The sequence below is a fragment of the Pseudomonas sp. TE4620 genome, from assembly GCF_056279045.1.
Genome location: NZ_JBWBQO010000001.1, coordinates 4,135,201 through 4,191,542, shown reverse-complemented (window position 1 = coordinate 4,191,542; position 56,342 = coordinate 4,135,201). Strand labels below are relative to the sequence as shown.

The 56,342-nt window shown below is 63.3% G+C and carries 51 protein-coding genes and 2 pseudogenes (2 of these 53 only partly in view); 24 read left to right on the top strand and 29 right to left on the bottom strand.

Annotation, left to right across the window (positions count from 1 at the left end; translation table 11 throughout):
• The 3 genes from fecA to ACZ9A3_RS19350 form a co-directional block, all read right to left on the bottom strand.
• Nucleotides 1-1,376: the 5' portion of a TonB-dependent Fe(3+) dicitrate receptor FecA gene (fecA, locus tag ACZ9A3_RS19360; RefSeq protein WP_476253012.1), read on the bottom strand. The gene continues 964 nt to the left of window position 1, outside the view; the window shows 1,376 of its 2,340 coding nt (coding positions 1-1,376); the start codon lies at nt 1,374-1,376; its stop codon lies off the left edge, out of view.
• A gap of 90 nt (nt 1,377-1,466) precedes the next feature.
• Nucleotides 1,467-2,399 (bottom strand): FecR domain-containing protein, encoded by a 933-nt coding sequence (locus ACZ9A3_RS19355; protein ID WP_093379618.1) that lies wholly within the window; start codon nt 2,397-2,399, stop codon nt 1,467-1,469.
• Complete coding sequence (locus ACZ9A3_RS19350; protein WP_195884996.1) at nt 2,396-2,890, bottom strand: sigma-70 family RNA polymerase sigma factor; 495 nt, start codon at nt 2,888-2,890, stop codon at nt 2,396-2,398. The genes ACZ9A3_RS19355 and ACZ9A3_RS19350 overlap by 4 nt, the downstream gene beginning before the upstream one ends.
• A 219-nt stretch (nt 2,891-3,109) precedes the next feature.
• On the opposite strand from ACZ9A3_RS19350, the gene ACZ9A3_RS19345 reads away from it, so the two are divergent.
• The 7 genes from ACZ9A3_RS19345 (at nt 3,110) to ACZ9A3_RS19315 (ending at nt 11,419) form a co-directional block, all read left to right on the top strand.
• Nucleotides 3,110-5,077 (top strand): ligand-gated channel protein, encoded by a 1,968-nt coding sequence (locus ACZ9A3_RS19345; protein WP_093379623.1) that lies wholly within the window; start codon nt 3,110-3,112, stop codon nt 5,075-5,077.
• A gap of 74 nt (nt 5,078-5,151) precedes the next feature.
• The gene (locus tag ACZ9A3_RS19340; protein WP_045197184.1) at nt 5,152-5,457 is read left to right on the top strand and encodes a DUF3649 domain-containing protein; all 306 of its coding nucleotides are present in this window, start codon (nt 5,152-5,154) and stop codon (nt 5,455-5,457) included.
• Nucleotides 5,454-7,028 carry a PepSY-associated TM helix domain-containing protein gene (locus ACZ9A3_RS19335; RefSeq protein ID WP_258715765.1) on the top strand — a complete coding sequence of 525 codons (1,575 nt, stop codon included), beginning with the start codon at nt 5,454-5,456 and terminating at the stop codon, nt 7,026-7,028. The genes ACZ9A3_RS19340 and ACZ9A3_RS19335 overlap by 4 nt, the downstream gene beginning before the upstream one ends.
• Nucleotides 7,028-7,354: a DUF3325 domain-containing protein gene (locus ACZ9A3_RS19330; protein ID WP_476253011.1), complete on the top strand. Its 327-nt coding sequence runs from the start codon at nt 7,028-7,030 to the stop codon at nt 7,352-7,354. The genes ACZ9A3_RS19335 and ACZ9A3_RS19330 overlap by 1 nt, the downstream gene beginning before the upstream one ends.
• A gap of 22 nt (nt 7,355-7,376) precedes the next feature.
• Nucleotides 7,377-7,940, top strand: coding sequence for an RNA polymerase sigma factor (locus ACZ9A3_RS19325; RefSeq protein WP_476253344.1), 564 nt, complete (start codon nt 7,377-7,379; stop codon nt 7,938-7,940).
• On the top strand, nt 7,937-8,911 hold the full coding sequence (locus tag ACZ9A3_RS19320) for a FecR family protein (RefSeq protein WP_476253010.1): 975 nt from the start codon (nt 7,937-7,939) through the stop codon (nt 8,909-8,911). The genes ACZ9A3_RS19325 and ACZ9A3_RS19320 overlap by 4 nt, the downstream gene beginning before the upstream one ends.
• A gap of 105 nt (nt 8,912-9,016) precedes the next feature.
• A complete protein-coding gene (locus ACZ9A3_RS19315; protein WP_476253009.1) occupies nt 9,017-11,419 on the top strand; it encodes a TonB-dependent siderophore receptor in 2,403 nt (800 codons plus the stop codon).
• On the opposite strand, the gene ACZ9A3_RS19310 is transcribed toward ACZ9A3_RS19315, so the two are convergent.
• Entirely contained in the window at nt 11,416-12,291 is an 876-nt protein-coding gene (locus ACZ9A3_RS19310) for an AraC family transcriptional regulator (protein ID WP_093379642.1), read from the bottom strand. The two genes, ACZ9A3_RS19315 and ACZ9A3_RS19310, sit on opposite strands and share 4 nt — an antisense overlap.
• A 137-nt stretch (nt 12,292-12,428) precedes the next feature.
• Here ACZ9A3_RS19310 and ACZ9A3_RS19305 point away from each other — a divergent pair, with 137 nt between their 5' ends.
• Nucleotides 12,429-13,331: a DMT family transporter gene (locus tag ACZ9A3_RS19305; RefSeq protein WP_093379647.1), complete on the top strand. Its 903-nt coding sequence runs from the start codon at nt 12,429-12,431 to the stop codon at nt 13,329-13,331.
• Nucleotides 13,332-13,432: 101 nt separating this feature from the next.
• Here the strand turns inward: ACZ9A3_RS19305 and ACZ9A3_RS19300 are convergent, their stop codons facing one another.
• The gene (locus ACZ9A3_RS19300; protein WP_093379651.1) at nt 13,433-13,942 is read right to left on the bottom strand and encodes a DUF2165 family protein; all 510 of its coding nucleotides are present in this window, start codon (nt 13,940-13,942) and stop codon (nt 13,433-13,435) included.
• 170 nt (nt 13,943-14,112) lie between these two features.
• Between ACZ9A3_RS19300 and ACZ9A3_RS19295 the strand changes: the two genes are divergently transcribed.
• Entirely contained in the window at nt 14,113-14,493 is a 381-nt protein-coding gene (locus ACZ9A3_RS19295) for a hypothetical protein (protein ID WP_476253008.1), read from the top strand.
• Here ACZ9A3_RS19295 and ACZ9A3_RS19290 read toward each other — a convergent pair.
• Nucleotides 14,490-15,467 (bottom strand): 2-hydroxyacid dehydrogenase, encoded by a 978-nt coding sequence (locus ACZ9A3_RS19290; RefSeq protein WP_045197199.1) that lies wholly within the window; start codon nt 15,465-15,467, stop codon nt 14,490-14,492. The genes ACZ9A3_RS19295 and ACZ9A3_RS19290 overlap by 4 nt on opposite strands.
• 73 nt (nt 15,468-15,540) lie before the next feature.
• Entirely contained in the window at nt 15,541-16,488 is a 948-nt protein-coding gene (locus ACZ9A3_RS19285; RefSeq protein WP_045197201.1) for a LysR family transcriptional regulator, read from the bottom strand.
• 186 nt (nt 16,489-16,674) lie between these two features.
• Between ACZ9A3_RS19285 and ACZ9A3_RS19280 the strand changes: the two genes are divergently transcribed.
• From ACZ9A3_RS19280 to ACZ9A3_RS19265, 4 genes are read left to right on the top strand one after another with little or no spacing between them, the layout of a single operon-like run.
• Nucleotides 16,675-18,201, top strand: coding sequence for an efflux transporter outer membrane subunit (locus tag ACZ9A3_RS19280; RefSeq protein ID WP_476253007.1), 1,527 nt, complete (start codon nt 16,675-16,677; stop codon nt 18,199-18,201).
• Nucleotides 18,198-20,384, top strand: a complete 2,187-nt coding sequence (locus ACZ9A3_RS19275; protein WP_045197206.1) for an FUSC family protein — start codon at nt 18,198-18,200, stop codon at nt 20,382-20,384. Before ACZ9A3_RS19280 ends, ACZ9A3_RS19275 begins: the two co-directional genes overlap by 4 nt.
• Nucleotides 20,374-20,574, top strand: coding sequence for a DUF1656 domain-containing protein (locus ACZ9A3_RS19270; protein ID WP_028943216.1), 201 nt, complete (start codon nt 20,374-20,376; stop codon nt 20,572-20,574). Before ACZ9A3_RS19275 ends, ACZ9A3_RS19270 begins: the two co-directional genes overlap by 11 nt.
• A gap of 11 nt (nt 20,575-20,585) precedes the next feature.
• Entirely contained in the window at nt 20,586-21,452 is an 867-nt protein-coding gene (locus ACZ9A3_RS19265; RefSeq protein WP_093379665.1) for an efflux RND transporter periplasmic adaptor subunit, read from the top strand.
• 7 nt (nt 21,453-21,459) lie between these two features.
• Here ACZ9A3_RS19265 and ACZ9A3_RS19260 read toward each other — a convergent pair whose 3' ends face one another.
• Nucleotides 21,460-21,912 (bottom strand): universal stress protein, encoded by a 453-nt coding sequence (locus tag ACZ9A3_RS19260; RefSeq protein WP_213603301.1) that lies wholly within the window; start codon nt 21,910-21,912, stop codon nt 21,460-21,462.
• Between the two features lie 162 nt (nt 21,913-22,074).
• Here ACZ9A3_RS19260 and ACZ9A3_RS19255 point away from each other — a divergent pair, with 162 nt between their 5' ends.
• From ACZ9A3_RS19255 to ACZ9A3_RS19240, 4 genes are all read left to right on the top strand, one after another.
• The gene (locus tag ACZ9A3_RS19255; protein ID WP_045197211.1) at nt 22,075-22,980 is read left to right on the top strand and encodes a LysR family transcriptional regulator; all 906 of its coding nucleotides are present in this window, start codon (nt 22,075-22,077) and stop codon (nt 22,978-22,980) included.
• Nucleotides 22,981-23,091: 111 nt separating this feature from the next.
• Nucleotides 23,092-24,633: an MFS transporter gene (locus ACZ9A3_RS19250; RefSeq protein ID WP_476253006.1), complete on the top strand. Its 1,542-nt coding sequence runs from the start codon at nt 23,092-23,094 to the stop codon at nt 24,631-24,633.
• Between the two features lie 23 nt (nt 24,634-24,656).
• Nucleotides 24,657-25,727, top strand: coding sequence for an HlyD family secretion protein (locus ACZ9A3_RS19245; RefSeq protein WP_213603305.1), 1,071 nt, complete (start codon nt 24,657-24,659; stop codon nt 25,725-25,727).
• Nucleotides 25,724-27,178, top strand: coding sequence for an efflux transporter outer membrane subunit (locus ACZ9A3_RS19240; protein WP_258607995.1), 1,455 nt, complete (start codon nt 25,724-25,726; stop codon nt 27,176-27,178). Before ACZ9A3_RS19245 ends, ACZ9A3_RS19240 begins: the two co-directional genes overlap by 4 nt.
• A 41-nt stretch (nt 27,179-27,219) precedes the next feature.
• On the opposite strand, the gene ACZ9A3_RS19235 is transcribed toward ACZ9A3_RS19240, so the two are convergent.
• From ACZ9A3_RS19235 to yaaA, 16 genes and pseudogenes are all read right to left on the bottom strand, one after another.
• Complete coding sequence (locus ACZ9A3_RS19235; RefSeq protein WP_093379686.1) at nt 27,220-28,044, bottom strand: SDR family oxidoreductase; 825 nt, start codon at nt 28,042-28,044, stop codon at nt 27,220-27,222.
• Between the two features lie 33 nt (nt 28,045-28,077).
• Nucleotides 28,078-28,428 (bottom strand): thioredoxin domain-containing protein, encoded by a 351-nt coding sequence (locus ACZ9A3_RS19230; protein WP_093379691.1) that lies wholly within the window; start codon nt 28,426-28,428, stop codon nt 28,078-28,080.
• Nucleotides 28,429-28,513: 85 nt separating this feature from the next.
• Nucleotides 28,514-28,978: a hypothetical protein gene (locus tag ACZ9A3_RS19225; protein WP_045197219.1), complete on the bottom strand. Its 465-nt coding sequence runs from the start codon at nt 28,976-28,978 to the stop codon at nt 28,514-28,516.
• Between the two features lie 106 nt (nt 28,979-29,084).
• Nucleotides 29,085-30,536, bottom strand: coding sequence for a mannose-1-phosphate guanylyltransferase/mannose-6-phosphate isomerase (locus tag ACZ9A3_RS19220; RefSeq protein ID WP_045197221.1), 1,452 nt, complete (start codon nt 30,534-30,536; stop codon nt 29,085-29,087).
• A 33-nt stretch (nt 30,537-30,569) separates the two neighbouring features.
• Entirely contained in the window at nt 30,570-31,226 is a 657-nt protein-coding gene (locus ACZ9A3_RS19215) for an alginate O-acetyltransferase AlgF (protein ID WP_045197222.1), read from the bottom strand.
• A gap of 13 nt (nt 31,227-31,239) precedes the next feature.
• The gene (locus ACZ9A3_RS19210; RefSeq protein ID WP_476253005.1) at nt 31,240-32,397 is read right to left on the bottom strand and encodes an alginate O-acetyltransferase; all 1,158 of its coding nucleotides are present in this window, start codon (nt 32,395-32,397) and stop codon (nt 31,240-31,242) included.
• Between the two features lie 11 nt (nt 32,398-32,408).
• Nucleotides 32,409-33,866 (bottom strand): MBOAT family O-acyltransferase, encoded by a 1,458-nt coding sequence (locus ACZ9A3_RS19205; RefSeq protein WP_195884985.1) that lies wholly within the window; start codon nt 33,864-33,866, stop codon nt 32,409-32,411.
• 139 nt (nt 33,867-34,005) lie between these two features.
• Nucleotides 34,006-35,117, bottom strand: a pseudogene (locus ACZ9A3_RS19200) (mannuronate-specific alginate lyase).
• A 7-nt stretch (nt 35,118-35,124) separates the two neighbouring features.
• Nucleotides 35,125-36,534, bottom strand: a complete 1,410-nt coding sequence (locus ACZ9A3_RS19195; RefSeq protein ID WP_476253004.1) for an alginate O-acetyltransferase — start codon at nt 36,532-36,534, stop codon at nt 35,125-35,127.
• 13 nt (nt 36,535-36,547) lie between these two features.
• Complete coding sequence (algG, locus tag ACZ9A3_RS19190; protein WP_476253003.1) at nt 36,548-38,113, bottom strand: mannuronan 5-epimerase AlgG; 1,566 nt, start codon at nt 38,111-38,113, stop codon at nt 36,548-36,550.
• Nucleotides 38,114-38,131: 18 nt separating this feature from the next.
• Nucleotides 38,132-39,613, bottom strand: coding sequence for an alginate export family protein (locus tag ACZ9A3_RS19185; protein ID WP_476253002.1), 1,482 nt, complete (start codon nt 39,611-39,613; stop codon nt 38,132-38,134).
• Entirely contained in the window at nt 39,610-41,106 is a 1,497-nt protein-coding gene (algK, locus tag ACZ9A3_RS19180; RefSeq protein WP_476253001.1) for an alginate biosynthesis TPR repeat lipoprotein AlgK, read from the bottom strand. The genes ACZ9A3_RS19185 and algK overlap by 4 nt, the downstream gene beginning before the upstream one ends.
• A gap of 12 nt (nt 41,107-41,118) precedes the next feature.
• Nucleotides 41,119-42,285, bottom strand: a complete 1,167-nt coding sequence (locus ACZ9A3_RS19175) for an alginate biosynthesis protein Alg44 (RefSeq protein WP_093379721.1) — start codon at nt 42,283-42,285, stop codon at nt 41,119-41,121.
• 37 nt (nt 42,286-42,322) lie between these two features.
• On the bottom strand, nt 42,323-43,813 hold the full coding sequence (alg8, locus tag ACZ9A3_RS19170) for a mannuronan synthase (RefSeq protein WP_176794217.1): 1,491 nt from the start codon (nt 43,811-43,813) through the stop codon (nt 42,323-42,325).
• Nucleotides 43,814-43,876: 63 nt separating this feature from the next.
• Nucleotides 43,877-45,193, bottom strand: coding sequence for a nucleotide sugar dehydrogenase (locus ACZ9A3_RS19165; protein ID WP_045197240.1), 1,317 nt, complete (start codon nt 45,191-45,193; stop codon nt 43,877-43,879).
• Between the two features lie 793 nt (nt 45,194-45,986).
• On the bottom strand, nt 45,987-46,766 hold the full coding sequence (gene yaaA, locus ACZ9A3_RS19160; RefSeq protein ID WP_045197242.1) for a peroxide stress protein YaaA: 780 nt from the start codon (nt 46,764-46,766) through the stop codon (nt 45,987-45,989).
• 134 nt (nt 46,767-46,900) lie between these two features.
• Here yaaA and ACZ9A3_RS19155 point away from each other — a divergent pair, with 134 nt between their 5' ends.
• Together ACZ9A3_RS19155 and ACZ9A3_RS19150 are read left to right on the top strand one after the other, a co-directional pair.
• The gene (locus ACZ9A3_RS19155) at nt 46,901-48,028 is read left to right on the top strand and encodes a polysaccharide deacetylase family protein (RefSeq protein WP_213603310.1); all 1,128 of its coding nucleotides are present in this window, start codon (nt 46,901-46,903) and stop codon (nt 48,026-48,028) included.
• Nucleotides 48,029-48,368: 340 nt separating this feature from the next.
• Nucleotides 48,369-49,763, top strand: a complete 1,395-nt coding sequence (locus tag ACZ9A3_RS19150) for a PhoH family protein (RefSeq protein WP_045197246.1) — start codon at nt 48,369-48,371, stop codon at nt 49,761-49,763.
• A 63-nt stretch (nt 49,764-49,826) separates the two neighbouring features.
• Here the strand turns inward: ACZ9A3_RS19150 and ACZ9A3_RS19145 are convergent, their stop codons facing one another.
• Nucleotides 49,827-50,075: a hypothetical protein gene (locus ACZ9A3_RS19145; RefSeq protein WP_093379737.1), complete on the bottom strand. Its 249-nt coding sequence runs from the start codon at nt 50,073-50,075 to the stop codon at nt 49,827-49,829.
• 186 nt (nt 50,076-50,261) lie between these two features.
• Between ACZ9A3_RS19145 and moaC (ACZ9A3_RS19140) the strand changes: the two are divergent.
• A pseudogene (gene moaC / locus ACZ9A3_RS19140) lies at nt 50,262-50,375 on the top strand (cyclic pyranopterin monophosphate synthase MoaC); the annotation flags it as partial.
• A gap of 39 nt (nt 50,376-50,414) precedes the next feature.
• Here the strand turns inward: moaC (ACZ9A3_RS19140) and ACZ9A3_RS19135 are convergent.
• Nucleotides 50,415-51,644, bottom strand: a complete 1,230-nt coding sequence (locus ACZ9A3_RS19135) for an MFS transporter (protein ID WP_176794218.1) — start codon at nt 51,642-51,644, stop codon at nt 50,415-50,417.
• A 496-nt stretch (nt 51,645-52,140) separates the two neighbouring features.
• On the opposite strand from ACZ9A3_RS19135, the gene moaC (ACZ9A3_RS19130) reads away from it, so the two are divergent.
• From moaC (ACZ9A3_RS19130) to ACZ9A3_RS19115, 4 genes are all read left to right on the top strand, one after another.
• Entirely contained in the window at nt 52,141-52,617 is a 477-nt protein-coding gene (moaC, locus tag ACZ9A3_RS19130) for a cyclic pyranopterin monophosphate synthase MoaC (RefSeq protein ID WP_010220726.1), read from the top strand.
• Nucleotides 52,614-52,859: a molybdopterin converting factor subunit 1 gene (gene moaD / locus ACZ9A3_RS19125; protein ID WP_045197253.1), complete on the top strand. Its 246-nt coding sequence runs from the start codon at nt 52,614-52,616 to the stop codon at nt 52,857-52,859. Before moaC (ACZ9A3_RS19130) ends, moaD begins: the two co-directional genes overlap by 4 nt.
• Before the next feature lie 2 nt (nt 52,860-52,861).
• Nucleotides 52,862-53,308: a molybdopterin synthase catalytic subunit MoaE gene (gene moaE, locus ACZ9A3_RS19120; protein ID WP_195884975.1), complete on the top strand. Its 447-nt coding sequence runs from the start codon at nt 52,862-52,864 to the stop codon at nt 53,306-53,308.
• Nucleotides 53,309-53,508: 200 nt separating this feature from the next.
• Nucleotides 53,509-54,288 (top strand): ABC transporter substrate-binding protein, encoded by a 780-nt coding sequence (locus ACZ9A3_RS19115; protein WP_045197257.1) that lies wholly within the window; start codon nt 53,509-53,511, stop codon nt 54,286-54,288.
• Nucleotides 54,289-54,317: 29 nt separating this feature from the next.
• Here the strand turns inward: ACZ9A3_RS19115 and ACZ9A3_RS19110 are convergent, their stop codons facing one another.
• The 3 genes from ACZ9A3_RS19110 to ACZ9A3_RS19100 all read right to left on the bottom strand — a co-directional run.
• Nucleotides 54,318-54,944, bottom strand: a complete 627-nt coding sequence (locus tag ACZ9A3_RS19110) for a helix-turn-helix transcriptional regulator (RefSeq protein ID WP_045197259.1) — start codon at nt 54,942-54,944, stop codon at nt 54,318-54,320.
• A gap of 73 nt (nt 54,945-55,017) precedes the next feature.
• Complete coding sequence (locus ACZ9A3_RS19105; RefSeq protein WP_093379754.1) at nt 55,018-56,148, bottom strand: NAD(P)/FAD-dependent oxidoreductase; 1,131 nt, start codon at nt 56,146-56,148, stop codon at nt 55,018-55,020.
• A 10-nt stretch (nt 56,149-56,158) separates the two neighbouring features.
• A protein-coding gene (locus tag ACZ9A3_RS19100; protein ID WP_045197264.1) for an ornithine cyclodeaminase family protein crosses the window boundary here: on the bottom strand, nt 56,159-56,342 show its final stretch. The gene runs 767 nt beyond the window's last position; only the last 184 of its 951 coding nucleotides appear in the window; its start codon lies off the right edge, out of view — the gene reads right to left on this strand; the stop codon is at nt 56,159-56,161.

Here is a 56,342-nt window from a genome sequence, read left to right as displayed (position 1 = left end):
CGGTAGCGCAGCTCGTGGCCGGCTTCGTTGACGTAACGGTAACCGACGCCCACTTCATGCCAGCTCTCGCCGAGGGCAAAGCCCTGGGAGAAGCGTGTTTCGATGCCGCGTACCCAGTACTCGCGCGGCGACAGCGAGACGAAGCTGCCCTGGTCCAGATAGCCGCTGCGCAGGGTCTTGGTGAAGAAGCTGTTGACGCTGAACTGGCGGGCGTCTTCCTTGTAGTCATAGCCGAAGTTGAACATCGTTCGCCGGCCCCAGAACTTGTCCTGCAGGCGGGTCGACTGGTACGGGTCGGCATCGTAGTCGGCAACGCTCAGGCCGCCGGGCATCTGCGCTTCGCCTTCGTAGTACTGGGCCATGGCGTGCAGGCTGTTGGCCTCGTCGAGCTGGTATTTGCCCTTGAGGATCAGGTCGTCGATCTGCGTGTCGCTGTGCTCGCGCCAGTCACCGCCACGGCTGCCGGAGTACAGCAGGGCGCCGCCCAGGCCGTTGGCGTTGGTGCCGCCGGCGAGCAGGTTGGCGCTGGTCTTGAAGCCGTCGTGACTGGACGACGGGCTGGTCTGGGTCTGGAAACCGGCTTTGACCGTCGGCTCGTCGGGGATCGCCCGGGTCACGAAGTTGACGATGCCGCCGACGTTCTGCGGGCCGTAGCGCACCGCGCCGCCGCCGCGCACGACGTCCACCGCGTCCATGTTGCCCATGCTGATCGGAGCGAACGACAGCTGTGGCTGGCCATAGGGTGCGAACGGCACCGGAATGCCGTCCATCAGCACCGTCGAGCGCGAGGCCAGGCGCGGGTTGAGCCCGCGAATGCCGAAGTTCAGCGCCATGTCGTGGCTGCCGGTGCCGTTGTTTTCCGGGGCGTTGACCCCGGGGATGCGGTTGAGCACTTCGCGCGCGGTGGTAGCGCCGCTGCGCTCGAATTCTTCGCGGCGGATTACATCGCGGGCACCGGCATGTTCGAAGACGTTGTCTTGCTGCGCCGCGCCCAGCCAGTCGCCGACCACGGTGGAGGCGCCGAGCTCGACCGGCGCGCTGGGGGCCGCGAGCGGTTGCAGGCTGAAGGCGTTGTCACCTTCGGCACGGGCTTGCAGGCCGGTGCCTTGCAGCAATGTATCGAGACCCTGCTGCGGGCTGTACTGGCCCTGCAGGCCGGGGCTATGCACACCGCGAGTGAGCTGCGAGCCAAACGAGATCAGCACGCCGCTTTCACGGCCGAACTGGTTCAGGGCGTTTTCCAGCGTGCTCGGGGCGATCTGGTAAGTGCGCGCCGGGGCCTCGGCTGCCTGGGCGGCAACGGCGCTGAAACTCAGGCTGGCACCCAGCAGCAGGGTGCGCAGGGCCTGGGCAAGTGGACTCGGTCGAAGGGGCATGCAGAAGATCCTTGAGAAGGTCGAAGCAAAGGGTTCTGCCTTCTCTGTCACGCGAGAGGTGAAAACGGCTCAGGTCAGTGGAAAAAACCTTCAGGCCCGCGCTTCGACCGTCACCCAGTAGCGGGTAAAGCGCCGCACGCGCACCGGCAGTGCCACCTCGAGCAGGTCGAGAATGCGTTCGCTGTCGGCCAGCGGATAACTGCCGGAGATCAGCAAACTGGCCACCTCGGGTGCACAGTTGAGCTGGCCGCGGCGGTAGCGGCCGAGCTCGTCGAGAAACGCGCCAAGGGGCATGTGCGCAGCCACCAGCATGCCGTCGACCCAGGCCCCGAGGTTGCTGTCCAGGGCCTGGCTGGCCTGCCAATGCGGGCCGTTGAAGCGCGCTTGCTGGCCCGCCCCCAGGCGATTGCCGGCCAGGCTGGCGCTGCCTTCGAACACCGCCAACTGGCTGTAGCCGGCGAACTGGCGCAGGTTGTAGCGGCCGTTGCCCAGGTTCAGCAGGCCGTGTTCGCTGCGCAGTTGCAGCGGTCGGCTATCGCCGGCCACGGTCAGTTGCAGTTCACCTTCGAGCAGGTGCACCAGGCGCTGGCTGGCATCGAAACGCACGTCGGCGGCGCTGCGGGTGTTGAGCTGCAGCAGGCTGCCGTCGTCCAGAGCCAGGCGCCGGCGTTCGCCGACCGGGCTGCGGTAATCGGCGAGCAATGTCGGCAACGGGGTGTGCTGCTGCAAGGCCAGGCCACTGGCGCTGCCGACCCCGAGGATCAGCAGGGTTTTCAGCGCCCGGCGGCGGCTGGCCGAACGTGGCGCCTGCAACGCGGCGTGGGCCAGGGGCGAGGATAAGCCGCGCAAACGCTGGTTGACCCGCTGGATGTGCTCCCAGGCGCGTTGGTGGTTGTCGTCGGCCTGCAACCATTGCTGCAGGGCCTGTTGCTGACGCGCATCGAGGGCGCCGCCCTGCAGCTCGATCAGCCAGTGCACGGCCTGTTCGGCCACCTGCGGGGAAAACTCCTGATGGCCGTTCACAGGGCGAAGTAACAGCGCATGGCCGCCTTGTTCAGGTAGCGCTTGACCGTGGCCAGGGAGATGCCCAGTTGCGCGCCGATCTCGGCGTAACTCAGGCCGTCGACCTGGGCCATCAGGAAAGCGCGCTTGACCACCAGTGGCAGGCCGTCGAGCAGGCGGTCGAGCTCCAGCAGGGTTTCGAAAATGATTGCCCGGTGTTCTTCCGACGGCGCCAGTGCCTCGGGTAACTGCGCCAGCGCCTGGAGGTAGGCGCGCTCCAGGTCCTGGCGGCGGTAATGGTTGCACAGTACGCGTTTGGCGACGGTGGTGAGGAACGCCCGTGGCTCGTTGAGCAGCGGCGTTTCGCGGCCCTGGAGCAGGCGCATGAAGGTGTCCTGGGCCAGGTCGGCGGCGCTGTCGGGGCAGCCCAGACGCCGGCGCAACCAGCCGGTCAGCCAGTTGTGATGGTCGAGGTAGAGGCCTTCGAGCGAGGAAGAGGGAGCGCTGGGCACCGTGAACACTCCGGCGCCGGGATGCGCAACAGAATAAGAATTGTTCGCATTGTAGTGAAAGGTGCCACTACTCGGCAATCGGTGCCTGACTGACGGGCGTAGCAGAGGATCGGGGAAATGTAAAAAACGTAAATACGCTTTACTCACATTTGAGAATGAATAGCATTCGCTCCCTAGATGAATTTACGCAACCTTTACATTTCTCAGGGAGAGGTCCTCGTGTCCCCGACTTTCAGTAAATCCTGCCTCGCGCTTACCCTCTGCTCGCTCTACACCGCGCAAGCCACAGCTCAGAACCAGCCGCTGGAGCTGGACAACATGGTGGTGACTGCGTCGGGTTTCTCCCAGCAGATCAAGGATGCGCCGGCATCGATTTCGGTGATTACCCGCGAGCAGATCGAGAACAAGTCCTACCGTGACGTCACCGATGCCCTGCGCGATGTGCCGGGCGTGGTGGTCACCGGTGGCGCCAGCTCCAGCGACATCAGCATTCGCGGCATGGCCTCCAAGTACACCCTGATGTTGGTCGACGGCAAACGCCAGGACTCGCGTGCCACCCGCCCGAACAGTGACGGCGCCGGTATCGAACAGGGCTGGATGCCGCCGCTGGAAGCCATCGAGCGCATCGAAGTGGTGCGCGGGCCGATGTCTTCGCTGTATGGCTCCGACGCCATGGGTGGGGTGATCAACATCATCACCCGCAAGGTCACCCCGCAGTGGTACGGCGGCGTGCGCACCGAAGCAACCTTCCAGGACCGCTCCGACTCGGGCAACTACAACAGCACCAACGCCTTCATCTCCGGGCCCCTGGTCGACAACCTGGTCGGCCTGCAGCTGTACGGCCAGCGCTCGCGCCGCGACGAAGACCATATCGTCAACGGCTTCAACGAGCAGAGCACCGACAGCGCTACGGCCAAGCTGTCGTTCACCCCGGATGAACACAACGACATCACCCTCGAAGCGGGCAAGTCCGAGCAGGAGCGCAACTCCCACGTCGGCCGTTCGGCCAGTCGTTCCGCCAGCCGTAACGACTACGACCGTACCAACTTTTCCATCACCCATTCCGGGCGCTGGGACAGCCTTACCAGCGAAAGCTACCTGCAGCGCGAAAAGATCGAGAACCCGGGCCGGCGCATGGAGCTGGAAAACACTGTGCTTAATTCGCAGGTGTCGTTCTTCAGCGATTCGCACATCACCACCTTCGGTGGCCAGTACAAGTACGAAGACCTCAGCGACGAAGGCAACCAACTGGCCTCGGCGGCCAGCGTCAACCAGTTGACCCGCTGGTCGTGGGCCCTGTTTGCCGAAGACGAATGGCGCCTGACCGAAGCCTTCGCCCTGACCGGCGGCCTGCGCATGGACCGCGACGAGAACTACGGCACGCACTGGTCGCCACGCCTGTACGGGGTCTACCACCCGACCGAGCAGTGGACCATCAAGGGGGGTGTATCCAGCGGCTACCGCTCGCCGGACATCCGCGCCGCCGTCGATGACTGGGGCCAGATCACCGGTGGCGGTGGCGACCCGGCGATCATCGTCGGCAACTCCAGCCTCAAGCCGGAGAAGAGCCTGAGCCAGGAAATCGGCTTTATCTGGGACAACCTCGAAGGATTCTCCACCGGCCTGACCCTGTTCAACACCGACTTCAAGGACAAGATCACCGAGACCCGCCGCTGCACCGACAGCACCGGCAATGCCTCGGGCCAGTGCCAGATCGGCGGTACCTCGTACAAGTTCATCAGTGACCGGGTCAACGTTGACGAGGCGCAGATGCGCGGCATCGAAGCGACCCTGGACTGGGACATCACCCAGACCGTGTCGCTGGCCACCAACTACACCTTCACCGCCTCCGAGCAGAAGAGCGGCCCGCAGAAAGGCAAGGCCCTGAACCAGATGCCGCGGCACATGTTCAACGCCACCCTCGACTGGCAGGCCACCGACCAGCTGGGCACCTGGGCGCGCCTGAACTATCGCGGCAAGACCTCGGACTACCTGGGCCGCACCACCATGTCCGACGGCACGCCGTCGTACACCTTCGTCGACTTCGGCGGCACCTACCGGGTGACCAAGAACGTCAAGCTGCTGGCCGGTATGTACAACGTCTTCAACAAGGAAGTGGACTACGACAACTACCAGACCGTGCTGGACGGCCGCCGCTACACCATGGGCGTCGACCTGTCGTTCTGATCGGCCGGCCTGCGGTTTTGCTTATGAGAATATAAATCATTATTATTGTGCGCTTCTCGTAATGGACCGATGCCATGAAAAGCAAAGCCGCCGGGCTGCCCATCAGCTATCGCCTGGCCGTGACTTCCCGCAGCCTGGCTGCCGTGTTCGGTGGCTACCTGCTGGCGGCCATGGCCAGCGTCTGTATCACCCTGCTGTTGCCGGTTCCGCGTGCCGAGGCGGTGATCAGCGGCATGATGCTGTCGTTCCTGTTCTACCTGGTGGCTTTTCTCTGGTGCTTCGCCTGTCGTAGTGCCTGGCAGGCCTGGCTGGGAGTACTGGTGCCGAGCCTGGTGCTGGCGATGATCAGCGGCCTGGCCTACTGGATGAAAAACCCATGAAAGAGGGCTTTCGCCAGGCCATGGCCTGGTTGCATACCTGGACCGGGCTGATCTTCGGCTGGTTGCTGTTTGCGATTTTCCTGACCGGGACCATGTCCTACTTCAAGGAAGAAATCAGCCACTGGACCCAGCCGGAAGTACCCAGCCGGGCGCTGGATCCGGCGGCCAGCCTGGACCTGGCCCAACGCTACCTGCAAGAGCATGCGCCGACTGCGGGCAGCTGGTTCATCGAGTTGCCCAACGCTCGCGAACCGGCGCTGAGCGTGAGCTGGCCCAAGGCTGGAGGCGGGCGCCGCGACTTCACTTCCAAAACCCTCGACCCTGCCACCGGCGCCGAATTGCAGGCGCGCGAGACCCGTGGCGGCAATTTTTTCTACCGTTTCCATTTCCAGCTGGAGATGCCTCACCCCTGGGGCCGCTGGCTGTCGACCTTTGCCGCGTTCATCATGCTCCTGGGCCTGGTGACCGGGATCATTACCCACAAGAAGATCTTCAAGGAGTTCTTCACCTTCCGCCCGGGCAAGGGCCAGCGTTCCTGGCTCGACGGGCATAACGCCATCGGCGTATTGGTGCTGCCGTTTCACCTGATGATCAGCTACAGCAGCCTGGTGATCTTCATGGCCATGGTCATGCCGGCCAGCATCATCGCCAGCTATGGCGACAACACCCGTGGCTTTTTCAACGACCTGTTCGGCGGCCAGAGCCAGGTCCAGGCCGCCGGCACCGCGGCGCCGTTGCTGCCCTTGCCGCAGCTGTACGCCAAGGTCCAGGAGCAGGCGCCCGGGGCCAATCTTGCCTGGGTCGAGGTACAGAACCCCGGTGACCAGAACGCCCGGGTCCGGTTCGCCCGCCATGCCGGTGACCGCATTGCTCACCAGCGCGGCGGTGGCTGGCTGTTTGACGGGGTTAACGGCACGCTTGAGGGCGGCAGCCAGATCGAGGCCACGCCGGTGCTGATTTCCGGCGGCATGTACGGCCTGCACATGGGCATTTTCGCCGGGCCGTGGCTGCGCTGGCTGTACTTCTTCTTTGGCCTGGCCGGCACCGCAGTGATCGGCACCGGCCTGGTCATGTGGCTGGGCAAGCGCCAGCTCAAGCATGCCAAGAGCGGCACCCAGCCGTTCGAGCTGCGCCTGGTCGAGGTGCTCAACATCGCCAGCATGAGCGGCTTGCTGCTGGGTGTGGCGGCGTTCTTCTGGGCCAACCGCTTGTTGCCGATCGACCTTGAAGGCCGTGCCGACTGGGAGACCAACTGCTTCTTCCTGCTCTGGGCCTTGTCACTGGTGCACGCCATGCTGCGCCGCGGCCGCCGAGCCTGGGCCGAGCAACTGGGCCTCGGCGCGCTGATGTGGGCGGGCTTGCCGCTGCTCAACGGCCTGACCACCGGCCAGGGCCTGAACCACTCGCTCGCCGTCGGCGACTGGGCCATGGCTGGTTTCGACCTGACCGCCTTGGCCAGCGGCCTGTTCCTGGCCTGGGCTGCCAGCAAGATGTGGCGGGCGCCGCTAGTCGCGCCCAAGCGCAAGCCCAAGGCCGCGCCTGGCACGTTGATTGAAAGCGAGGTGAACTGATGCTGGCCATTGCCCTGTTTGGTTTTGCCGGTTTCGCCGCGCTGTGCCTGGCTATGGAGAAACACTACAAGGACCTGCTCGGACAGCCACCGAGCAATGCGCGGCGTGCGGCGCTGCGGGTGGCGGGCTGGGCGCTGCTGGCCCTGGCGCTGTTGTTGGCGGTGCGCCACAGCGGCTGGGCCATGGGCCTGGTCGAGCTGTTCGCGGTGCTGATGGCCGGCGTCACCCTGTGGGTGTTCCTCCTGCCTTACCAGCCGCGCCTGCTGCTGGGCCTGGCGGCGGCCAGCGTGGTGCTGGCGCCATTGACTGCCCTGGCGTCGCTGTAGCTTGGTCAACGAGCCGCTCGATCTGCCCGCCGAAGGTGGCAACGACACCGACGGGGCCAACGGGCGCGCGCGATTTGTGCAGGTGTTTCTCGCCCAACGGGCGCAGATGGAAGCCCTGGTCAGCCGCCGCATCGGCTGCCGGGCCACAGCTTCTGACCTGATCCAGGAGTTGTTCCTGCGCTTCTGGCGCCGGCCGCAGATCAAGGTCGAGGCGCTCGATACCTACCTGCTGCGCTGCGCCGGCAATATCGCCATCGATCACCTGCGCAGCGAAGGTGCCCGCGAGCGGGTCAACGACAGCCTGCAACTGGAGGTGGCCGACGAGCATGTCAGCGCACCGCAAGTGGCCCTGGAGGTAAACAGCGACCTGCAGCGCATCGAGGCGGCGCTGCGCCTGCTGCCCGAGCGTACCCGGCAGATCTTCTTGCTCAACCGCATTCACGGGCGCAAGTACGCCGAGATCGCCAAGGCCATGGGCCTGTCCCAGAGTGCGGTGGAAAAACATATGATGCGCGCACTGGAGGCGTGCAAGGCGAGTATCGAGCTGCCGCCGGCCAGCACCCGCAAGCCAGGGAAAGCACCATGACTGACATCACCGCCGCGCAGCACCAGGCCGCACAGGGCTGGCTGAGCCGGATCAACGAGCAACCGCAACTGGCCGAGCGCGCCGAGTTCAAGCGCTGGTTGCTCGCCCATCCGGCCCATGGCCGCGCCTATGCCCAGGCCCAGGCGTTGTGGCGCCTGAGCGAAGCGCCGGCGAGCCTGTTGGCAGCCGAGGACGACCCGGCCTTGCAAGGCTATTTGCGCGCCATGCAGCAACCGCCAGCGGGGCGCACCTGGCGCCGTGTCGCCACCTTGGCTGCCGCTGCCTGCCTGGTACTGGCGCTGGGCACCGCTGCCGGCTGGCATCCGGCCTACTGGCTGGATGACCTGCAGGCGGATTACGTCACGGCGCCGGGGCAGGTCGAGGAAGTGGTGCTGGCCGACAACTCGCACATGACTCTGGATGCTGGCAGCGCCGTATCGGTAGATTTCAGCGAGGGTCAGCGCCAGGTGACGATCCGCCGTGGCGCGGCGTTCTTTCATGTCACCCACACCGGCGCGCCGTTCGTGGTCGAGGCGGCAAAGGGCGAGACGCGGGTACTCGGCACCCGCTTCGAGGTGCGCAAGCACAATGGCGGCGCGCGGGTCACCGTGCTCGATGGCCGGGTGGCGGTGACCGCCGAGCCCGGGCGCTTGCAGCAACAGCTGAGCGGCGGCCAGCAGGTGGCCTACCGCCACGGCACCGCCAGCGCCGTCGAAGCGGTGGACAGCGAATCGCGCCTGGCCTGGCGCCAAGGCTGGCTCAATTACTACCAGGTGCCGCTGAGCACGGTGATCGACGACCTGGCCCGCTACTATCCAGGGCGCATCATCGTGCTCGACAGCGAACTGGGCAAACGCAAGGTCAGCGGCAGCTTCCCGGCCAGCCAGCCGCTGGCGGCGCTGGATTCGCTCGGCGCGGTGCTGGGCTTCAAGCGCAATACCCTGCTGGAGCGGGTGACGCTGATCCGCTGAAAAATATTTTCAGAAAACTGATGAGGTAAGTTCGCGCGACAACCGTGTAGTGAGTGAAAGTGCGATTCATTCGCATAAACGTCACTCCTTCATAGGTTACCGGTCATGAAGTTCACCCCCTCGGCAGCGCGCAGCTTTTCAATCTGGCTCAGTGTCTCGGCCCTGGCCACAGCGGGCGCATTCCCCCTGGGCGCGGTGGCCGCGCAGCAGGTCTATGTGTTTGCCCAGCCGAGCAAGCCGCTGGTGCAGGCACTCAATGACTTCAGCCGGCTGACCGGGCAAAGCGTGATCTATACCACCGACCTGCCGGCGCTCAACGCCCCGGCCCTGCACGGCAGCCTCAGCGCCGAGCAGGCCCTGCAGCAACTGCTGGGCAATTCCGGTTTTGCCGCACGCCGGGTCGATGCCCGCACCCTGACCCTCGAACCACTCGATGCCGGCGCTGCGCTCAAGCTCGACGCGACCACGGTGAACTCGCAAGTCGATGCCGACTACAGCTACCAGCCGCCAGCCAGCAGCTCGGTGATGCGCAGCCAGGCTTTGATCATGCAGACGCCCCAGGCGATCAACGTGGTGCCGGCCCAGGTGCTCAAGGACCAGACCCCGCGCAACCTCGACGACGCCCTGGCCAATGTCAGCGGCGTGACCCAGGGCAACAACTTCGGCGGCACCCAGGACACGGTGATGAAGCGCGGCTTTGGCGACAACCGTGACGGCTCGATCATGCGCGACGGCATGCCGATCGTGCAGGGCCGCAGCCTCAATGCCAGCACTGAGCGGGTCGAAGTGCTCAAGGGCCCGGCTTCGTTGCTGTATGGCATCCAGGACCCGGGCGGGGTGATCAACGTGGTCAGCAAGCGCCCGCTACTGCAGCAATACAACGCCCTGAACCTGCGCGGCTCGACCTATGGCAGCGGCAAGAACGGCAGCGGTGGCGGCCTGGACAGCACGGGTGCCCTGGGCCAGAGCAACTTCGCCTACCGCCTGGTGCTCGACCATGAAGACGAAGACTACTGGCGCAACTTTGGTACCCACCGTGAATCGCTGGTGGCGCCGTCGCTGGCCTGGTTCGGCGAAGACACCCAGGTGCTGCTGGCCTACGAGCACCGCGAGTTTCTCTACCCGTTCGACCGCGGCACGGCCATCGACCCGCGCACCAACCACCCGCTGGACATCCCCAGCACCCGGCGCCTGGACGAGCCGTTCAACGACATGCAAGGGCGCTCGGACCTTTACCGCCTGGAGGTCGATCATCAGCTTGCGGACGACTGGAAAGCCCACTTCGGCTTCAGCTACAACCGCGAAACCTACGACGCCAGCCAGGTGCGGGTAACCGCCGTCAACGCCGCCCGCGGCACCCTGAGCCGAAGCATGGACGGCACCCGTGGCGCGCTCAGCAGCGACCGTTTCGCCACCGCAAGCCTGGAGGGCAAGGTGCAACTGGCGGGCATGCAGCATGACCTGCTGCTCGGCCTCGACAATGAGTACCGCAAAGTCTACCGCGCCGACCTGATCCGCCAGGGCAGCCTCAGCACTTTCAGTTACCTCGACCCGGTGTATAGCCGCGAAGTTGAGGGCACCAGCGTGCGCGACAGCGACAGCGCACAGACCGACAAGCTGCGCAGCGACTCGTTGTTCTTCCAGGATTCTATCCACCTCGATGAACACTGGATTCTGGTCGCCGGTGCGCGCTACCAGATGTACGACCAGCTCGCCGGGCGCGGGCGGCCGTTCAAGGCCAATACCAACACCAACGGACAGGCCTGGGTGCCGCGGGTGGGGCTGGTGTACAAGGTTGACGAGCAGCTGTCGTTGTACGGCAGCTACAGCGAATCGTTCAAGCCCAACTCCAGCATCGCCCCGCTGACCGGCGGCCTGGTTCTGGATTCGGGGATCGAACCGGAGGAGGGTAAATCCTGGGAACTGGGCGCCAAGCTCGACATGCCGGGGGCGCTGACCGGCACCCTGGCGCTGTTCGACATCCGCAAGCGCAACGTGCTGGTGGCCAACTTCGATTCCGCTACCGGCGACACGCTCTACAGCAACGCCGGCGAGGTGCGCTCGCGCGGCATTGAGCTGGACCTGACCGGGCAGTTGAGCGAGCGCTGGAGCCTGATCGGCAACTATGCCTTCACCGACGCCGAGGTCACCCAGGACCCGACGCTTGAAGGCAATCGCCTGCAGAACGTGGCGCGCCACAGCGGCTCGCTGTCGGCGGTGTATGACGCCGGCAGCCTGTTCGGTGGCGACCGCCTGCGCCTGGGCGCCGGGGCGCGCTATGTCGGCGAGCGGGCCGGCAACGCCGAGAACGATTTCGAGCTGCCGGGCTACACCGTCGCCGATGCCTTCGCCAGTTACGAAACCCGCCTGGACGAACACAAGGTGCGCTTGCAATTGAACGTCAAGAACGTGTTCGACCGCACCTATTACAGCTCGGCGGTGAACCGCAACTTTGTCTCGGTGGGCGATGCGCGCCAGGTCAGCCTGTCCAGCACCCTCGAATTTTAACTGTTGAAGGCCGTCCGGTAGGCGCCGGGCGTTGCTCCCAGGGCCTGGCGGAAGCGGTTGCTGAAATGGCTGGCGCTGGCAAAGCCGCACAGCAGCGCCACTTCGCCCAGCGGCAGTTGGCCATGGCGGAGCAATTGCCGCGCTTTGGCCAGGCGTCGGGCCAGCAGGTACTGGTGCGGCGGCAGGCCGAAGCTTTGACGAAACATTCGCGCGAAGTGGTACTCGGAAAGGTTGCACAGCGTCGCCAGCTCACCAAGGCTCAGCGGCTGATCCAGGTGGCCTTCGACATATTCACTCAGTTGCCGGCGCTGGTGCGCGGCCAGCCCGCCCTTCAGGCGCAGGCCCTGGCGCAGGCCGACCTGGCTGAGCAGGGCGTGGTCGAGAATCTCGTGAGCCAGGCTGCTGGTCAGCAGGCGTTCGGCGGGCTCGTCCCAGTCCAGGGCAATCAACTGACGAAAGCGCCGGGCCTGCTCGGGATCGTCGAGAAAGGTCGCTTCCTGCAATTGCAGCTCGCGCGGTTCGCGGTCCAGCAGGCTGACGCAGCCGAGAGCGAACTGCTCCTGGCTGATATACAGGTGCGCCAGGCGGATCGAGCCGTTGACCACCCAGTGCGAGGCGGAACCGGCGGGCATGATGCACAGTTTGTCGGGCGAGCCGGTGTGGCCGGGGCGGTCGCGGCGAAAGGTGCCGGTGCCGTCGGCGATGTAGCACGACAGGGTGTGATGGCTGGGCGCTTCGTAGTCGCGGGCGTCGTGGCGGTTGTTCCACAGGGCTGCCGCCAGGCCGTCCCCCAGGTGCGCGCTGTGTTCCAGGCGGGCATGGGGTGAGTCGTGCATGGCTTTGAAAACTTGCAGCTGGTCCAACGGCGTCATGGTCGCTACCTCTGTTGGCCATCCTACTCCGCCACGTCCGGGCTGACAGCTGCTGCCTGCGCAAAAGCGCAAGAATGTGCAAGTGCCACTGGCGGGGACGGCTGCACACTGGTGGCCTGGAATTGAGGAGTGCCGCCATGAACCTGTCGTTATACCTGCTCACTGTGCTGATCTGGGGCACCACCTGGATTGCCTTGAAGCTGCAACTGGGGGTGGTCGCCATCCCGGTGTCGATCGTCTACCGCTTTGCCCTGGCGGCGCTGGTGCTGTTTGTCATTCTGCTGCTCAGCCGCCGCCTGCAACCGATGAACCGTCGCGGTCACATGATCTGCCTGGCTCAGGGCTTGTGCCTGTTCTGCGTCAACTTCATGTGCTTTCTGACCGCCAGCCAGTGGATTCCCAGCGGCCTGATCGCCGTGGTGTTCTCTACCGCGACCTTGTGGAACGCGCTGAATGCGCGGGTGTTCTTCGGCCAGAAGGTGGCCGCCAATGTGCTGGCCGGTGGCGCCCTCGGCTTGGCCGGGCTGGGCCTGTTGTTCTGGCCCGAGCTGTCCGGGCATGCCGCCAGCCGTGAAACCATCATCGGCCTGGGCCTGGCGCTGCTGGGAACCCTGTGCTTTTCGGCCGGCAACATGCTCTCCAGCCTGCAACAAAAAGCCGGTTTGCGCCCGCTGACCACCAATGCCTGGGGCATGCTCTATGGCGCCAGCATGCTTGGCCTGTATTGCCTGGTCAGCGGTATTCCGTTCGCCATGGAATGGAACACGCGCTACATCGGTTCGCTGATGTACCTGGTGATTCCGGGCTCGGTGATCGGCTTTACCGCCTACCTGACTCTGGTCGGGCGCATGGGCCCGGAGCGGGCCGCTTACTGCACGGTGTTGTTCCCGCTGGTGGCGCTGAACGTCTCGGCGTTCTATGAGGGTTATCAATGGACGGCACCGGCGCTGGCAGGCCTGGTGCTGGTGATGCTGGGCAATGTGCTGGTGTTTCGCAAACCCCGGCCCAAGGTGGTCGAGCCGGTGGTGGCCTTGCGGTAGCTATCGCACCGAACCTGTGGGAGCGGGCTTGCCCCGCGATGAGGCCGGTACAGCCAGCCCACAGGGGCCGGCTCAAGCAGGAGCATTGTTGGCAACCGGCCTCAATCATCTATTTTGAGGCTGATGAAAATCAGCGTGGCGAACAGAAAGTCGACGATCCGCCCCGCAGTGGCCAGGGCGTTCCACTGCGTGGATTGCCACATGGCAAACCATTCACCGCCTACCACCTGGAAGAACAGGTACCAGATCAGCAGCCCCAGCAGGCAACCGGCAACGGCGAAGCGCTTGGCCTTGTGAAAGTGTCGGGCGTCGGCACATCGGTGTTTGAACATCTGCCAGGCACCGACTACGAAGCACAAGGTACAGAGGACCTGGGCGGCAATGATCAACCAGTAGAACAGGTGGTGCAGAGGCGGCGAGGTGATTGAGCGGTAGAGCAGGGCATTGCCCGGGAAGGTCGTGTCCATGCTCAAGGTGTGTTGGACGAAGACAAAGTTGCTGGCGTAGTCGGTGAGGTTGCCGAATACCACTAGCGCACCGAAGATCCCAATGAACGCTGTGAGCAGTATTTTGCCGAGGCGGATCAATCCGTGAGTCGAGAAGGTTTCCATGCTGTTGGTGACCTTAGGCTAAACACGCTTATGGAGTCTCAAATTTCAGGTTCGTTACAGCGATGTAGCCGTTGCAGCTGATTAGCGGTACCTGGCAAAAATGCCAGGTTTCAAGGGCGTGCCAAAGGCGTAGCTTGCACAACACATCCGCCGCGTTCGAGGCAACGGTCATGGAAGTGATGATGGGTAAGTCCAATAAACCGTTGGTCGCGCCGTCCACGCTCAAAGATGCGAGCTGGACGGTCAGCCTTTCCCAGGTGGACGAGGCGGGGCTGACGCTCAGTGGTTACGCCTTGCCAGGCTTGCAGGGCTCTCAAGGGGCAACCTTGCTGCTTGGCTGGATTGGCTTTCCACCGGGAGGGGCGCCGGAAACCTACGGTGACTCGCTTGCGATCGAGCGTTGGGAAGATTACCGAGGGCACGACTTCGTACTGCCCAGGCGCTATTTGCAAAGCGCGCTGGGCGGTACTGGTGTGCTGTTTTTCGATCTCTCGGTGCTCAGCCTGCCGTCGCAGATTTCACCACTGGTAACGGTAAGGGTGGTTGATTAGGCCGACTTCCACACCTGCGGATTGACCAGATCCCGTGGCCGTTCACCGAGCAAGGCGCTGCGCAGGTTATCAATCGCCCGATTGGCCATGGCCTCGCGGGTTTCAGCGGTAGCCGAACCTACATGCGGCAAGGTCAGGGCGTTTTTCAGCTGGAACAGCGGTGATTCGGCCAGCGGCTCCTTCTCGTAGACATCCAGCCCGGCGCCGCGAATAGTGCCGGCCTGCAAGGCTTCGACCAGCGCCGCTTCATCGACCACCGGCCCACGGGAGACGTTGATCAGAAACGCGCTGGGTTTCATCAGTTGCAGTTCGCGACTGCTGATCAGGTGTTTGGTCTGCGCGCCCAGTGGCACCACCAGGCAGACGAAATCAGCTTCAGCCAGCAGTTCATCGAGGCTGCGGTACTGCGCGCCGAGTTCCTGCTCCAGCGCCGGCTTGCGGCTGTTGCCGCTGTAGATCACCGGCATGTTGAAACCGAAGCGCCCGCGCCGGGCGATGGCCGCGCCGATATTGCCCAGGCCGACGATGCCCAGGGTCTTGCCGTGCACGTCGCTGCCGAACTGCGCCGGGCCGACGGTGGCTTGCCATTGCCCGGCCTTGGTCCAGGCATCCAGCTCGGCGACCCGCCGCGCCGCACCCATGAGCAGGGCAAAACCGAGGTCGGCAGTACTTTCGGTAAGCACGTCGGGGGTGTTGGTCAGGGCGATGCCGCGCTGGTTGAAGTAGGCCAGGTCATAGTTGTCATAGCCCACCGAGACGCTGGCGACCACTTCCAGCTTGCTGGCGTTTTCCAGCTGCGCCTGGCCGAGTTTGCGGCCGACGCCGATCAGGCCATGCGCTTGGGGCAGGGCTTGGTTGAACTGGGCGCTGATGTCGCCGAGCTTGGGGTTCGGCACGATCACGTTGAAGTCTTGCTGCAGGCGTTCGACCATCGCCGGGGTGATGCGGCTGAAGGCAAGGACGGTCTTTTTCATCGGCGAAATCTCTGCGGGCGGTGGAGAATTGGTAGCACGCTATCATTCTCCACCACCGCTGTGCAGCAAGATTTCAGGTGGCGATGCGCAGTTCGTGGGTTTTCAGGTCCGCTTCATGGGCGGCGAGAATTTCCGGCAGCGAGTTGCGCAGGTACTCGACCCAGGTCTTGATCTTGGCATCCAGGTACTGGCGCGACGGGTAGATCGCGTACAGGTTCAGCTCCTGCAGGCGGTACTCGGGCATTACCCGCACCAGCGAGCCATCGCGCAGGCCCTCTATGGCCGAGTAGATCGGCAGCACGCCAACGCCCATGCCGCTGCGGATCGCGGTTTTCATCGCATCGGCGGAGTTCACCTGGAACGGCGCCTGGGTGATGTTCACCACTTCCTGGCCTTCGGGCCCGTCGAACAGCCATTTTTCCAGCGGGATCACCGGGCTGACCATGCGCAGGCAGGCGTGGTTGAGCAGGTCACTGGGCTTGTGGGCGATGCCGTGGCGCTTCACGTATTCGGGCGATGCGCAGACGATGCTGTAGGTAATGCCCAGGCGCTGGGAGACGAAGCCCGAGTCTGGCAGCTCGCTGGCCAGCACGATCGACACGTCGTAGCCCTCGTCGAGCAGGTCCGGCACGCGGTTGGCCATGGTCAGGTCGAAGGTCACGTCCGGGTGGGTTTCGCGGTAGCGGGCGATGGCATCGATGACGAAATGCTGGCCGACTCCGGTCATCGAATGCACCTTGAGCTGCCCGGCCGGGCGCGCATGGGCGTCGCTGGCTTCGGCTTCGGCTTCTTCGACGTAGGTGAGGATCTGTTCGCAGCGCATCAGGTAGCGCTTGCCGGCTTCGGTCAGGGCAATGCGCCGGGTGGTGCGGTTGAGCAAGCGGGTTTGCAGATGGGCTTCAAGATTGGAGACCGCCCGCGACACGTTGGCGGTGGTCGTATCCAGTTGCACGGCCGCGGCAGTGAAGCTGCCGACTTGCGCGACGCAACTAAAAGCACGCATGTTTTGCAGGGTGTCCATGGGTCGCTCTCAAAGTAGACGACAAATTGTGACATGAAGTAACCGGGGCGGTCTTCAGACTAAAGCCGGATTATCGCTGTTTTCGTAACAAAGATTCGCAGTAATGCACGCTTATCGCCAGTGCGGCGGCCCCCTAGAATTGCCTCTCCAAGCGTCATCCACCTTCTACGTCGGGAATTCGCAGCTGTGCCGCGTCGCATTATCAGAGCGCTCAATGCGCTCAGTGCCTGTGCCTTTAGCTTGACCTTGAGCGGCTGTATCGGAACCTGGGGCATTGCCCCGCAAAGCAAGACGCTGCAAGCCAATACCCTGACCACCGACGCGGCCATCCGTGAAGCCGCCCTCGACGCCCACTGGCCCGAGCAGCAATGGTGGCGGGCCTACGGCGACCCGCAACTCGATCGCTGGATCGCCCTGGCCGTACACGACAGCCCCAGCATGGCCATGGCCGCCGCCCGTGTGCGCGAAGCCAGGGCCATGGCCGGGGTGGTCGAGTCGGCGGAGAAACTGCAGGTCAACGGCCAGTCGACGCTCAAGCGCCACAACTGGCCGGAAGACCAGTTCTATGGCCCCGGCGCACTGTCGGGTTCCAACACCTGGGACAACAATGCGGCATTGGGCTTCAGTTACGCCCTCGACCTCTGGGGCCGCGAGCGTAATGCCAGCGAGCAGGCCGTGGACATGGCCCACGTGAGCGTGGCCCAGGCCCGTCAGGCCCAGCTCGAGCTGCAGAACAACATCGTCAAGGTCTATATCCAGCTGTCGCTGCACTTTGCCCAGCGCGATATCGTCAAGGCCGAGCTTGAGCAGCAGGAGCAGATCCTGGCCTTGGCCGAACGGCGCCTGGCCGGCGGTATCGGCACCCATTTCGAAGTCAGCCAGGCGCAGACGCCGCTGCCGGAAACCCGCCGCCAGCTCGATGCCCTGAATGAAGAAATCGCCCTGGCGCGTAATCAACTGGCGGCGTTGGCCGGCAAAGGGCCGGGGCAGGGCGCGCAGTTGCAGCGCCCGCAACTGGCCCTGGGTACCGCGTTGAAGCTGCCCTCGGCGTTGCCCGCCGAACTGGTCGGCCAGCGCCCGGACGTGGTCGCCAGCCGCTGGCAGGTGGCGGCTCAAGCCCGTGGTATCGATGTCGCCCATGCCGGTTTCTTCCCCAATGTCGACCTGGTCGGTGGTCTCGGCTTCATGGCCACCGGTGGCGGCGCGCTGGAGTTTCTGACCGGGCGCAAATTCAACTACAACGTCGGCCCGGCGATCAGCCTGCCGGTGTTCGACGGCGGCCGCCTGCGCTCGCAGCTGGGGGTTGCCTCGGCCGGTTACGACATCGCCGTGGCGCGCTACAACCAGACCGTGGTCGAGGCGCTCAAGGGCATTTCCGACCAGCTGATTCGTCGTGAGTCGATGAACGAGCAGCAGCACTTTGCCGCCGAGTCGGTGGCTTCGGCGCAAAAAACCTACGACATCGCCATGATCGCTTTTCAGCGCGGCCTGACCGATTACCTCAATGTGCTCAACGCGCAAACCCAGTTGTTCCGCCAGCAGCAGATCCAGCAGCAGGTCCAGGCTGCGCGCCTGAGTGCCCATGCCGAGCTGGTTACTGCCCTGGGCGGCGGCCTGGGCGCGGGTAGCGATGTGCCCGGCGAAGACCGTCAGCAGGCGCCGAAGACCCCGGCGACCCTGGCGATTTTCGATAAGCCGGTTCACGCCCAATGAGCGCGCTGACCCTGCCGTTTCGCTGGCTGGCCACCCTGGAGTGGCGTCGCGGGTTCTTTGAATGGCTGCGCACCGACGGGGTGACCTGGGTGTACATCTTCAAGGTCCTCAGCGCCGCCTTCCTGACCCTGTGGCTGGCCATGCGCCTGGAGTTGCCGCAACCGCGCACGGCGATGATCACCGTGTTCATCGTCATGCAGCCGCAGAGCGGCCATGTGTTCGCCAAGAGCTTCTACCGGCTGCTCGGCACCCTGGCCGGCTCTTCGATGATGGTCGCGCTGATCGCCCTGTTTCCGCAAAACACCGAGCTGTTCCTGCCGAGCCTGGCGATCTGGGTCGGCCTGTGTTCGGCCGGTGCCATGCGCTACCGCACCTTCCGCGCCTATGGTTTCGTGCTCGCCGGTTATACCGCGGCGATGGTCGGCTTGCCGGCCCTGCAGCACCCCGACGGCGCGTTCATGGCCGCCGTGTGGCGGGTGCTGGAGATCTCCCTGGGGATTCTGGTCTCGACCCTGGTCAGCGCCGCGATTTTGCCGCAGTCGGCCAGTGCCTCGATGCGCAACGCCCTGTACCAGCGCTTCGGCGTGTTCGCCGGTTTCGTTGCCGAGGGTCTGCGTGGCGACAGCCAGCGCGACCGCTTCGAAAGCAGCAACGTGCGTTTTATCGCCGAGGCCGTGGGCCTGGAGAGCCTGCGCAGCGTTACCGCCTTCGAAGACCCGCACATGCGCCGGCGCAACGGTCGCCTGGGGCGGATGAACAGCGAATTCATGGCCATCACCACGCGCTTCAACGCCTTGCACCAGTTGCTTGAGCGCCTGCGTTTGCGTGGGCCGCTGCAGATCGTCACCGCCATCGAACCCGGGCTCACCGCCCTGGCCGAGCTGCTCGACGGTTATGCCGGGCGCGGCCTCACCGAGCGCGATGCGGCGCGCCTGGCCGAGCAACTGGCGGCCTACAAGGAAGGCTTGCCGGAGCGCGTGCGCACGCTGCGCGCGGCCTATGTCGAAAGCGGCCCGAGCGACGCCGACCTGCTGGATTTTCACACCGCCTATGAGCTGCTGTACCGCTTCGTCGACGACATGCACAGCTACGCCCAGACCCACGCCTCGCTGACCGAACACAACCATGCCCGCGAGCAGTGGGATGAGCCCTATGTCGCGCAGACCAACTGGATGGCTTCGCTGGCCGCCGGTGTGCGCGCTTCGTTCATTTTGCTGGTGCTGGGCAGTTTCTGGATTCTTACCGCCTGGCCGAGCGGGGCGATGATGACATTGATCGCCGCCGCCACCGTCGGCCTCTCGGCGGCGACGCCGAACCCCAAGCGCATGTCGTTCCAGATGGCCTGCGGCACTTTGTTCGGCGCCTTTGTCGGCTTCTTCGAAACCTTCTTCGTGTTCCCCTGGATCGACGGTTTCCCGTTGCTGTGCCTGGTGCTGGCGCCGGTGTTCGTGTTCGGTGCGTTCCTCGCCTCGCGCCCGGCCTATGCCGGTTATGGCCTGGGCCTGCTGATCTTTTTTGCCACCGGTTCCGTGCCCGACAACCTGACCATCTACAACCCCTACAACTTCATCAACGACTACATCGCCATGGTCATCGGCATGCTGGTCTGCGCCGCTGCCGGGGCGATCATCCTGCCGCCCAACAGCCGCTGGTTGTGGAGCCGCCTGGAGCAGGACCTGCGCGCCCAGGTGCTGTATGCAATTACCGGGCGCCTGCGCGGCCTGGGTTCGAGCTTCGAAAGCCGCACCCGCGACCTGCTGCACCAGGCCTATGGCCTGGCGGTCGGCCAGCCGTTGGTGCAGAGCAAGCTGCTGCGCTGGATGTTCGTGGTGCTTGAGGTTGGCCACGCGATCATCGAGCTGCGCAAGGAACAGGCAATCTTGCCAGTGCACCCGTGCTATGCCGAATCGCAGCCCTGGCGCCAGGCCATCCGGGTCATGGGCCGGGCGTTGGCGCGGCTGTTCATGCAACCGAGCGCCAGCAACCACGAGCGCGCCCTGGTGGCGGTGGATCACGCCATCAGCCGCGTACAGGCCACCGACGAGCCGTTCGCCCGCCACTTCGACACCTCGGCCCTGCGCCGGGTGCAGAGCTACCTGCACTTCATCCGTACTTCGTTGCTCGACCCTCAGTCGCCGCTGGCCGAACTGGCCCCGGCCAAAGGACTGCCCCATGCCTCGTGAAATCGCCTTCCATGGCGTCTACATGCCGACCATGACCTTGATGTTCCTGTTCGCCGCCGGGCTTGCCTGGGGCCTGGACCGGTTCATCGCCAGCCATGACGGCTACCGCTTTTTCTGGCACCCGGCGCTGCTGCGCCTGTGCCTGTTTATCTGCCTGTTCGGATCCATGGCCCTGACTCTCTACCGTTGAGACCCCTGTTGATGAAAAAGTTTTTCAGCCTGATCGCCACCTTGCTCGTGCTGGCCGCTGCCGTGGTGATCGGTCGCCAGCTCTGGGTGCATTACATGAACACGCCCTGGACCCGTGACGGGCGGGTGCGCGCCGATATCATCAACGTCGCCGCCGACGTGCCGGGCTATGTGGTCGACGTGCCGGTGCGCGACAACCAATTGGTGAAGAAGGGCGACGTGCTGCTGCAGATCGACCCCGAGCATTACCAGGTGGCGGTCCGCCAGGCCCAGGCGCTGGTCGCCTCGCGCAAGGCCACCTGGGAGATGCGCAAGGTCAACGCCCATCGCCGCGCCGACATGGACAACCTGGTGATCTCGCGGGAGAACCGTGACGATGCCAGCAACATCGCCAACTCGGCGCTGGCCGATTACCAGCAGGCCCAGGCCCAGCTGGCGGCGGCCGAGCTGGACCTCAAGCGAACCCGGATCCTCGCCACGGTCGATGGCTATGTCACCAACCTCAACGTTCATCGCGGCGATTACGCGCGCACCGGCGAGGCGAAGATGGCGGTGGTCGACAAGGACTCGTTCTGGGTTTATGGCTTTTTCGAAGAAACCAAGCTGCCGCACGTGCGCGTGGGTGACCAGGCCGAGCTGCAGATGATGAGCGGCGAGCGGCTCAAGGGCCATGTCGAGAGCATCTCGCGCGGTATCTATGACCGCGACAACCCTGAAAGCCGAGAATTGATCGCCGACGTCAACCCGACCTTCAACTGGGTGCGCCTGGCCCAGAGGGTGCCGGTGCGGATTCACATCGATGAAGTGCCGGAAGGCTTTTTACTGGCGGCGGGGACCACCTGCACGGTGGTGGTCAAGCCGGCTCGGAAAGAAGGCTAAAAGCGCCTCAAGCCTGACGCGAATCCACCAGCACCGGGCAACTGACCTGATCAATCACCTTATTGCTGATCGACGGGTCGAGCAATCGCCCGAGGCGGTTCAAGTGCCGGTGGCCGATGATGATCAGCTCGCACTCAAGCGCGCGGGCAGCAGTCACGATGGCCGCCACCGGCTCGCCCGGCACCAGCCTGCCTTCGCTCTCGAAGCCCAGCGCCCGCAGGTTCTCCAGGGCCTGGCGCACGGCCTGGACGGCATGGCGCTGCTCATCGGTGGCCGCCGGGTATTCCTGCTGCTCGTACAGGCTGATCGCCCCCGGGCCGTCGCTCAGGGCGAAGGCGCTGTCGATGGCCAGCACCACCTGCAGGCGATGGCAGTTGGGCAAACAGTACTGTTGCGCGAGCTCGACCAGGCCCTGGGAGGCGGGCGATCCATCGATGGCAATCAATACGGGGCTGAGCATGGGCGGCTTCTCTGGGCGGCAGTCGAGCCGGCTATTGTTGAGGATCGGCGGCCTGCGGATAAATGGCCTGGCATGCACTGTGTAGTTGCGTGACGCGCAACCCGATGGCCGCTGCCGAGCTGTTAAGATCGGCCCTTGTTTACCCGTCATGGATGCCTGGCAATGCAGATCCCGGATATGAACCTGTTGGTCGCTCTCGATGCCCTGCTTGATGAGGGCAGTGTGGTCGGCGCAGCGCGGCGCATGAACCTCAGCCCGGCGGCCATGAGCCGGACCCTGGGGCGAATCCGCGAGGCCATCGGCGACCCGATCCTGGTCCGCGCCGGCCGTGGCCTGGTGCCGACGCCGCGGGCGCTGGCCCTGCACGAGCAGGTGCGGGCCCTGGTCGAGCAGGCCGGGCTGGTGTTTCGCAGCCGCGAAGAAGTCGACCTGGCAACCCTCGACCGGGCCTTCAACATCCGCACCAACGACCTGTTCATCGCCCTGTATGGCGCGCAACTGCTGCAGATGATGCACGAGCAGGCGCCGCACACCGTGCTGCGTTTTGTCCCGGAAGGCGGTGGTGACGATGATGCGGTGCTGCGCGACGGCGGCACTGACCTGATCGTCAGCTCGACCATCGACCTGGGCCCCGAGATCAAGATGCAGAGCCTGTTCAACACCATCTACGTCGGCCTGGCGCGCCAGGATCACCCGATCTTCGAGGCCGAAATCACCCCCCAGCGCTTTGCCGCCTACCCGCAGATCAGCGTCTCGCGCCGCGGCCGCGCCAACGGCCCGATCGATGTCGAGCTGGCCAACTACAAGGTGCAGCGGCGGGTGGCGCTGATCACCCCGAGCTTTCATTCGGCGATGTTCTCCTTGCCTGACTCCGACCTGTTGCTGCCGATGCCGGCCAATATCCTCAGCAGCGTGACCAAGCTCGGCCTGCCGCTGCGCTCGTTCCACATCCCGTTGCCACTGGAACGGGTGACGGTGATGCAGGCCTGGCACCCGCGTTTTGACAACGACCCGGCCCACCGCTGGCTGCGCCAGACCCTCAAGGCGTGCTGCAGCGAGCAACGCTGAACCAGTCGATTGCGTTTGCTGCACTAGTAAACTGCCAATATGTCAGTTTTCGTAAGCATTGCCCCTTCATAGACTTGCGCCGGTTCTTTTGTTTGTCCGGAGATGTCTGTGATGAGTTCGCTGACCGCGACTCCTTTACCTGTGCTGCCCCGACCGGTTGCCGCTACGGCAGCGCCGGCAGCTTTTGGCACGCGCATTCTGGTCGGCCTGCTCGGGGTACTGCTGGCGGTGCTCTGCGCCGGCCTCAACGAGATGGTCACCAAAGCCTCGCTGGCCGATATCCGTGGTGGCATGTTCATCGGCGCCGATGAGGGCGCCTGGCTGATCGCGGTGTATTCGGCGGCGTCGGTCTCGGCCATGGCCTTTTCGCCGTGGCTGGCGGCGACCTTTTCCCTGCGCCGTTTTACCCTGTGCGCCATTGCCGTGTTTGCCCTGCTCGGGCTGGTGCAGCCGTATGCGCCCAACCTGTCCAGCCTGATGCTGCTGCGCACCTTGCAGGGCCTGGCATCGGGGGCGTTGCCGCCGATGCTGATGAGCGTCGCCCTGCGTTTCCTGCCGCCGGGGATCAAGGTCTACGGCCTGGCCGGCTATGCCTTGACCGCGACCTTCGGGCCCAACCTGGGCACGCCGCTGGCCGGGTTGTGGACTGAATATGTCGGCTGGCAGTGGGCGTTCTGGCAGATCATTCTGCCGTCATTGCTGGCAATGGCCTGTGTTGCCTGGGGCCTGCCCCAGGACCCGCTGCGCCTGGAGCGCTTCAGGCAGTTCGACTGGCGCGGGCTGCTGCTCGGCCTGCCGGCCATCTGCACGCTGGTGATCGGCCTGACCCTGGGGGATCGCATGGGCTGGTTCGACTCGCCGCTGATCTGCTGGCTGCTCGGCGGCGGCCTGGTGCTGCTGGTGCTGTTCCTGTGCAACGAGTGGTCCGAGCCGCTGCCATTCTTCAAGCTGCAGATGCTCAAGGTGCGCAACCTGACCCACGCCCTGGTGACCCTGTTCGGCGTGCTGATCGTGCTGACGGCAGTGATCATCATCCCCTCCAGCTACCTGGCGCAGATCCAGGGTTACCGCCCGGCGCAGACCGGCCCGCTGATGCTGCTGGTGGCCTTGCCGCAGTTGCTGGCGCTGCCGCTGGTGGCGGCGCTGTGCAACATTCGCGCAGTGGATTGCCGCTGGGTGCTGGCGGCGGGGCTGGGCATGTTGTCGCTGTCGTGCGCGCTGGGCACCCAGCTCACCAGCGTGTGGATTCGCGACAACTTCTACCTGCTGCAACTGCTGCACATCTTCGGCCAGCCGATGTCGGTGATCCCCTTGCTGATGCTGGCCACCGGCGGCATGACCCCACAGGACGGGCCGTTTGCCTCGGCCTGGTTCAACACGGTCAAGGGCCTGGCTTCGGTGGTTGCGGCCGGCTTGATCGAGGCGCTGACCACCGTGCGCCGGCATTTTCACTCCAATGCGCTGGTCGACAGCCTGGGCAATTCGCCGCTGGCCGACAGCAGCGCCCCGGGCCTGGCCAGGCGCATCCATGAACAAGCCCTGGTGCTGACCTCGGCCGATCTTTACCTGTGCATGGCACTGCTGGCTGCGGCGCTGATTGTACTGATTCCTTTTGTGCCTACCCGGATCTACCCACCGCGCGCGGTGGCCTAGGTTTGCGGATTTGAGAGAAAGACATGACCACGACAACAACTCACCGAAAAACCGCCTTGATCGTCGCCGCCCTGGTGGTGGCAGGGATTGCCGGCGTGTTCGGCCCGATGCTGCTGGGCCACGACAGCGCGCAGAGCACCAACGACGCCTACGTGTCTGCCGACTACACGGTGATCGCACCGAAGGTGGCCGGCTTTATCAAGCAGGTGCTGGTGGAGGACAACCAGCAGGTCAAGGCCGGCCAGTTGCTGGCGCAGATCGACGACCGCGACTACCAGGCGGCGCTGGCGGCGGCGCAGGCGCAACTGCTGGTGTCCAGCGCGCAAAGCCACAACGCCCGGGCGACCCTCGAGCGCCAGGCCTCGCTGATCGACCAGGCCCAGGCCGCGGTCAGTGCCGACCAGGCTGAGCTGGCCTTCGCCAATCACGAACTGACCCGCCACAGCCGCCTGGCCGAGCAGGGCGCCGGTACCGTGCAGAACGCCCAGCAGGCGCGCAGCCGGGTTGATCAGGCGCGGGCGCGGCTGGCCAACTCGCAGGCGGCGCTGGCGGCGGCGCGCAAGCAGGTGGATATCCTCAGCGCCCAGGTCGACAGCGCCGAAGGGGGCTTCAAACATGCCCAGGCAAGCCTTGAGCGGGCGCAACTGGACCTGTCGTACACGCGCATCGTCGCACCCATCGACGGCATGGTCGGCGAGCGCGCGCTGCGCGTTGGCGCCTACGTCAACCCGGGGGCGCGGTTGCTGTCGGTGGTGCCGCTGGAGCACGCCTATGTGCTCGGCAACTTCCAGGAAACCCAACTGACCCACGTGCAACCCGGGCAGCCGGTGCAGATCCGCGTGGACACCTTCGCCGATGAATACCTGCACGGGCGGGTCGAGAGCATCGCCCCGGCTACCGGTGTCACCTTCGCGGCGGTCAAGCCGGACAACGCCACCGGCAACTTCACCAAGGTGGTGCAGCGCATTCCGGTGAAAATTGTCTTCGACGCCAACCAGCCATTGCTGGATCGCCTGCGGGTCGGCATGTCGGTGGTGGCCACGATCGATACCGGCGCGAGCCTGAGTACCGGTAAAGAGGTCAGCGCCCGATGAAACCTGCATTCGCCCTTTGCCCGCTGCTGCTGAGCCTGCTGGCCGGCTGCAGCCTGGGCCCGGATTTCAGCGCGCCTGACAGCCATGCCCCGGCCGCATGGCCGGCGCTGCAGGAAACCCCCGCCGCCAGTCAGGCCCAGGCCACACCGCTGGAGCAGCGCTGGTGGGAAAGCTTTCACGACCCCAAGCTCAGTGCCCTGATCGAGCGCGCCAGCCAGCGCAACCTCGACCTGCAGATCGCCAGCGCGCGCTTGCTGCAAAGCCGCGCGCTGCGCATGAGCATCGCTTCCGAGCAAACCCCGTCGGTTGATCTGGGCGGCGGATACAGCCGGGCGCGCAACAGTGCCGAAGGCCTCAACGACCCGTCCGGCAACGGCGGCAAGTCGGCCTTCAACCTCTGGCAGGGCGACTTTACCGCCAGTTGGGAGCTTGACCTCTGGGGCCGCGTACGCCGCCAGGTCGAAGCCGCCGACGCGGTGGTCGAAGTCGCCGAGAACGACCGCCGTGGCGTGCTGTTGTCGCTGCTGGCCGAGACCGCCGGCAACTACATCCAGCTGCGAGCGGTGCAGAGCACCCTGGCCGTCACCCGGGAGAACCTTGAGGTTTCGCGGCACAGCCTGCGCCTGTCGCAAATGCGCCTGCGCGACGGGGTAGCCACCGCCCTCGATGTGGCCCAGGCCAGTGCTCAGGTCGCCTCGGTCGAGGCCCGCCTGCCGACCCTGGAAGAGCGCCAGGCACAATTGATCAACGCCCTCGGCCTGTTGCTGGCCGAGCCGCCACGCAGCCTGCAGGCCGAATTGCTGGAGCCAGGCGCGATGCCGACGCCGCAGCAACGCTTTGCCATCGGCGTGCCGTCGGAGCTGGCCGAGCGGCGCCCGGACATTCTTCAGGCCGAGGCCCAGCTGCATGCCGCCACCGCCAGTATCGGGGTGGCCAAGGCGGATTTTTATCCGAGCATCCGCTTGTCGGGCAATGTCGGTTTGCAGTCACTGCAGTTGTCGGATTTCGGCAGCTGGGATGCGCGTCGATTCGCCATCGGCCCGCAACTGAACTTGCCGATTTTCGAAGGCGGGCGCCTGCGCGGCGTGCTCAAGTTGCGCGAAGCCCAGCAGCAGGAAGCGGCCCTGCGCTACCAGCAGGTGGTACTGCGCGCCTGGCACGAAATCGACGATGTGCTGCGCCTGTACAACGCCAGCCAGTTGCGTCGCGACCTGCTCGAAGAGGCCGTGCGCCAGAACCGCATCGCCCTGCAGACCGCGCAGCAGCAGTATGTCGAGGGCGCCGTGGACTTTCTCAATGTACTCAGCGTGCAGGGCGCCTTGCTGGCCAGCCAGGAGCAGTGGGTCGAAAGTTCGGCGGCGGTGTCCCAGGCCCTGGTTGGCTTGTACAAGTCGCTGGGCGGTGGATGGCAGCCGTTCAGCGAGCCGTTGCAGACCGCCGCCCAGGGGTGATCGTTGCGCGGTCATGCACCCGGCGTGCTGCGCTCGATCGCCTAGAGCGCGCGGTCCAGGCCGAAGCGTTTTTTCAGCACGCGCTGCAGCAAGCCCCGCGGCAGCCAGTTTTGCAGCAGCGGCAAGGCGCGGCTGCCATTGCCCAGGCGTACCAGCGCCGCCGGCTCTGGCTGGCGCACGGCCTTGAGGACATCGCGGGCGAAGTCGGCCGCTGGGGTCGGTTTGTCCTGGGAGGCGCGTGAGCGGGCACGGATGCCTTCGCGCAGCGGCCACCACGGCGATTGTTCACCGATCAGTTGTTCGGCTTCGTGCCCGGCGTTGCTGGCGAATTGCGAGGCAATTGCGCCAGGCTGTACTTCCATGACCCGTATGCCAAAGGGCGCCACTTCCAGGCGCAAGGCTTCGCTCAGGGCGTGCACGGCCGCCTTGGAGGCGCAGTAGGCGCCGGCGAACGGCGTGACCAGTACCCCGGAAACACTGCCGATATTCACCACCAGGCCTTTGTTGCGGCGTAGCGCCGGGAACAATGCGCGGGTGACCCCGACCACGGCGAACACATTGGTTTCGAATTGCCGGCGCATCGCCTCGGCGCCGCCATCGAGCAGCGGCCCCATGGCGCCGTAGCCGGCGTTGTTGATCAGTACATCGAGGCCCTGGCCGTGCTGTTCCAGTTCACCGGCCAGTTGCGTCAGCGCCTGCTGGTCATTGACGTCCAGTTGGCGGGCATTGAAGCCGCTGGCGGCCAGGCGGTCTACGTCCTCGGCCTTGCGCGCCGTGGCCCAGACCTCGAAACCGGCATTCTTGAAGGTCTCGGCCAAAGCCAGACCGATACCGCTGGAGCATCCGGTGATCAACACGCTGGGCATGAGCTGCTGTCCTTGAGCAGTGGGGGTACTGGATCATAGTTCAGCAATCAGCGTTTTCAATGCATTTTCCAACCGATCGGTGCAAATGCCGGTCCAGAGCTGGCGTTGGCTTGCCCTGTCATACAGCAGTTGAGTGGGCACGTGGGTGACCTGGGTGTCGAGGGACAACGTTTGAAAGGCAGCGAATGTCAGCTGGTAGAAGTCAACCCGGTCCCGATAGCCGTTATCGGCCAGGGTTGTCACGTTGCGCTTGGCATCGGCACATGCCGGGCAGGTGTCCGAATACACCAGGATCACCACGGGCCTGGCCAGCGGTTGATGATGATTGATCCGTTCGAACAGTTGCTTGAACTGGTCCTGAACCGCTGGCGATGTATCGACCATGACCTTACTCCGCTAGGCAGTGAAGTACGCGGAGTCATTCAACAGGATTTTGCCGCTTGGGTAACCTGGCAAAAATACCAGGTGCTCAGTCGGCGAAGCTGCCTTGCAGGTGCTCGGCGCGGTAGTCGACGCTCTGTGGCCGGTAGCCGGAACGCAGTGGCGGCAACGGCAGGCACTCCTGCCAGCTGGCGCCGGGCTGCAGCTCGCCGGGGCCGCGGTAGCGCGGGGCGGCGTAGGTGTTCTCAGCGAGGTTGACAGTATCGCCCGGGGCATAGGCCGCGACCCGCCAGCGCAGCTCCACCAGTGGCACCGGGTTGCCGTTGTTGATGTGCACCTGCAGCGGGCGATCGGCCGGGCATTGCTCCGGGGCGTAGGTCAGGCGCAGCTCCAGGTGGGCCAGTTGCCTGGCTTCGCGGTTGTCCAGCCAGACCACCCACAACGCCACCAGGCCCAGGCCGAACAGTGCCGCCAGCGAAATCGGCAGGGCTTTGGCCGGGTAGCGCAGCAGCAGGACCAGCCAGGTGAGGATGAGCAGGGCGCCGATGAACATGGAGCGAACCTTGTGGGTGGGGGTGCTTTCATCCTAACCAAAAAGCATCGCGGGGCAAGCCCGCTCCCACAATGTGTAGGAGCGGGCTTGCCCCGCGATTGGGGTTTTACTGCGCGATGGTCTTGATCGAGATCCCGCGCTCGATCGGCGTCGAGCGTCCGTAGATATCTTCAAAGCGCTCGATATCGTCCTCGCCCAGGTAGCTGCCCGACTGCACTTCGATGATCTCCAGGGGGATCTTGCCCGGGTTACGCAGGCGGTGCACCGAAGCGATCGGGATGTAGGTGGACTGGTTTTCGGTGAGCAGGAACACGTTCTCGTCGCAGGTCACCTCGGCAGTGCCGGACACCACGATCCAGTGCTCGGCGCGGTGGTGGTGCATCTGCAGCGACAGGCTGGCACCGGGCTTGACGGTGATGTGCTTGACCTGGAAACGCCCGCCCATGTCCACCGAGTCGTACGAGCCCCACGGTCGGTACACCTCGCAGTGGTTCTGGGTTTCGCTGCGGCCTTGTTCGTTGAGGGTGTTGACCAGTTGCTTGACGCCCTGGACCTTGTCCTTGTGGGCAATCATCATGGCGTCCTTGGTCTCGACCACGACGATGTTCTCAAGGCCGATCACCGATACCAGCTTGCCGTTGCCGTGGATCATGCAGTTGTGGCTGTCCTGGACCACCACGTCGCCCTTGGTGACGTTGCCGTTGTGGTCTTTTTCATGCACATCCCACAGCGACGACCAGCAGCCGACATCGCTCCAGCCCGCCGACAGCGGCACCACGCAGGCGCGCTGGGTCTTTTCCATCACCGCGTAGTCGATGGAGTTGTCCGGGCAGCAGGCGAAGGTGGCTTCGTCGATGCTCAGGTTATCGCCGTCTTCCTCGCTGCGCTCCAGGGTCAGCAGACAGGTGTCGTAGATATCGGCGTCGTGCTTTTTCAGCTCTTCGAGGAAGCGGCTGGCGCGGAACAGGAACATGCCGCTGTTCCAGAAGTAGCCACCGGCCCGGACGAACTCGGCGGCGCGTTTTTCATCCGGTTTCTCGACGAACTGCGCCACCCGGCTGACGCCTTCGGGCAGCAGCACGTCCTGGCTCGACTTGATGTAGCCGTAGCCGGTTTCCGGCTTGGTCGCCGGCACCCCGAACAGCACCATCTCGCCGCGCTCGGCGGCCACGGTGGCCAGGGCCAGGGCCCGTTGCAGGGCTTTCTGGTCGTCGATCACATGATCGGCCGGGAGCACCAGCATCAGCTCGTCACGGCCTTCGTTAACCAGCTTCATCGCGGTCAGTGCCACTGCCGGCGCGGTGTTGCGGCCGAAGGGCTCCATGAGGATGCCCTGGGTTTGAAGTTTGAGGCTTTGCAGCTGCTCGCTGACGATGAACTTGTGGTCTTTGTTGCAGACCACGATGGGCGCGTCCATGCCGTCGAACACCAGGCGCGAGAGGGTTTGCTGGAACAGGGTGTGTTCACCGGTCAGGGCCAGGAACTGCTTGGGAAACTGCTTGCGCGACAGCGGCCACAGACGCGAACCGCTACCACCGGACAGAATGACTGGAATCATGGGTGTTCTCCAAAAATAGAAATAGGCAGGTGGTTAACGGGTGGATACCGGGCGCTTGACCCAGACCGGCGACAGGCTGCTGCCGGAACCGGTCACGTACAGCACCGCTGCTTCGCCGCGCTCCAGAGCCACAGGCTTCAGATCGCTGACTTTTTTATCGCCTTCATACAGCGCCAGGCTGACCTTGACTGGGTTGATCTCGCGCTCGCCACGGGCCTTGGCGGCCACCGGCTTGACCACTTCGGTCTTGCCGTCGGCGGTCTTCAGGGTCAGGGCCTGGCTACTGAGGTTCTGTACCCGCACCAGGGATTTCTGCTTGTTCTTGAACGGTGGCTCCTCGACCAGTTGCGGCTGGCCCGAGGCGTTGTTGACCAGGGTGTAGTAGTGATCGGCGGCGAGCTTGACCGGCAGGCTCTGGCTGCCGACCTTGGCGCTGTAATCGCCCTGGGGCATGAAGCTGAAGTCACTGCTGCCCTGGGCTGCCACTTCGCTGATCTGGGTGTTGCCAACGCTGGCGCTCACTGGCTGGGCGCCGGCGTTGTAGATGCGCACGAAGGTCGAGCCTTTCGGCGCGGTCGGGCCATACAGCGCGGCGTCGGCGCCGGCCAGGGCTTGCAGCGAGAGCAGGCTGAGGCCGGCGGCCAGGGCGCAGGCTTTGGCGATGCGCAGCTTTTGGGTATGCAAGGTCATGTGCGTTTCCTCTTCAGTTTTCCGTCCGATGGGACGACAGGGCCAGGTCTTGATTGGCATTGCGGGTTTTTTTCAGCTGCGCGATCCACTGCGGATCGAATGCGCTGAGGTCGTTTTTCATTGGCAGATAACGTTCCGGGAACTCCCAGATCAGCACTTGCGGCGCGCTGTTCTTGAAGGCGTCGGTTTGCAGGTACTTGAGCATCGGCAGCAGTGGGCCATGGCCGTCTTCGGCGTAATTGACCACGTCGCTGCGCAGCGCTTGCTGCAGGGCTCCGAGGAAGTTCCAGTTGGGGTTGGCGCTGTAGCTGGTGCCGATCAGCGCCACCGGGATTTCACTGTCGGCGAACAATGCATCGCCGCTTTCACCTTCAGCCTCGGCCGGGCGGGTGCTGCGTTTTTGCAGGCTGTCCGGCGGCGGCAGCAGGTTGCTGAACAGCGGGTCGAGCGGCAGGAAGTTGGTCAAATCGCCCTTGTATGGCGTGCTCTGGCGTTGTTCGGTGACGAACTGCTGGGGCTCGCCGTTGAGCAGGGTCTGGCGCGCCACGGCGGCGGCCAGGTGCTGGGCAACCACTTCGGCGCCCATCGGCGTCCAGTGGGTGTCGGTGCGCAGGAACACCTGGCCACGGGCTTTGGCCTCTTGCAGCGGCGCCAGCAGGTCGGGGGCGAACACGCCGGCCTGGCGGGCCTGGGCGTGGAACTCGTTGTACAGGTCGGTGTGCAGGCTGGCCGGGGTCTGTTCGCCGACATACTCCGGATACAGCCGCGCCTTGGCCGGCACAATCGCCAGCACCAGTTGCACGCCGTGTTGCTGCAGGGTGTCGCGCACACCGCGGATCAGCGCCAGGTTCTCTTGTTCGTACTGGTCGCTGTTGGCCACCGGCTTGAACTCCTCGTCACTGAACAGCCAGTGCTCGCGGCCCAGCACCACGCCCGGGCGGCCTTCGTTGAACAGTTTGAAGTCCAGCGCCGCCCACAGGTTGGTGCCGATGCGCTTGAGCGGGAACTGCTCGTCGTAGTGGGTTTCGGCGGCCTTGGCCAGTTTGCCGTCGAGGGCGCTCATCTGCGCAGTGCGCTGGAAGCTGCCCAGGCCGCCCAGCGACCACAGGCCCAGGCCCAGCAACAGGGCGAGGAACAGCAGGGCGTAGAGTTTGCGTAAATGTCGGGTCATGGTCGGCTCGCTCAGAACTGGAAGTAGAGGAACGGCGAGTAGCTTTGCGCCGAGAGCTTGAGGATCGAGGCCACGAACAGCAGCAGCACCAACGCGCGGGTGGCGTACAGGCCCCAGTCCAGGCTCAGGCTGCCGTCGGCATGCACGGCCACCGGGCTGGCCTTGGGCGCGGGCCTGGCGTTGCGATAGAAGTCGCGCAGGCCGAAGTACGCCAGAGTCACGTAGGCCAGCACCAGGGTTGCCACTTGCAGGCCGGTGAGGCTGGCGCGGTTGAGCTCCGACAGTTGCCAGTCACCGAAGCTGAACATGGCGCCGTACATGCGTGCGGCGACGTGCAGGTTTTCGGCGCGGAAGATCACCCAGCCCATCACCACCAGCAGGAAGGTGAAGGCCCAGCGCACCAGGTTGAATCGCTGCGGCGCGGCGTTGATGCCCAGGGCCCGCTCGATCGCCAGCCACATGCCATGCCAGGCACCCCAGACGATGTAGGTGAAGTTGGCGCCGTGCCACAGGCCGCCCAGCAACATGGTCAGGAACAGGTTGCGGTAGGTGGCGAAGGTGCCGCCGCGGTTGCCGCCCAGGGTGATGTACAGGTAGTCGCGCAGCCAGGTCGACAGGCTGATATGCCAGCGCCGCCAGAACTCGGTGATCGACTGGCTGATGTACGGCTGCTTGAAGTTCTCCATGAAGCGAAAGCCCATCATCAGGCCCAGGCCGATGGCCATGTCGCTGTAGCCGGAGAAGTCGAAGTACAGCTGCGCGGTGTAGGCCAGGGCGCCGAGCCAGGCGTCGCCGGTGCTCGGGTTCTGCAGGGCGAAGCAATGGTCGGCGACCACCGCCAGGGTGTCGGCGATGAACACCTTCTTGATGAAGCCCTGCATGAAGCGCGTGCAGCCTTCGGAGAACTTGTCGAGGGTGTGGGTGCGGTGGTTGAACTGGTCGGCCAGGTCCTTGAAACGCAGCACAGGGCCGGCGATCAGGTGCGGGAAGATCGCCACGAAGGCGGCGAAATCGATCAGGTTGCGGGTTGCCGGGGTGTCGCCGCGGTACACGTCGATGATGTAGCTGATCGACTCGAAGATGTAGAACGAGATACCGATCGGCAGCAGCACATGGGTGAGGATGAACGGCTCAAGGCCGAACGAGGTCATGATCGCGTTGATGCTGTCGACGCCGAAGTTGGCGTACTTGAAGTAGCCGAGGATGCCCAGGTCGACCGCAACCCCCAGCAGCAGCCAGCGCTGGGCCGGCTTGCTGCGCACGCCGGCGGCGCCGACTTTCAGGCCGATCCAGTAGTTCCACAGGGTGACCCCGGCAAACAGCGCCAGGAAGTCCACCCGCCACCAGGCATAGAACACGTAGCTGGCCAGCAGCAACAGGGCGTTGCGATAGCGTTGCCCGCTCAGGTAGTACAAGCCGAGAAAGATCGGCAGGAACAGGAACAGAAACACGTTGGATGAAAACACCATCCCGATCTCTCCTTGTCGTTAGCAACCGGGGCAGCAGCCCCCCAAACCCCCCATGTCGGAACGCGGGGGGCAGTGTTTAAAGCATTGCGGGTTCGCCGCGCTCCTGTGGGAGCGGGCTTGACCCGCGACAGGTCCTAGCTCATTTTTTCTGTTCGGCCTGCGGGTCATAGACCCGGGTCAGGTCGCCGCCCAGGCGGAAGCTCTTGAACGGCTGCATGTCGTGCTTGCGCCCGAGCACGTCGCTGTTGCAGCTGTAGAGGCTGCACCAGGGCTCGAGCCAGGCGTATTTGCTGTCGATCTTGAGGTCGTCCATGTCCTGTTTCTCGCCGTTCTTTGCCTTGAACGGGCTCGGGTCTTTCGAGCCCGACAGCACCCGCTCACCCAGGCGCTTGAGCGCGCCGTTGTTTTCCGGGCGCACATCGACACCATTGGCCTGGGCGAAGCTTGCGATCATCGCCAGCGGCGGCAGGGCGTAGTTGTGGTAGGCCAGGGCGCGCTGCTTGCGCTTGAGCTCGTTGGGCAAGAAGCCCTGGGCGTCGACCTGGTTGGCGGCCACGCGGTATTCCTTGATCGACCAGTCGAACAGGTCGCGGCGGTCGGTGGCGACGGCGGTGGCCATCACCGACCAGGCCGCCCAGTAGGAGTGGTTGTTGATCTTCTCCAGCGGCAGGTCGCTCCAGTCCTTGATCACCTGGTCGGCCAGGCGCCCGAACCATTTCTCGATCAGTTCGGCCTGTTGTTGGTGCGCCGCCAGCGGCTGGGAGTTGGAGAACTTCAGGCGCAGCCAGGCCGAGCTGAGGCTGCCCAGCGCCCATTTGCGCATCGACTTGCCGGTGTGGTTGTAGTCGGTGGACATCAGCGCATTGGCGCTGGCCCAACTGCTCAGCCACTCCAGGGTGCAATCGAGCTGTTGCGGGCGGCCATCGCGCATGTACTGCATGACCTGTTTACTGACCCCGCGCTCGAGGGTGGTGATGCTCGCGGTGGAGTCGCGGAAGGCCTTTTCCGAGGCTTTGTTCAGCGTTGCGCGGGCCTTGTCCGAGCCTTCGTACTTGCTGCGAAACTGCAGCTTGTCGGTGTAGGGCGTGGGGATGGCTGCGCATTTGAAGTCACTGTCGCCGGTCTTGAGTTTTTCGATCCCGGCGTAATAGCCCTGGGGAGGGACCAGCCCGGCGGCGCGTGCGCGGCCGGGCCGAACAGGGCCAGCGCCAGTGCGAGTGCTGCTACAGGGGATGTGCTGAAATTTTTCATAGGCGCCTCACATTCGTTTGCACAGCGTGGCTTCGACTTTCTGGCTGCCGCTTTGCGGCCCCTGGACTTCGACGGCGAGCAGGGTCTGGGCGGCCCAGTCCTCATCCTCGCGCAGCTCGAAGGCAAAGCGGCCATCGGTGTCGGCGGTTTCCGGCTTCTCGATCTTCAGGTCTTCGTGGCGGCCGTTCATGTACCAGAGGGTGGCTTGCAGGGTCTTGACCGACTTGTCTTCGAACTGGATATCCAGTTGGTGACGGCCATTGGTCAGGTCCTTGATCACGCCGTTACGGCCGTTGACCATCAGCTCGTTCTTGCCCGGCTTGAGCGCGGTGCTGGCGCTCATCTGCGCAGGCTTGCCTTCGCAGCCGTTGTCGACCAGGGCGAGCATCTGTCGCCAGATGGTTTCCTGGTCGAGGCGGTACAGCGGCGAGAATTCCCAGATGAGGATCTTCGGCGGGTTGTTCTGGAAGTCTTCGCTGCCCAGGTACTGGATCATCGAGCCTTCCAGGCCACCGCCGGGGAAGGCGACGTTGAGCACGTCGGCGCCGATGTACTGCTCAAGGAAGCCCGAGAAGTTGTAGTTCTTGCCGCTGTGGCTGGTGCCGACCAGGGTGATCTGCGGGTTGCCGGAGTCGCCAAACAGGTCGTCGCTGCCGCTCTCGCCCTTGGGCTCGGTGACGAACTGGTCCATGTACTGCACCGCATAGCTGGTGCCGCACAGCTGCCCGGCGACGTTGTGCAGGGTGCCGGTCTTGCCCATGCGCCCGGACTTGTGGCTCTCGAACTCACGCTTGGGTACGTCGGCGAAGGCCGGCATCTTGTGCACGCTGTCGGCGACGATTTTTGCCGCGCGCTCGGCGCCGTACGGGGTCCAGTGCTGGTCGCCACGGAAGTAGAAGTCCTTGCCCTGGTCGGCCGCAGCCAGTTGTTCGTTGGTCAGCGGCGACAGGTCGGGCACGGTGTAGCCCATCTGGCTGAAGCGCCCGAGCATGGCCTGGTAGTTGTGCAGCGCCTTGGCGTAATTGAACGCGGCCTTTTCGGCCGGCTTGAGCATGTTGCGGTTCACCAGGCCGCGGGTCGGCTGGTAGACGATCACCAGTTCCACGCCCTTGGCCTTGAACGCATCGTGCAACTGCTGCAGGCGCCGGTAGCCGGCCGGGGTGGTGTCGAATTCGGTGCGCAGGTCTTCGCGGGTGCGGAACAGCCAGTCGCCCTGGGCTTGCACCAGGGTGGTGAAGTTCTGCTGGTAACGGGTGGTGTAGCGGCTGGCGTCGTGGGCCTGCGGGCACAGTTGGCAGCACGGCTCGGCGGTGAAGTCCGGTGCCTGGACCTGTTCGGCCGAGGCGCCGGCGCTGATGGCCAGCAGGGCAGTGGCGAGGCCGCAAAGGCTCAGCAGCTTGGTCAGTTGTGGTTGCATAGGATTGGCTTCCTCAGTCCAGCATTTCGGTCTGGCGCTCGACCGGATCGATCAGCACGGCTTTGCCCTGGCGCACCATCAGGTCGAGAATCTCGTCCTGGCGATCGCCCAGTACTCCGGAAAAACTGATGCCGCTGGCCTTGCTCGGCGCCAGCATCGACACCCGGTACAGCTCCACGCTCAGCGGCGAATCGATCGACAGCGGGCCGCTGCCGTTGGCCGCCAGCTCACCGCCGACGACGATTAGCGAGACCTTGGTGTCGAACGGGTCGAGGGCGATGTTGCGGTCGGTCTCGGACAAGTCCTTGATGTGCCCGTAGACGCCTACCAGGCCGTTGGCCATGGCGACGTTCTCGTACAGGCGGATGTTGACGCTGTTGCGCACGCGAATGCCGTGGCGGCGGTTACTGATCAGCTTGTTGCCCCAGATCAGGTTGTCACCGCTCTCGTACAGGGTGATGCCGTCCGTGTGGTTGCGGTAGATCTCGTTGTAGGCGATCAGGTTGTTGACGCTGTTACGGTCGATGACCACGCCCGAGAGCTTGTTGTCGTAGCTCTTGTTGTTGATGATCCAGCTGTCGTTGACCTCGCGTGAAACGATGATGCCGTGCTTCTTCTTGGTCCCGTACACGGTGTTGCCGGCGATGATCAATCGGTGCGAGCGGTCGTGGGGGTCGATGCCGTAGACGATGTTGTCGCGGTAGGTGCTGTCCTTGACCACGAAGTCGCTGGTTTCGTAGCAGTAGAAGCCGTACCACATGTCGCTGAACTCGGAGCCGATGATCCAGCCGGTGGGTTCCGGGCGGCCCATCTGCTTGGCCATGTTCGGTGTGTACTGAGAAATGCTCACGCCGTAGGACTTGCTCTTGGCATAGCCGAAGCTGGCCATCTTGCTGTTGACGATGTAGGTCTCGGTGCCGCCCCACGACAGCAGGAACGGGCGGAATTCCTTCGGCGAGCGGAAGGTCGCCGGGCCGTTGTCTTTCTCGCGCCAGCCAGTCACCCGGGTGTCGCTGACGAACAATTTGCCGTCGTTGACGATGAACGCGCCACCCTCCTGGGACAGGCGCAGTTCCTTGACCTTGGCGTCGATCTCGAGCACGCCTTTTTGCCCGACCACGATCGGCAGGCGCGCCAGGTACACGCCCGGCGCGGTTTCGCGCAGGTACTGGGCGGGCACCTGCTTGCTCAGCTCGGTGAAGTTCACATGGCCGTCGTCGATGAAGATCGCCTGGGGAATGCCATGCTGGCGCGCCACCCATTCGGCCATCTTGTTGTCGCCGCCGATGAACTCCTTGAGGCTGTTTTCCTGGAGCATGCGCCGCACCGAGACCTTGCCCTTGTGCGAGCGGTCGATCTTTTTCTGCACCGCTTGCGCGCTATAGCCGGACAGGTCGGGCAGGGTCGGCGCCGGGATCTGCAGCGGCTCGATCGGCGCGCTGCTGACCGTGTAGGTCTTGGCCTGCTGCAGCTCTTTGGCCACCGGCGTCGGCGCCTGGCCGTTGGCCAGGGCGATGCTGCTGGCCAGCAGCAGGGTGCCGGCCAATAAGGTGTGGAGCTTGTTCGGTTGATGGCTCATTTGATTGCACCCCAGGCGTCAGAAGCGCCAGATCACGTCGACGAAAGCGCGGTGCATGTAGGAGTCCGCTTCCTTGCCATAGGCGTCACCGGGCTTGAACACGCCGCCACGAAAGCGCACCAGCGCCGACGGCTCGTCGATCGACTGGCTCAGCGCGGCGGGCAACAGGCCCTGCTTGAAGTACTTGGTGACCACCAGGTCCATCTCCTGGCCGAGGTCTTTCTCGCCCTGGATCAGCGGCCGGTTGATGCCGTTGTCCTCGACCACGGCATTGATACCGCTGCTGCCGATGTTCTGGTCGCCATCGACGCGCCAGAACTTGTGGTAGATCAGGCTGGCGTCGTAGTCGTCGCGCAGTTGCCAGGAGGTGAACAGGGTCGCCGCCTGGACATTGCCCAGTTCGCCACGGAAGGCCTCGCCGAAGCGGTGTACGCGCGAGCGGGTGCCGGTGAAGTTGGAGCGGTTGCTCTCAAGGCCGGTCTGCTCGTAGTTGCCTGAACCGTCGCTACCACCGCCGCCGCTGCCGCGGGCATAAGCGGCGCCGACCTGCCAGTTGGGATCGAGGCGCAGGCGGATACCGAGGTCGGTGGCCCAGGCATTGACGTCGCCGCTCTGCTTACCGCTGGCCACTTGCTCGCCGTTGACCGTGGTGGTGTTGAGGCTGTCGCGATCGCCGCTCAGCCAGGTCAGGCTGCCCCAGTAGTTGACGCGGTTCTGGTTGCGCCAGTTATAGGCGTCGCTGTTGGCTTCCAGTCCCAGCCAGGTGAGGTCGCCGGTGCGGGTCTTGTCCAGGGCGTCGACGGTTTCGCCGGGATTTTTCAGCTTGCCGTCGTCGTGGGTGTGGTGGGCGCGCAGGCCGACCCAGTGCCCGGGCGTCCACTGCGTGGCAACGTCGCCGTAAATGTGCAGGCGGTCCTTGTCTTCCGGCGCCAGCTCGGTGAGGTCGGTACGGTACTCGCTGAAGCGCTCGGCCACGCCCAGGTTGGCGCGCAGCAGGGTGGTGTCGAAGGTCCAGTTCAGCGCTTCGATGTTGGTGTCGCGCCACATGCCGTCGTCGTTGCGCAGGCGTTGGCGGCCAAAGCGCAGTTGCTCGCCGGGGTAGGCGGTCAGGCCGCTGTAGCCGACCCAGAACTCGCGCATGGCCAGGTAGCTTTTATCGGCTTCGCGGCCATGGGCGCGGCCGCTGTCGGACTCGGCCTCATCGCCGGACTGGCGCAGGGTGTCGGTCTCGATGATGTCGCTGGCGGCCACCGCCTGGCCCATGGCAAAGGCGCTCCAGTTGCCGCGCTCGCCGTACACCCAGGGGCGCAGGTCCAGGCCCAGGCCGTTGACGTCGCCGTCGGAGCGGGTACCCAGGTCGCGGTCGTCTTCGGACTGGCCGGTGATCTTCACGTCCAGGCCGAAGTTTTTTTCAGCGGTCATTGCCGCCAGGGTCGGGCACGACCAGAGCAGGGCGAAGCCCAGGCCTACGCCTGCTTTCATCCACGGATTGAGTGTCATAGGGAGTCCTCGCCTTGTTCGGGTTGCGCTTGGGCCTGCAGGGCCAGTGCATCGGCACCCGGGCCCATGGCGCCACGGGCCTGGCGCTCTTGCTGCAGCAGGCGCTCGGCCTGGGCTTTTTGCGCGGGAGTGAGTTGCTGGTCGAGCTGGGCGGCCAACTCGCGCGACTGATCGCTGGGGTTGGCTTGCGCCAGTTGGCTGAACACCCAGGCGTTGACCAGGTCCTGGCGAATGCCGTGGCCTTCGCTGAACAACTGGGCCAGGGCGTAGTCGGCGCTGAGCTGGCCGCCGCGGGCAGCGCTGAGCAGATGATCGACGGCCTTTTGCGGGTCAACGCTGCCCAGGTAACCGCGGCGATACAGCTGGCCCAGGTAGTAATGGGCGCTGACTTCGCCGGCGTTGGCGGCGCTGAGCAAATGAGTTTCGGCCTGCTGCGCATCGGCCGGCACGGTCTTGCCTTCGTAGTACAGGCGGCCCAGCAGCAGTTCGGCGCGCGGTTGTTCGGCGGCGCGGCCCTTGTCGATGTATTCCATCAGCTTGTCGGTGTCGCCAAGCTCCGGGAAGTCGTAGAGCAACTGCGCCAGGCTGACCCAGGAACCGGGGTTGACCGGCGCCACTTGCTCAAGCAGGGCCTGGGCGGTTTTCTCGTCAGTCTGGCCGAGGCTGCGGTCGGCCAGGACGCGGGCCACGCTGTCGACCCGGGTGGCCGGGATTGCACCGCGCTGGTAGGCGCTTTTGACTTGCTCGAGCAGCGCCGCTTGCTGCTCGGGCTGGGCGCGCTTCTGGTAGACGGTGGCCAGTTCCACGTAGCAGATGTCAGTGCTGCTCAGCGCCGCTTTGCAGATGCGCTCGACCTCGTCCAGGTGCTGGTCGTAGCTGTCCTGGGTGCGGTACAGCAGGATCTGGGCCAGGCCGGCTTCGGGGTAGCCGGTGCTGCGCCACGTGTCGATCTGCTGCTGGGCGTTGGTGCCGGGGAAGCTCTGCGGGTATTGCAGGTAGAGCATCGCCAGCGGGATCAGGGTGTTGCCCTCGCCATTGGCGAAGGCTTTTTTCAATAGGGTTTCGGCTTCCTGGCGCTCGGCTTCGCTGGCGTCCGGCTTGGCCGCCAGCAAACGGCCGAGACGGGCCTGGGCGCGCGGCGAGATATCAGCGGCGGCGCGGTAGGTGGCTTCGGCCTCCTTGAGCTTGGCCGGGTCGCGGGTTTCCACCTGGATATCGGCGAGGCCCACCTGGGCTTCGCTGTAACCGAGGTCGGCGAGCTGGCGGTAGTTCTGTTCGGCCAGGGCGGTGTCGCCGCGCTTGAGCGCTTCATTGGCCAGGCGCTGGTCGGGCAGGCCGGCACAACCGGCCAGGCTGATGGCCAGGGCCAGGCCGAGAAGGGTGCCACTGTGGGAGCGGGCTTGCCCCGCGATCGAGCACAACGCTTTGAGGAATTGAGGGGCTTCATCGCGGGGCAAGCCCGCTCCCACAGTTGGGGTGTTGAGCATATTCATGGGCAAATCCTCTTAGAGCCCACGGGCCACGGCTTTATCGATCAGCCAGTCCAGCGACGGGCCTCGATTGCTGTCTACCGCCACCGGGCGGCCGGCCAGTTCGCTGGGCAGCGATTCGTCCGGCTTGATCTGCACGCGGATGTCCGAGGACAGGTCTTCGCTGTTCAGGCTGCTACTGCTGACGATCTGCCCGGTACGGGTCTGCTCTTCGCCAGCGACGGTGAAGTGCACGCGCGAGCCTGGTTTGACGTCGTCGAACTGGCGGTAGCTGAAGCGCGCTTCGACCGTGGGAATGGTGGTGCGCGGGACCAGCTGGAAGATCACCTGGCCCTTGCTTGCATACTGGCCGTCATCCACCAGCTGGCGGGCGACCACGCAATCGCAGGGGCTGGTCAGGGTGCCGCTCATCTGTTTGCCGAACAGCTCCTCGACCTTGGCCGGCTCCAGTTGCTGGTCATCCAGGTGGCCTTTGAGCATGTCCAGCATGCTGGTGCTGAACGAGGCCAATGGCGCGCCCTTGACCACCTGGCCGCCGCTCTCCACCAGGCCCTGCACGGTACCGTCGCGGGGCATGGTGACGTTGCTGGTCGGCACGCTGACCACCCCGGCCTGGGCATGGCTGACGAAGTACAGGCCGTATACCGACTTGGCGATAAAGCCGAAGGCGGCAACGCCAACCACGAACACGCCGAGGCTGAAGGTCACCGCCCGCAAGCGGCCGAAGGCGCTCATCCCGCCGCTGGCGTCTTTCTGTTTGCGCGCCTTGGTGAAGTTGTCACGCTGCAGGGTACTGAGTACGTCGCCGATGGTGATCAGTTCGCCCGACAGGTGCGAGGTGATGATGTGGCGCAGGGTGGCGATATCGCGGGGTTCGAGGTTCTGGAACTGCACGCCGGCGCGGCCGCTGGAGGGGTCGAAGGAGCGCACCTGGAACTCGATGTCCATGGCCAGGCCGAGCTTGTCGACGGTGAACTGCAAGCGCCCGCGCAGCACTTCGCCGACTTTCAACGGGTGCTTGGCATGGAAGCTCAGGCCGCCGGCGGAAAGGTCGTCGACCTTCACTTCGAGGGTTTCGCGGTTCTCCCCCAGGTAGCGCAGCTTGGCCGGGATGCGTACCCGGGCGTGCTGGCGCTGGGCTTCGGACTCATGCACGACATTGACGTTCACGGCGGTATTCATGGCGATTTGTTCCTGTTTAATCCAATCGGGTTCCGGCTCACACGACCATGAACAGCACAGCAATGAAGATGCTGGCCGCCGAGAAGGTCATGGTCCGGGAGGACCAGGTGTTGAACCATTGTTGAAAGCTGGCGAGGTCGCGCTTGAGGGCAGTGGGCTGGCGGGTCCAGGACTGCTTGTCGAGGCGGAAGAACACGTAGATCTTCATGATCGCGCCGACGATCTGGTTGTAATAAAGAATCAGCGGGTAGGCCGGGCCGATGTTGTGGCCCGAGCACAACAGCATCAGGGTCAGGATCAGCCGGGTGATGCCGATCCACAGCAGGTACACCAGCAGGAACGCCGGGCCGAACTTGAGGCTGGCGATCACCGCGACGGTCAGGCCCAGCAGGCTGGTCCACATCGACACGCGCTGGTCGAACAGCACCACGCTGGTGAACAGGCCCAGGCGGCGGATGCCCAGGCCCAGGGCGCGGGAGTTCTGCCGCAGGTTGTTGCCGTACCAGCGGTACATCAGTTTGCGGCTGGCCTTGATGAAGCTCTTTTCCGGCGGGTGCTCGACCGTGTTGATCGCCGCGTCCGGCACGTAGAAGGTGTCGTAGCCCAGGCGCATGAGGCTGAACCAGCTCGACTTGTCGTCGCCGGTGAGGAACTTGAAGCGGCCCAGGCGCCAGTGCTGCAGCGAGTCGTTCTCGACGTCGGCGATGAACTCGGGGTTGGTCACCACGGCGGCGCGGAACACCGACATGCGTCCGGTCATGGTCAGCACGCGCTTGGACAGGGCCATCGAGCACATGTTGATGTGGCGCTGGGCGAAGCGCAGCTTGTGCCACTCGCTCATGATGTAGCCGCCACGTACTTCACAGAATTCGTTGGTGGTCAGGCCGCCGACATTGCTGAACAGCTTGAACCAGGGCACGGTCTTGCGCACCACGCCTTCGCCGAGCACGGTGTCGCCATCGATCACCGCGACCACGGCGTTTTCATCCGGCAGGTGGCGGGAGATGGCCCGAAAGCCGTAGGCCAGGCCGTCGCGCTTGCCGGTACCGGCAATGCGCACGAAATCGAGGGTCACGCGCTGCGGCGGGTTGTATTTCTCCCACAGGCTTTTCACCAGCAGTTCGTCGGACATTTCCACCAGCGAACAGACCACAGTGGTCGGGTAGCCGCAGTCGATCGCTTCGCGGATCACCGAGCTGTAGACCTGGGCGGTGGTCAGGGCATCGATGCGAAAACTGGTGACCATCAGGTACACATGAGATGGGTCGGCGGCGCTACCGAGCTTGCGCACCTTGCGCCGCAGGTAGGGGTAGACCACGTAGAGAAACAGCATGCCGCGGACAAAGTGCGTGGCACCCATGGAATAGCGCCAGATGCCGACGGCGCCGACCAGGAAAATGAAGTCCTTCGAGTCGGGGTCGAAAATGGAGTTGGGCAAGGCCAGGGCGATCAACATGAGCAGGCTCACGTAGAACAGCCAACCGGCGACCTGTAGCAGGCCGTGCTTGAGCCTGTGCATGTTCTGCATCCGTATCGAATGGAAGGGGCGTTGATGGCGCGCGGGGCCGGGCGGCCCCGCGCAACCTGCGGGTTACCAGCAGATACCTTCGGTACGGCTGCTCGGGCAGGAGGCCTTGCTCATGAAACCGACCAGGTCGATGACCTGCTTGCCGGCGGGCGCCTGCTGGGCCAGGGCGCGAAACTTCTCGTCGCGGTTGCCCAGCACGATGACGTCGGCGTGGTTGATCACCTGCTCGAAGTCAGCATTGAGCAGCGACGACACGTGAGGGATTTTCGACTCGATGTATTCCTTGTTGGCGCCGTTGACCCGCGCATACTCGACGTTGCTGTCGTAGATGTTCAGCTCGTAGCCCTTGCCGATCAGGCGTTCGGCAAGCTCCACCAGCGGGCTTTCGCGCAGGTCGTCGGTACCGGCCTTGAAGCTCAGGCCGAGCAGGGCGACCTTGCGCTTGTCGTGGCTTTCGATGATGTCGAAGGCGTTCTGTACCTGCGACTCGTTGCTGGTCATCAGCGAGTTGAGCAGTGGCGCCTTGACGTCCAGGCTGCCGGCGCGATAGGTCAGCGCGCGCACGTCCTTGGGCAGGCACGAACCGCCGAAGGCAAAGCCCGGGCGCATGTAGTACTGCGAAAGGTTCAGGGCCTTGTCCTGGCAGACCACATCCATCACGTCACGACCATCGACGCCGACCGCCTTGGCAATGTTGCCGATCTCGTTGGCGAAGGTAACTTTGGTGGCGTGCCAGACGTTGCAGGTGTACTTGATCATCTCGGCCACTTCGATGTCCTTGCGGATGATCGGCGCGTCGAGTTCTTCGTACAGCGATTGCAGAAGGTCGCCACTGGTCTTGTCCAGTTCGCCGATGACGGTCATGGGTGGCTGGTCGTAGTCCTTGATCGCGGTGCTTTCGCGCAGGAATTCCGGGTTGACCGCTACGCCGAAGTCGACGCCGGCTTTTTTCCCCGAGCAGTCTTCGAGGATCGGGATCACCACGTTCTTCACCGTGCCCGGCAGCACGGTGCTGCGTACCACGATGGTGTGGCGGCTGGATTTTTCCCGCAGTACGAAGCCGATTTCGCGGCACACCGACTCGATGTATTCCAGGCCCAGGTCGCCGTTCTTCTTGCTTGGCGTGCCGACGCAGATCATCGACAGGTCGCTGTCGCGAATTGCCGCGGCAAAATCGGTGGTGCCACGCAGGCGGCCATTGTCGATACCCTGTTGCAACAGGGCTTCGAGCCCCGGTTCGACAATCGGCGATTTGCCTTGGTTGATCAGGTCGATCTTGGTGGTGGATACATCGACGCCAATCACTTCATGGCCACGTGCCGACAGGCAGCCAGCACAGACTGCACCCACATAACCCAAACCAAAGATGCTGATACGCATCGCATTCACCTCATGTGTTTATCACGCCGGCTCAATAAATAGAGCCAGACCGGGTTGATTAACCAGCAGTTATCGGGCACACGGAGGCGTGGCAGAAAGATGTCACTTCACCGTGTGCAGGCATATAAATATCAAGTGCAAAAGTCGTTGCACTTAAAGTTGGCAGCCAAAGGCCAATAATTATGGGCGTGCCCTGTTATGCAGCCGTCTTTATTGCAGATCGGTTACCCGAAACTGCAGTGCTTGTTCTTTCAAGTGAATAAAATCCTTTGAAATCAACCACAAGGACGATTTTTAGGGGCGCGTTTCTCCTGGGTTCAACTGTGGGTCGGGTGACCGACACTCAAGTCAAAGTTGTCTGGATGCACAATGACTGTGCGCTCCAATCAATGCTGTAGGTCATCTCTCACATAATGCTCGAGAATCGTTACGGGTGGTATGAGCGATGGCTGAAGGGATAAGTTCCGGGGGCGGTTCAGGGGCCGTGAAAGATTTTTTAATATTTTATCTGATGGCCATACTTTCACTTTGATAGCACTTGTCAGTTTCGTCCCTGTATATAAAGGACGAACTCGAGGTGGGATGTTTTTATGCCAGTACCGGAAATTTTTTTTCAAAATTCGTCAAAAAATTACGAACGGTCTTATGGCGTTTTGCGATAAAGCTAGAAGGGTGGTTTTTTGGCGCCAGGATTGTGGCGTATTTATCGCGGGACAAGTCGGGCCGCATCGCCGCTCCCACTCCGACGGGTAGGAGCGGCGATGCGGTGGCCCGACTTGCCCCGCGAAAGCTTTTACTCGTCCGCGTGATCGCGCAGAAATACCAGGTTGTCGGCCTTCGACAGCTCGGCACTGTAGTAGTAGCCCTGCACATCGAACTGCTTGAGCTGCTCGGGATCGTTGATGCGTTCCTGGATCACGAAGCGGCTCATCATGCCGCGGGCCTTTTTGGCGTAGAAGCTGATGATCTTGTACTGGCCGTTCTTGAAGTCGCGGAACTCGGTGTTGATCACCCGCGCTTTGAGGGCATTGCGCTTGACCGCGCTGAAGTACTCGTTGCTGGCCAGGTTCAGCAGCAGGTCGTCGCCTTGCTCGGCCAGGGCCTGGTTCAGCCACTCGCTGATGCGCGTGCCCCAGAAGGCATACAGGTCCTTGCCGCGGGCGTTGGCAAGCTTGGTGCCCATCTCCAGACGGTACGGTTGCATCAGGTCCAGCGGGCGCAGCAGGCCGTACAGCCCGGAGAGCATGCGCAGGTGCTCCTGGGCGTAGCTGAAGTCGTCTTCGCTGAGGCTTTGCGCGTCGAGCCCGGTATACACGTCGCCCTTGAACGCCAGCAGCGCCTGCTTGGCGTTGTCCGGGGTGAAGGCTGGCGTCCAGCTGCCGAAGCGCGCGGCGTTGAGCCCGGCGAGCTTGTCGGAGAGGTGCATCAGCTCGCTGATCTGCGCCGGCGACAGCTCGCGCAACTGCACGATCAGTTCCTGGGAATCATCCAGGTACTGCGGCTGGGTGTAGCGCTGGGTTACCGGCGGGGTGTCGTAGTCGAGGGTCTTGGCGGGGGAAATCACCGTCAGCATCAGGTCGGCTCCTTTATTCGTGGCGCCGATTCTACGGGGCGGGGGCGGCGATCTCCAGCTATCAAGGCAATAGCCACAGACCATCCCGACACTTGGCGCTATAGTGCGCGGCGAGGAAAACGGAGAGCCCGATCGTGCGCATTGCCCTTGTTTTACTGGCTGGCCTGTTCAGCGTCACGGCCCAGGCCGCGCCAGCCCCGGTCGCCACTTTCGACCGCAACCACTGGCCAGAGCAGCTCGACAGCCCGGCGCTGTTCGATGTCGCCTCGCGCGCCGAAATCCTCGGGTTTGCCCGGGTGCTGGCTGAAAGCGAAATGCTCGACCAGAGCGCCCTGGCGGCGCGGCTGAACCTGCGCCAGGTCAATCTGCTGTCGATCAACACGCTGCGCCAGCGCCTGTGGCAGCGCTTATGGCGCAACTACGACCTGGCGCAGAAGAGCTGCGAGCAGGATGCCTCGTTCTGTTATGCCATCGACGACCTGGGCGATTTTCGCAAGCAGACGGCAACCTTCGAAGTCGCCGCCGACTCGTTCTACGCGAGCTGGGCCGAGCCCAGCCGGGCCTTTCACGAGCGCTACCTGGACGAGCTGCTGCGCAAGGCCGCGCTGTTCCCGCAGACCGCCAGCGAAATCGAGCGCTTCTCCGACCTTGAGCGCAATGGCGACGAGCTCAACGACCGGCTATTCATGCTGACCTTCGATGGCGGCCCATCCTTGGCGGGCGGCAGTACCGACGGCCTGGCCGAGTTCCTGCGCCGGCAACGGCTGTCGGCGACCTTTTTTGTGCTGGGCAACAGCCTGCAGAACCGGCGCGACAAGACCTCGCTTGGCGACCTGCGGGCGCTCTACCAGGGCCAGTGCGTGGGCTTGCAAGGCTGGCAGTACCGCTCCCACGGGCAGTGGCAGGGCTGGCAGGACTCGGTGCTGCGCAGCCAGGCGCGGGTGCAGGGCGACTTGCCGCAGCAGTATGTGCCGTTGTTCCGGCCGCCTTATGGCCAGCGCCGTGCCGACAGCCAGGCATTCTTCGCCGGCCAGCATTTGCAGGTGGTGTTGTGGGATATCGACGCCCAGGATCAGGGCGCGTTGAACAGCGAACAGGCGGCCCAGCGGGTGCTGACCTTGATGTTGCTGTGGCGCAAGGGGCTGATCCAGTTTCACGACGCCCAGCCCAAGGCGCAGGAGGCAGTGGCCTGGTTGCTCAAGCAAACGGCTCAGAGTGGAATTGGCTGGGAAGATTGCCGTAATTTCGGCGAAAAGCGTTGAAAGTGTAAAGTTTCGCTAAGAGGCGGGAAGGAAAGATCGCAGGCATTTCACATGACTGGATTTATGACTGTAGCGGTGCTTTGCCCCTGCGCCAAGGGCTAATTGGCCGATCGAAAAATAAACTTCAAAAAAACGTAAAAACGCTTTTTCCGGTCATGGGTTTTGCGGTATTACGAAGACAGACCGCCGAACCCTGCAGCACAGGTGGCGTCCTACGGCCCATTCTTTGTTCGCAGCTCCCTACCCGTAACGACGCGGACCAGGGGAGAACCGGCGGCCACTTCGCGGCGCAGCACCGCTCAGGTATTGCGTCGTCTGGCTCCCACAAAGGTGACCGAGTATGGATGATCAAGGACGCAGCACTTCCTCCAACCAGCCAATCCTTTATGTGCTCGATACCAATGTACTGATTCACGATCCCAACGCTTTGCTCAACTTCGAGGAGCACCACGTCGCCATCCCGATGACGGTGCTGGAGGAGCTCGACAAACTCAAGACGGGCAAACATACGATTGCCGCCGAATGTCGCCAGGCCATCCGCCTGATCGACCAGACCCTGGGCGATGCCTCGCCGGCCGATGTCGAGCAGGGCGTGCCGATCCAGCGCGGCAAGAGTGGCCCCAAGGGCTTCCTGTCGATTCTCATGAGCCCGCGCAACGAGCCCAACCGCCTGCTGCCGGAGAACCTCAACGACAACATCATCATCAACCAGTTGCTCGAGCTGCGTAGCCGGCGCAAGGAACTGGACGTGGTGCTGGTGACCAAAGACATCAACATGCGCCTCAAGGCCCGCGCCTGCGGGATCGCGGCCGAGGACTACAGCACCGACCAGCTGGTGGACGACGTCTCCCTGCTGTCCAAGGGTTACCACAGCGTCACCGGCTCGTTCTGGGACCGCGTCAGCAAGGTCGAGACCCGCCAGGACCATGGCCGCACCTGGCACCGGGTGCAGATGATCGACAACCTGCCGGCCGTGCACATCAACGAGTTCATCATTGACGAGCAGGGCTTCGTCGGCTGGATCAAGGGCATCAAGGATGGCGAGCTGGTGCTGCTCGACCTGCACCAGGAGCCGCTGCTGCACCAGGAAGCCTGGGGCCTCAAGCCGCGTGACATCCACCAGAGCCTGGCGCTGTTCGCCTTGCTCGACCCGGACATTCACCTGGTCAACCTGACCGGCGCGGCCGGTTCCGGCAAGACCATCCTGGCCCTGGCCGCCGCCATCGAGCAGACCATGGTCAGCAAGCGCTACCGGCGCATCATCGCCACCCGAAGCGTGCAGGGGCTGGACCAGGAGATCGGCTTCCTGCCGGGCACTGAAGCAGAAAAAATGGAGCCCTGGCTCGGGGCAATCACCGACAACCTCGAAGCCCTGCACATGGATGACGAAAACACCCATGGCAGCGTCGAGTACATCCTTGAGCGGGTGCCGCTGCAGTTCAAATCGCTGAACTACATTCGCGGTCGCAGCTTCCAGCAGAGCCTGATCCTGATCGATGAATGCCAGAACCTCACCCCGCACCAGATGAAAACCATCATCACCCGTGCCGGCGCCGGTTCCAAAGTGATCTGCCTGGGCAACCTGGCGCAGATCGACACCCCTTACCTGTCCGCCACCAGCTCCGGCCTGACCTACCTGACCGAGCGCTTCAAGGACTTCCCCAACGGCGTGCACATCACCCTGCAGGGCGTACCGCGCTCGATTCTGGCCGAATACGCCGAATCGCACCTGTAACCCGGTACGGAGGTTGCAAAAAGCCCGCATCAGCCGATGCGGGCTTTTTCATTGCTGGTAATTTCATTTCCAACCGCGGCCAAAAGCACCCCAACCGGTGAAAATTACGCTCACTATGCTGTCGTCCTTGTCGAGAATCAGCAGGTAAGGGCTCTGCCCGGTATAACCAATGACTCCCGGCCGAATCTCGCTGACTTCACCTCCACCCGCATTTTTGCAGATCTCGTCGGCTAACTCCTTGCTGAATGTCTTGCCAATGTAGGGAGCAAAGACGGGTTGCATTTTTTCGTAGTCTTTCGCGTTCATGACCATATCGGTGCCTCCTGGCATCAGGTTAGGGTGCGTGCAAGGTTGTTGCATTGGCGGCTTCTACCTGCAGACGCATCAGTGTGTAGTAGATGGATATCGCATGTTTAAAGCCCCAGGCAGTGTCCGCGCTTGTCGCTAAGGTCTGACTCAAGGGTTTACAATCGACTGTCCTGAAACAGGAGTAACGCTGTGCTGACCCATCTCGATTCCCAAGGTCGCGCCAACATGGTCGACGTCACCGATAAAGCCGTGACGTCGCGTGAGGCGGTGGCCGAAGCGCGGGTGCGCATGCTCCCGCAAACCTTTAACTGCAAGCCTGCGCTTTCGCAGGCTTGCAGTGTTTCAGTCTATGGTTGCGCTATCTCGTATGCTGGTACTTTCTGAATGATTCGTCCGATGGGTAACATGTAGCGTACAAGCGATCAAGGTGGTGGAGATACCTGCTGCTAAGAGAACGCTGGCGATGTTGGCCAATTCCGCTAGCCAACCACCCAGTATGGGGAAACTGATGAACAGAGCGATGGATAGAGTGCGCACAGTCGCAAATGTCGTACCCAATTTGTTAGGGGGGCAAGTGAGTTGCAAAGTGGTTGTGAGGCCCTGAGTTGTCAGACCATAGGCGAATCCGGCGAGAAGAAAAAGTAGCGACAAGAGATTAAGCTCGAAATACGCAGGAAAAAAGCTGAGAGATCCGACTGCGAGTACTGCGAGACCAAAACACATCGACGCTATTGTGGAGCAGATACGCGAACCACTACGATAAAGGCGTGGAAACAAGAAGCCTGCAAAAATGCCGCCCAGTGCAGTTGCACTGACGATAACGCCGAAAGACGTTGCACTTTGTCCGTTCCCCTTCAACAGCAAGCTCAATAGGGAGTCGTATAGACCCAAGGCGGCTGACTGGGAAAGTATGCACATTAAAAAAATACGTGCGGTCAATTGTTTTTTGAAAAAACTATAGATTTGTCGGTTGCTGGTTTTTGGAATTAAAGGACATGTGGCCTCGCTTCTCATGATCCTTGCAGATAATAAAGTTACGAATAGTAAACCACACAAACACACAAAAGCGGAAAGTAAAAAACCGGCTGACTTAAAACTCAATCCTGTGAGAATCCCAGCTGCAAGGGGGGATACGATTTTTACGGTTTGATCTATTATCATAATTAATGAAGTGTTTCGGATAATCTGCGGTGCGGTCAGCAAGTTTCTTGTGAGAACGACTTCGGCCGCTGTTGAGCCAAGGTTAGATAAGCCCTTTAGCATTGTAAATGCCAAAAACAACTCAACGGAAGGGGCTGCAAACAGAGCGCAAGATGCAATGAAACGAATACAGAAACTGACCGAGATTATTATGCAGGGGTTGAATCGGTCTGCCAATGATCCTAGATAAGGGCCAAAGAGAAGCGCCGGAATCCCATACAAGGAAGCTGCTAATGCTAGCGTTTGTGCCGAGGCATCGAAAATGAAAGTTAGCGTCGAAAAAATGAGTATGAAGTCGAGCCATAGTACAACAGAGCTGCAGAACCGGATTCCACACAGAGAGAAGTAGTTCTTGGTGCTGATCTGTTGCACTTCAACGGTCTCCTGGCTTGATGTGCGTTGTATTGTTTATCACAAATGTTATTGTTTTGTGTTTGGTGCAAAAGTGTCTGTTTGGCATTCGGTCGGTCGATAGGTGTTGTTCGGTGGTTTATTAATTTGGCGCGGCATGACTATCTTCAACAAGGGTTTTTCATTGTGGCTGGTGAAGTTCTTAGGCTTGATGTGTGAGGGTAATTTTGCTCTGGGCAATGTCAAGGCTAATGCGGGTAAGGGGGGTCTTATAATGCTGTAAGAATATTCGTGGGTTTGGTGTTTATTGGTCTAATGAATTTTGGTGTATTACTTTGTCTTCAGGCTGAATGGTTTCAAATGATCATGAGTATGGAGCTTTCTAGTTTTTGCACTGTAAAACCTATATTCAGCCATACACCCCAATAAAGCGCCTTGACGCCGGCCCAGGCTATTTTTCGCTTCGAAGACCTGACCCCAGGGTTTACACTCTTTGCTCCTGAATAGGAGGAAAGCTGTGCTGACCCATCTCGATTCCCAAGGTCGCGCCAACATGGTCGACGTCACCGATAAAGCCGTGACGTCGCGTGAGGCGGTGGCCGAAGCGCGGGTGCGCATGCTCCCGCAAACCCTGCAGATGATCGTCGAAGGCGAACACCCCAAGGGTGACGTGTTTGCCGTGGCGCGCATTGCCGGTATCCAGGCGGCGAAGAAGACCAGTGACCTGATTCCGTTGTGCCACCCGTTGCTGCTGACCAGCGTCAAGGTCGAGCTCAGCGCCGAAGGCAACGACACTGTCTATATCGTCGCCCGTTGCAAGCTGGCCGGGCAGACCGGGGTAGAAATGGAAGCGCTGACCGCTGCCAGCGTCGCGGCCCTGACCATCTATGACATGTGCAAGGCGGTCGACCGCGGCATGATCATCGACGGCGTGCGCGTGCTGGAAAAGCTCGGCGGCAAGAGCGGCCATTACCAGGCGGATGAAGTGAAATGAAAATCAAGGTGATGTATTTCGCCCGTTACCGGGAGTTTCTGGGGGTTGATGCCGAAAAGCTCGAGGGTTCGTTCGCTACCCTGGATGACGTACGCAAGGCGCTGGTTGCAAAAGGTGACAAGCATGATGTGCTGCGCGAACAGAACCTGATGTGCGCGCGCAATGAAGAGCTGTGCAAGCTGGACGAGCCGCTTGAAGACGGTGACGAAGTGGCGTTCTTTCCGCCCGTGACTGGAGGCTGAGCATGAGCGTTCGAGTCCAGAGCGAGCCCTTTGACCCGGGGGCTGAAGTCAATGCGATGCACGCGGCCAACGTCGGTGTCGGGGCGGTGGTCGGTTTTGTCGGCTACGTGCGCGACTTCAATGATGGCCAGGACGTAGCAGGGATGTTCCTCGAGCATTATCCGGGCATGACCGAAAAGGCCCTGGCCAAGATCGTGGTTGAAGCCCAGCAGCGCTGGCCGTTGCTCAAGGTCGAGGTGCTGCACCGCATCGGCGGCCTGGAGCCCGGTGAGCCGATCGTTTTTGTCGGTGTTGCCAGTGCCCATCGTCAGGCCGCATTCGATGCCTGCAATTTCATCATGGACTACCTGAAAACCCGCGCGCCGTTCTGGAAGAAGGAACAGACCGGCGACGGCCCGCGCTGGGTCGAGGGCAAGCAGAGTGATGAAGAGGCTGCCGGGCGCTGGTAAATCTGATCGCGGGGCAAGCCCGCTCCTACAGGGATCAAGGTAGGAGCGGGCTTGTCCCGCGATGCTTTTGCTTGTTGAATTTTCATACCAAAAAGTCCAGTATGGAATTATAAGTACAAAATAATTCCAGGCCGACCCGCGCCTGCCCCTTTCCCTCTGTCTGGCACCACACCTCCAACAACGAGCGAGAGAGCCCCGTCATGAACAAGTTCACCCTGATCAGCGGCCTGGCCCTGAGCCTGATGGCCAGCAGCAGTCTGTTTGCCGCCGAGAAGACATTGCGCATTGGCATCGAAGCCGCGTACCCGCCGTTCGCATTCAAGACCCCTGACGGCAATATCAGCGGCTTCGACTACGACATCGGCAATGCCCTGTGCGCGCAGATGCAGGTCAAATGCCAGTGGACCGAGCAGGAGTATGACGGCTTGATCCCGTCGCTGAAGGTCAAGAAGATCGATGCGGCGCTGTCGTCGATCACCATCACCGAAGAGCGCAAGCGCTCGGTGGACTTCACCCACAAGTACTACTTCACCTCCGCGCGCCTGGCGATGAAGGAAGGCAGCCAGGTCGACGACCAGTTCGTCAGCCTCAAGGGCAAGCGCATCGGTGTGCAGCGGGCAACTACCACTGACCGTTACGTCACCGAGGTGCTGGCCCCCAAGGGTATCGAGGTGGTGCGCTACACCAGTAACGAAGAGATCTTCATGGACCTGGTTTCCGGGCGTCTGGACGGCGTTTTCGCCGACACCATTCCGCTGGAGCAGGGTTTTCTGAATACCGAGAAGGGCAAAGGCTACGCTTTCGTCGGCCCAGAGCTGAAAGACCCGAGCTATGTGGGTGAAGGCGCGGGTATCGCGGTGCGCAAGGGCAACACACAACTGGTGACCGAGCTGAACCAGGCCATCGACGCCATTCGCGCCAACGGCGAATACCAGAAGATCCAGGCCAAGTACTTCAAGTCTGATATCTACGGCGACTGATCGCCGCTTTACTCAAGGCCTGAGCGTGATCAGGCCTTGAGTTCCTTCAGGTGCTTGTACACCGTCGCCCGTCCCATCCCCAGCACATTGGCCACATAGTTGGCGGCACTCTTGCCCTTGAACGCACCCTCGGCGTGCAGGGCCAGTACCAGTTCGCGCTTATGGTCGCGGCTGAGCAGGTTGAGGCTCAGTTGACGTTGGCGCAGCCAGCTGTTGAGGAAGGTGTTGATGCGCTCCTGCCAGTCATCGCGAAACAGCGCATCGGGCTGCGGGATCAGCTTGCTCGGCGACAAGAACAGGTCGAGCGCCGCCTTGGCGTTTTCGAACAGGGAAATATTCAGGTTGATGCACAGCACCGCCAGCGGCTTGCCGGCCGGGTCGCGCAGTACGGTGCTCAGCGAGCGGATCTTCTGACCGTCCCAGTTGAGCTTTTCGTACGGTCCGATGTTGGTCTCGTCGGTACCTTCCTCGAACATGTCCTCCAGCGCCGCATCATCGCCAATCTCGCGCTTGGACAGGTTGTTGGCAATGTAGTCGATCTTCTGGCTGCGCAAATCGTGCAGCACCACTTCGGCGTGGGGGAAGAACAGGGTGGCGATGGCGTCGGCGATGGCCCGGTAGTTGTGCAGGACGGGATCGGCTTGGGGTGTGGGCATTCGGACGGGCTCCAGGCGGTGTCAGCGCCCTTGCGACAGGGCGCTGGGAGTGTGCCGCAATCGCGGCCGGGCGTCACCCTTGCAGGCGGCGCGGCGACAGCATCGCAGCGTTGAGGCCAAAGCCCTTGAGGGTGTCAGGCAAGTCTTCACCGCGCACCAGGGCAGCGCTGGCCTGGCCCATGGCCGGCGAGGTCTGGATACCATAGCCGCCTTGCGCGGCCACCCAGAACAGCCCGGGCACCTGCGGATCGAAGCCGGCCACCAGGTCGCCGTCAGCGACGAAGCTGCGCAAGCCGGCCCAGGTACGGGTCGGGCGACGAATGCTCAGGGTGGTGGCTTCTTCGATCTGGTAGATGCCCATGGCGATGTCCAGCTCTTCGGCCTGCACGTCGTGGGGCTCGACCGGGTCGGCATTGGCCGGTGAGCCGAGCAGCATGCCGGCGTCAGGCTTCATGTAGAACGACTCATCGAGGCTGACCAGCATCGGCCAGGCATGGCTGTCGATGCCTTCGGGGCCGGCGAAGATGAACGCGGCGCGGCGCTTTGGCTGCAGGCCCAGGGGTTGGGCGCCGGCCAGTTCGCCGACTTTGTCGGCCCAGGCACCGGCAGCGTTGATCAGCACCGGGGCGGTGAAGGTGCCGCGGCTGGTCTGCACGTGCCAGAGGCCGTCGGCGTCGCGGCTCAGGTGTTGTACTTCGCAGTCGCTGTGCACTTCACCCTGCTGGCGACGAATGCCGCGCAGGTAACCCTGGTGCAGGGCGTCGGTGTCGATGTCGCTGGCACTCGGGTCGTACAGGGCGCCATGCACCTTGTCGCGGCGCAGCACCGGCAGGCGCGCGCAGGCTTGCTCGGCGCTGAGCAGCTCGACCTCGGGCACGCAGGCCTTGGCGCTCTGGTACTGACGCTGCAGCTCTTCAGGGTCGCCATTGAGATCGACGGTCATTTCCCCGCGCGGGCTGAGCAGCGGGTGCTCGGTAAAACCCGCTGGCGGCTGGTCGAAAAACGCCCGGCTGGCCAGGGTCAGTGCGCGCACTTGCGGGGTGCCATAGGCGGCGGTGTACAGCGCTGCCGAGCGGCCGGTGGAGTGGTAGCCCGGCTGCGACTCGCGCTCAAGCAGCAGTACCCGGCCGTGGCCGGCCAGCCAGAAACCGGTGGAGGCACCGGCAATACCGGCGCCGATGATGATGAAATCAGCCTGTTGCATGAAGGTTTCCTCAGTCGGCGCGTTGCAGGCGGTACAGGGCGTTGGCCAGGGCGATGTCTTCCAGGCCCAGGCCGATGGAGCGGAAAAAAGCGTGGCGCTGGTAGCCCGGCTTGTGCGCCGCACCACTGATCAATTGCGCCAGATCGCCGACGATCGCATCGGCTTGCCAGCCATGTTGTTCGGCGGCGATGCGC

Bases quoted from the DNA above. Each gene is read 5' to 3' on its own strand.
- ACZ9A3_RS19245 (WP_213603305.1), top strand. From the start codon at position 24,657: ATGACCACGACAACAACTCACCGAAAAACCGCCTTGATCGTCGCCGCC.
- algK (WP_476253001.1), bottom strand. From the start codon at position 41,106: ATGAATATGCTCAACACCCCAACTGTGGGAGCGGGCTTGCCCCGCGAT.
- moaD (WP_045197253.1), top strand. From the start codon at position 52,614: ATGAAAATCAAGGTGATGTATTTCGCCCGTTACCGGGAGTTTCTGGGG.
- ACZ9A3_RS19310 (WP_093379642.1), bottom strand. From the start codon at position 12,291: ATGACGCCGTTGGACCAGCTGCAAGTTTTCAAAGCCATGCACGACTCA.
- ACZ9A3_RS19305 (WP_093379647.1), top strand. From the start codon at position 12,429: ATGAACCTGTCGTTATACCTGCTCACTGTGCTGATCTGGGGCACCACC.
- ACZ9A3_RS19315 (WP_476253009.1), top strand. From the start codon at position 9,017: ATGAAGTTCACCCCCTCGGCAGCGCGCAGCTTTTCAATCTGGCTCAGT.
- ACZ9A3_RS19330 (WP_476253011.1), top strand. From the start codon at position 7,028: ATGCTGGCCATTGCCCTGTTTGGTTTTGCCGGTTTCGCCGCGCTGTGC.
- alg8 (WP_176794217.1), bottom strand. From the start codon at position 43,813: ATGCAGAACATGCACAGGCTCAAGCACGGCCTGCTACAGGTCGCCGGT.
- ACZ9A3_RS19255 (WP_045197211.1), top strand. From the start codon at position 22,075: ATGCAGATCCCGGATATGAACCTGTTGGTCGCTCTCGATGCCCTGCTT.
- ACZ9A3_RS19150 (WP_045197246.1), top strand. From the start codon at position 48,369: ATGGATGATCAAGGACGCAGCACTTCCTCCAACCAGCCAATCCTTTAT.
- ACZ9A3_RS19340 (WP_045197184.1), top strand. From the start codon at position 5,152: ATGAAAAGCAAAGCCGCCGGGCTGCCCATCAGCTATCGCCTGGCCGTG.
- ACZ9A3_RS19290 (WP_045197199.1), bottom strand. From the start codon at position 15,467: ATGAAAAAGACCGTCCTTGCCTTCAGCCGCATCACCCCGGCGATGGTC.
- ACZ9A3_RS19250 (WP_476253006.1), top strand. From the start codon at position 23,092: ATGAGTTCGCTGACCGCGACTCCTTTACCTGTGCTGCCCCGACCGGTT.
- ACZ9A3_RS19225 (WP_045197219.1), bottom strand. From the start codon at position 28,978: ATGTTCATCGGCGCCCTGCTCATCCTCACCTGGCTGGTCCTGCTGCTG.
- ACZ9A3_RS19230 (WP_093379691.1), bottom strand. From the start codon at position 28,428: ATGGTCGATACATCGCCAGCGGTTCAGGACCAGTTCAAGCAACTGTTC.
- ACZ9A3_RS19240 (WP_258607995.1), top strand. From the start codon at position 25,724: ATGAAACCTGCATTCGCCCTTTGCCCGCTGCTGCTGAGCCTGCTGGCC.
- ACZ9A3_RS19275 (WP_045197206.1), top strand. From the start codon at position 18,198: ATGAGCGCGCTGACCCTGCCGTTTCGCTGGCTGGCCACCCTGGAGTGG.
- ACZ9A3_RS19300 (WP_093379651.1), bottom strand. From the start codon at position 13,942: ATGGAAACCTTCTCGACTCACGGATTGATCCGCCTCGGCAAAATACTG.
- ACZ9A3_RS19295 (WP_476253008.1), top strand. From the start codon at position 14,113: ATGGAAGTGATGATGGGTAAGTCCAATAAACCGTTGGTCGCGCCGTCC.
- ACZ9A3_RS19115 (WP_045197257.1), top strand. From the start codon at position 53,509: ATGAACAAGTTCACCCTGATCAGCGGCCTGGCCCTGAGCCTGATGGCC.
- ACZ9A3_RS19265 (WP_093379665.1), top strand. From the start codon at position 20,586: ATGAAAAAGTTTTTCAGCCTGATCGCCACCTTGCTCGTGCTGGCCGCT.
- ACZ9A3_RS19270 (WP_028943216.1), top strand. From the start codon at position 20,374: ATGCCTCGTGAAATCGCCTTCCATGGCGTCTACATGCCGACCATGACC.
- ACZ9A3_RS19195 (WP_476253004.1), bottom strand. From the start codon at position 36,534: ATGCAACCACAACTGACCAAGCTGCTGAGCCTTTGCGGCCTCGCCACT.
- ACZ9A3_RS19110 (WP_045197259.1), bottom strand. From the start codon at position 54,944: ATGCCCACACCCCAAGCCGATCCCGTCCTGCACAACTACCGGGCCATC.
- ACZ9A3_RS19235 (WP_093379686.1), bottom strand. From the start codon at position 28,044: ATGCCCAGCGTGTTGATCACCGGATGCTCCAGCGGTATCGGTCTGGCT.
- ACZ9A3_RS19285 (WP_045197201.1), bottom strand. From the start codon at position 16,488: ATGGACACCCTGCAAAACATGCGTGCTTTTAGTTGCGTCGCGCAAGTC.
- ACZ9A3_RS19260 (WP_213603301.1), bottom strand. From the start codon at position 21,912: ATGCTCAGCCCCGTATTGATTGCCATCGATGGATCGCCCGCCTCCCAG.
- ACZ9A3_RS19210 (WP_476253005.1), bottom strand. From the start codon at position 32,397: ATGACCCGACATTTACGCAAACTCTACGCCCTGCTGTTCCTCGCCCTG.
- ACZ9A3_RS19335 (WP_258715765.1), top strand. From the start codon at position 5,454: ATGAAAGAGGGCTTTCGCCAGGCCATGGCCTGGTTGCATACCTGGACC.
- ACZ9A3_RS19320 (WP_476253010.1), top strand. From the start codon at position 7,937: ATGACTGACATCACCGCCGCGCAGCACCAGGCCGCACAGGGCTGGCTG.
- ACZ9A3_RS19145 (WP_093379737.1), bottom strand. From the start codon at position 50,075: ATGGTCATGAACGCGAAAGACTACGAAAAAATGCAACCCGTCTTTGCT.
- ACZ9A3_RS19205 (WP_195884985.1), bottom strand. From the start codon at position 33,866: ATGGTGTTTTCATCCAACGTGTTTCTGTTCCTGTTCCTGCCGATCTTT.
- algG (WP_476253003.1), bottom strand. From the start codon at position 38,113: ATGAGCCATCAACCGAACAAGCTCCACACCTTATTGGCCGGCACCCTG.
- yaaA (WP_045197242.1), bottom strand. From the start codon at position 46,766: ATGCTGACGGTGATTTCCCCCGCCAAGACCCTCGACTACGACACCCCG.
- ACZ9A3_RS19165 (WP_045197240.1), bottom strand. From the start codon at position 45,193: ATGCGTATCAGCATCTTTGGTTTGGGTTATGTGGGTGCAGTCTGTGCT.
- ACZ9A3_RS19185 (WP_476253002.1), bottom strand. From the start codon at position 39,613: ATGACACTCAATCCGTGGATGAAAGCAGGCGTAGGCCTGGGCTTCGCC.
- ACZ9A3_RS19215 (WP_045197222.1), bottom strand. From the start codon at position 31,226: ATGACCTTGCATACCCAAAAGCTGCGCATCGCCAAAGCCTGCGCCCTG.
- ACZ9A3_RS19220 (WP_045197221.1), bottom strand. From the start codon at position 30,536: ATGATTCCAGTCATTCTGTCCGGTGGTAGCGGTTCGCGTCTGTGGCCG.
- moaE (WP_195884975.1), top strand. From the start codon at position 52,862: ATGAGCGTTCGAGTCCAGAGCGAGCCCTTTGACCCGGGGGCTGAAGTC.
- ACZ9A3_RS19175 (WP_093379721.1), bottom strand. From the start codon at position 42,285: ATGAATACCGCCGTGAACGTCAATGTCGTGCATGAGTCCGAAGCCCAG.
- ACZ9A3_RS19105 (WP_093379754.1), bottom strand. From the start codon at position 56,148: ATGCAACAGGCTGATTTCATCATCATCGGCGCCGGTATTGCCGGTGCC.